General features: G+C 57.4%; 48 protein-coding genes (2 of these 48 cut by a window edge). 20 read left to right on the top strand and 28 right to left on the bottom strand.

From position 1 onward, the window contains the following. A protein-coding gene (locus B145_RS0105235; RefSeq protein ID WP_018605652.1) for an ABC transporter ATP-binding protein crosses the window boundary here: on the top strand, positions 1–1,278 show its 3' portion. Its footprint begins 438 nt before the window's first position; the window shows 1,278 of its 1,716 coding nt (coding positions 439–1,716); its start codon lies off the left edge, out of view; its stop codon occupies positions 1,276–1,278. Between the two features lie 76 nt (positions 1,279–1,354). Here the strand turns inward: B145_RS0105235 and argJ are convergent, their stop codons facing one another. The 6 genes from argJ to B145_RS0105205 form a co-directional block, all read right to left on the bottom strand. Next, positions 1,355–2,593, bottom strand: coding sequence for a bifunctional glutamate N-acetyltransferase/amino-acid acetyltransferase ArgJ (gene argJ / locus B145_RS0105230; protein WP_018605651.1), 1,239 nt, complete (start codon positions 2,591–2,593; stop codon positions 1,355–1,357). Between the two features lie 67 nt (positions 2,594–2,660). Further along, complete coding sequence (locus B145_RS0105225) at positions 2,661–4,115, bottom strand: HDOD domain-containing protein (protein WP_026258842.1); 1,455 nt, start codon at positions 4,113–4,115, stop codon at positions 2,661–2,663. A 121-nt stretch (positions 4,116–4,236) separates the two neighbouring features. Then, the gene (locus tag B145_RS0105220; protein ID WP_026258841.1) at positions 4,237–6,129 is read right to left on the bottom strand and encodes a potassium transporter Kup; all 1,893 of its coding nucleotides are present in this window, start codon (positions 6,127–6,129) and stop codon (positions 4,237–4,239) included. Positions 6,130–6,182: 53 nt separating this feature from the next. Continuing rightward, positions 6,183–6,857, bottom strand: coding sequence for a response regulator (locus B145_RS0105215; RefSeq protein ID WP_018605644.1), 675 nt, complete (start codon positions 6,855–6,857; stop codon positions 6,183–6,185). Further along, on the bottom strand, positions 6,854–8,386 hold the full coding sequence (locus B145_RS24505) for a DUF4118 domain-containing protein (protein WP_169558537.1): 1,533 nt from the start codon (positions 8,384–8,386) through the stop codon (positions 6,854–6,856). The genes B145_RS0105215 and B145_RS24505 overlap by 4 nt, the downstream gene beginning before the upstream one ends. A gap of 217 nt (positions 8,387–8,603) precedes the next feature. Next, positions 8,604–10,226 (bottom strand): methyl-accepting chemotaxis protein, encoded by a 1,623-nt coding sequence (locus B145_RS0105205; protein ID WP_026258840.1) that lies wholly within the window; start codon positions 10,224–10,226, stop codon positions 8,604–8,606. Between the two features lie 273 nt (positions 10,227–10,499). Between B145_RS0105205 and B145_RS0105200 the strand changes: the two genes are divergently transcribed. After that, a complete protein-coding gene (locus tag B145_RS0105200) occupies positions 10,500–10,814 on the top strand; it encodes a hypothetical protein (protein ID WP_026258839.1) in 315 nt (104 codons plus the stop codon). A gap of 65 nt (positions 10,815–10,879) precedes the next feature. On the opposite strand, the gene secA is transcribed toward B145_RS0105200, so the two are convergent. After that, positions 10,880–13,606 (bottom strand): preprotein translocase subunit SecA, encoded by a 2,727-nt coding sequence (gene secA, locus B145_RS0105195; RefSeq protein ID WP_018605639.1) that lies wholly within the window; start codon positions 13,604–13,606, stop codon positions 10,880–10,882. 171 nt (positions 13,607–13,777) lie between these two features. Here secA and B145_RS24500 point away from each other — a divergent pair, with 171 nt between their 5' ends. Continuing rightward, positions 13,778–14,206 (top strand): DciA family protein, encoded by a 429-nt coding sequence (locus B145_RS24500; protein WP_018605636.1) that lies wholly within the window; start codon positions 13,778–13,780, stop codon positions 14,204–14,206. 15 nt (positions 14,207–14,221) lie between these two features. Here B145_RS24500 and lpxC read toward each other — a convergent pair whose 3' ends face one another. Beyond that, positions 14,222–15,139 (bottom strand): UDP-3-O-acyl-N-acetylglucosamine deacetylase, encoded by a 918-nt coding sequence (lpxC, locus tag B145_RS0105185; RefSeq protein ID WP_018605634.1) that lies wholly within the window; start codon positions 15,137–15,139, stop codon positions 14,222–14,224. 283 nt (positions 15,140–15,422) lie between these two features. On the opposite strand from lpxC, the gene amrB reads away from it, so the two are divergent. From amrB to B145_RS0105145, 8 genes are all read left to right on the top strand, one after another. Next, a complete protein-coding gene (gene amrB, locus B145_RS0105180; protein WP_018605631.1) occupies positions 15,423–16,241 on the top strand; it encodes an AmmeMemoRadiSam system protein B in 819 nt (272 codons plus the stop codon). A gap of 14 nt (positions 16,242–16,255) precedes the next feature. Next, the gene (amrA, locus tag B145_RS0105175; RefSeq protein WP_018605628.1) at positions 16,256–16,804 is read left to right on the top strand and encodes an AmmeMemoRadiSam system protein A; all 549 of its coding nucleotides are present in this window, start codon (positions 16,256–16,258) and stop codon (positions 16,802–16,804) included. A gap of 9 nt (positions 16,805–16,813) precedes the next feature. Then, positions 16,814–17,893 carry an AmmeMemoRadiSam system radical SAM enzyme gene (gene amrS / locus B145_RS0105170; RefSeq protein WP_018605626.1) on the top strand — a complete coding sequence of 360 codons (1,080 nt, stop codon included), beginning with the start codon at positions 16,814–16,816 and terminating at the stop codon, positions 17,891–17,893. Between the two features lie 17 nt (positions 17,894–17,910). Then, positions 17,911–18,582: a hypothetical protein gene (locus B145_RS24495; protein WP_051082536.1), complete on the top strand. Its 672-nt coding sequence runs from the start codon at positions 17,911–17,913 to the stop codon at positions 18,580–18,582. 193 nt (positions 18,583–18,775) lie between these two features. Continuing rightward, positions 18,776–19,291 carry a putative metalloprotease CJM1_0395 family protein gene (locus B145_RS24490; protein ID WP_018605623.1) on the top strand — a complete coding sequence of 172 codons (516 nt, stop codon included), beginning with the start codon at positions 18,776–18,778 and terminating at the stop codon, positions 19,289–19,291. Between the two features lie 61 nt (positions 19,292–19,352). Next, a complete protein-coding gene (locus B145_RS24485; protein ID WP_157288272.1) occupies positions 19,353–20,501 on the top strand; it encodes a pectinesterase family protein in 1,149 nt (382 codons plus the stop codon). 9 nt (positions 20,502–20,510) lie between these two features. Continuing rightward, positions 20,511–21,230 carry a leucyl/phenylalanyl-tRNA--protein transferase gene (aat, locus tag B145_RS0105150; protein ID WP_018605619.1) on the top strand — a complete coding sequence of 240 codons (720 nt, stop codon included), beginning with the start codon at positions 20,511–20,513 and terminating at the stop codon, positions 21,228–21,230. Next, positions 21,218–21,964 carry an arginyltransferase gene (locus tag B145_RS0105145; RefSeq protein WP_018605617.1) on the top strand — a complete coding sequence of 249 codons (747 nt, stop codon included), beginning with the start codon at positions 21,218–21,220 and terminating at the stop codon, positions 21,962–21,964. Before aat ends, B145_RS0105145 begins: the two co-directional genes overlap by 13 nt. Here B145_RS0105145 and B145_RS0105140 read toward each other — a convergent pair. The 3 genes from B145_RS0105140 to B145_RS0105130 all read right to left on the bottom strand — a co-directional run bounded on the left by B145_RS0105140 (position 21,953) and on the right by B145_RS0105130 (position 27,709). Then, a complete protein-coding gene (locus B145_RS0105140) occupies positions 21,953–22,582 on the bottom strand; it encodes a response regulator (RefSeq protein WP_018605615.1) in 630 nt (209 codons plus the stop codon). The two genes, B145_RS0105145 and B145_RS0105140, sit on opposite strands and share 12 nt — an antisense overlap. Positions 22,583–22,713: 131 nt before the next feature. Beyond that, positions 22,714–26,583 carry a response regulator gene (locus B145_RS27245; RefSeq protein ID WP_018605613.1) on the bottom strand — a complete coding sequence of 1,290 codons (3,870 nt, stop codon included), beginning with the start codon at positions 26,581–26,583 and terminating at the stop codon, positions 22,714–22,716. Positions 26,584–26,587: 4 nt separating this feature from the next. After that, positions 26,588–27,709 carry an ABC transporter substrate-binding protein gene (locus B145_RS0105130; RefSeq protein ID WP_018605610.1) on the bottom strand — a complete coding sequence of 374 codons (1,122 nt, stop codon included), beginning with the start codon at positions 27,707–27,709 and terminating at the stop codon, positions 26,588–26,590. A gap of 397 nt (positions 27,710–28,106) precedes the next feature. Here B145_RS0105130 and B145_RS27240 point away from each other — a divergent pair, with 397 nt between their 5' ends. Then, a complete protein-coding gene (locus tag B145_RS27240; RefSeq protein WP_169558536.1) occupies positions 28,107–32,321 on the top strand; it encodes a PAS domain S-box protein in 4,215 nt (1,404 codons plus the stop codon). 38 nt (positions 32,322–32,359) lie between these two features. Next, entirely contained in the window at positions 32,360–33,520 is a 1,161-nt protein-coding gene (locus B145_RS0105120) for a response regulator (RefSeq protein WP_018605607.1), read from the top strand. 13 nt (positions 33,521–33,533) lie between these two features. Here B145_RS0105120 and B145_RS27235 read toward each other — a convergent pair whose 3' ends face one another. The 10 genes from B145_RS27235 to B145_RS0105070 all read right to left on the bottom strand — a co-directional run bounded on the left by B145_RS27235 (position 33,534) and on the right by B145_RS0105070 (position 45,738). Further along, positions 33,534–35,213 (bottom strand): methyl-accepting chemotaxis protein, encoded by a 1,680-nt coding sequence (locus tag B145_RS27235; protein ID WP_169558535.1) that lies wholly within the window; start codon positions 35,211–35,213, stop codon positions 33,534–33,536. 236 nt (positions 35,214–35,449) lie between these two features. Further along, positions 35,450–36,646 (bottom strand): multiple monosaccharide ABC transporter permease, encoded by a 1,197-nt coding sequence (gene mmsB, locus B145_RS0105110; protein ID WP_018605603.1) that lies wholly within the window; start codon positions 36,644–36,646, stop codon positions 35,450–35,452. Between the two features lies 1 nt (position 36,647). After that, entirely contained in the window at positions 36,648–38,177 is a 1,530-nt protein-coding gene (gene mmsA / locus B145_RS0105105; protein WP_026258837.1) for a multiple monosaccharide ABC transporter ATP-binding protein, read from the bottom strand. A gap of 108 nt (positions 38,178–38,285) precedes the next feature. After that, entirely contained in the window at positions 38,286–39,350 is a 1,065-nt protein-coding gene (gene chvE / locus B145_RS0105100; RefSeq protein ID WP_026258836.1) for a multiple monosaccharide ABC transporter substrate-binding protein, read from the bottom strand. 692 nt (positions 39,351–40,042) lie between these two features. Next, positions 40,043–41,851 carry a family 2A encapsulin nanocompartment cargo protein cysteine desulfurase gene (locus B145_RS0105095; protein ID WP_018605597.1) on the bottom strand — a complete coding sequence of 603 codons (1,809 nt, stop codon included), beginning with the start codon at positions 41,849–41,851 and terminating at the stop codon, positions 40,043–40,045. Beyond that, entirely contained in the window at positions 41,826–42,752 is a 927-nt protein-coding gene (locus tag B145_RS0105090; protein ID WP_018605595.1) for a family 2A encapsulin nanocompartment shell protein, read from the bottom strand. Before B145_RS0105090 ends, B145_RS0105095 begins: the two co-directional genes overlap by 26 nt. Positions 42,753–42,971: 219 nt before the next feature. After that, entirely contained in the window at positions 42,972–43,187 is a 216-nt protein-coding gene (locus B145_RS0105085; protein ID WP_018605593.1) for a helix-turn-helix domain-containing protein, read from the bottom strand. A gap of 2 nt (positions 43,188–43,189) precedes the next feature. Beyond that, the gene (gene epsC, locus B145_RS0105080; RefSeq protein ID WP_018605591.1) at positions 43,190–44,167 is read right to left on the bottom strand and encodes a serine O-acetyltransferase EpsC; all 978 of its coding nucleotides are present in this window, start codon (positions 44,165–44,167) and stop codon (positions 43,190–43,192) included. Continuing rightward, on the bottom strand, positions 44,164–45,141 hold the full coding sequence (gene cysK, locus B145_RS0105075) for a cysteine synthase A (RefSeq protein ID WP_018605590.1): 978 nt from the start codon (positions 45,139–45,141) through the stop codon (positions 44,164–44,166). The genes epsC and cysK overlap by 4 nt, the downstream gene beginning before the upstream one ends. Before the next feature lie 69 nt (positions 45,142–45,210). After that, positions 45,211–45,738, bottom strand: coding sequence for a rhodanese-like domain-containing protein (locus tag B145_RS0105070; RefSeq protein WP_018605589.1), 528 nt, complete (start codon positions 45,736–45,738; stop codon positions 45,211–45,213). Between the two features lie 289 nt (positions 45,739–46,027). Here B145_RS0105070 and cysT point away from each other — a divergent pair, with 289 nt between their 5' ends. From cysT to B145_RS0105025, 7 genes are all read left to right on the top strand, one after another. Further along, entirely contained in the window at positions 46,028–46,864 is an 837-nt protein-coding gene (cysT, locus tag B145_RS0105060; protein ID WP_018605587.1) for a sulfate ABC transporter permease subunit CysT, read from the top strand. Then, positions 46,865–47,779, top strand: a complete 915-nt coding sequence (gene cysW, locus B145_RS0105055; RefSeq protein WP_018605586.1) for a sulfate ABC transporter permease subunit CysW — start codon at positions 46,865–46,867, stop codon at positions 47,777–47,779. Beyond that, on the top strand, positions 47,776–48,882 hold the full coding sequence (locus B145_RS0105050) for a sulfate/molybdate ABC transporter ATP-binding protein (RefSeq protein WP_018605585.1): 1,107 nt from the start codon (positions 47,776–47,778) through the stop codon (positions 48,880–48,882). Before cysW ends, B145_RS0105050 begins: the two co-directional genes overlap by 4 nt. A 2-nt stretch (positions 48,883–48,884) precedes the next feature. Then, positions 48,885–49,826: a CysB family HTH-type transcriptional regulator gene (locus B145_RS0105045; RefSeq protein WP_018605584.1), complete on the top strand. Its 942-nt coding sequence runs from the start codon at positions 48,885–48,887 to the stop codon at positions 49,824–49,826. Between the two features lie 236 nt (positions 49,827–50,062). Beyond that, the gene (locus B145_RS0105040) at positions 50,063–51,244 is read left to right on the top strand and encodes a DcaP family trimeric outer membrane transporter (RefSeq protein ID WP_018605583.1); all 1,182 of its coding nucleotides are present in this window, start codon (positions 50,063–50,065) and stop codon (positions 51,242–51,244) included. 333 nt (positions 51,245–51,577) lie between these two features. After that, positions 51,578–53,851: a nitric-oxide reductase large subunit gene (locus B145_RS0105030; RefSeq protein ID WP_018605581.1), complete on the top strand. Its 2,274-nt coding sequence runs from the start codon at positions 51,578–51,580 to the stop codon at positions 53,849–53,851. A 56-nt stretch (positions 53,852–53,907) separates the two neighbouring features. Next, positions 53,908–54,294: a SirB2 family protein gene (locus B145_RS0105025; protein ID WP_018605580.1), complete on the top strand. Its 387-nt coding sequence runs from the start codon at positions 53,908–53,910 to the stop codon at positions 54,292–54,294. 88 nt (positions 54,295–54,382) lie between these two features. Here B145_RS0105025 and B145_RS0105020 read toward each other — a convergent pair whose 3' ends face one another. The 7 genes in view from B145_RS0105020 to B145_RS0104995 are tightly spaced (at most 41 nt apart) and all read right to left on the bottom strand, a layout consistent with a single transcriptional unit that may run on beyond the window. Next, positions 54,383–55,000, bottom strand: coding sequence for a hypothetical protein (locus tag B145_RS0105020; RefSeq protein ID WP_018605579.1), 618 nt, complete (start codon positions 54,998–55,000; stop codon positions 54,383–54,385). Between the two features lie 31 nt (positions 55,001–55,031). Then, entirely contained in the window at positions 55,032–55,409 is a 378-nt protein-coding gene (locus B145_RS0105015) for a hemerythrin domain-containing protein (protein WP_018605578.1), read from the bottom strand. Beyond that, a complete protein-coding gene (locus B145_RS29005) occupies positions 55,406–55,855 on the bottom strand; it encodes a ferredoxin reductase domain-containing protein (RefSeq protein ID WP_018605577.1) in 450 nt (149 codons plus the stop codon). Before B145_RS29005 ends, B145_RS0105015 begins: the two co-directional genes overlap by 4 nt. Beyond that, a complete protein-coding gene (locus B145_RS29595) occupies positions 55,827–56,186 on the bottom strand; it encodes an FAD-binding oxidoreductase (protein ID WP_211209753.1) in 360 nt (119 codons plus the stop codon). Before B145_RS29595 ends, B145_RS29005 begins: the two co-directional genes overlap by 29 nt. Then, positions 56,170–57,288: a hypothetical protein gene (locus B145_RS24460; protein WP_018605576.1), complete on the bottom strand. Its 1,119-nt coding sequence runs from the start codon at positions 57,286–57,288 to the stop codon at positions 56,170–56,172. The genes B145_RS29595 and B145_RS24460 overlap by 17 nt, the downstream gene beginning before the upstream one ends. A gap of 34 nt (positions 57,289–57,322) precedes the next feature. After that, complete coding sequence (locus tag B145_RS24455; RefSeq protein WP_018605575.1) at positions 57,323–57,598, bottom strand: DUF2249 domain-containing protein; 276 nt, start codon at positions 57,596–57,598, stop codon at positions 57,323–57,325. Positions 57,599–57,639: 41 nt separating this feature from the next. Next, positions 57,640–57,671 carry the 3' end of a metal-sulfur cluster assembly factor gene (locus tag B145_RS0104995; protein ID WP_018605574.1) on the bottom strand. It continues 271 nt past the right edge of the window, so the window shows 32 of its 303 coding nt (coding positions 272–303); its start codon lies beyond the right edge, outside the window — the gene reads right to left on this strand; it ends in the stop codon at positions 57,640–57,642.

The following is a 57,671-nucleotide window of genomic DNA, read 5'->3' as shown; positions in this document are numbered from 1 at the left end:
CTGCCCGAGCCGGAAAAACGCGTGCGTGCCTATCCGCATCAACTCTCAGGCGGGCAGCAGCAACGCGTGATGATCGCCATTGCGATTGCCTGCAACCCCAAACTGCTGATTGCCGACGAACCGACTACCGCGCTGGATGTCACGATCCAAAAGCAGATTCTGGAATTGCTCGCCAATTTGCAGAAGAAACATGGCATGTCGGTACTATTCATTACGCATGACCTTGGCGTAGTCGGAGAGTTTGCCGACGAAGTCATCGTGATGCGCCACGGCGAAATCCGCGAGCAAGGCCCGGCCCAGCAGGTCTTTGAACATCCCCATGACAGCTACACCAAGGCCCTGATCGCCTGCCGCCCGAAGCTGGATCACCGCCCGCAACGGCTTGCTGTGATTGAGGACTTTCTCAAGCCAGAGCCCTATGTGCCGCCCACAGATCGCCAACGGGGCTATGCTCAAGATGACAAAATCATTCTTGATGTGCAGGGGCTGTGCGTCAATTTCGACGTGCGTGCGGGGCTGTTCCGCAAACGCAAGTTCGAGGCGGTCAAGAATGTCTCCTTCCAACTCGCGCATGGCCGCACCCTGGGGATCGTAGGCGAATCAGGTTCGGGCAAGACCACGGTGGGACTCACCTTGATGCGGCTACGCACTGCGGCTGCAGGCAAGGCTCTATTCGAAGGGCAGGACATCCTGGCGATGGATGACAAGGCCTTCCGCCCCTATAAACGACGCATCCAGATCATTTTCCAGAACCCTTACGCCTCGCTCAACCCCAGATTCACGGTGTCCAGCATCCTCACCGAGCCCATGAAACTGCATGGCATTGGCGCCAACGCACAAGAGCGCGAAGCCAAGGCACGCGATCTGCTCAATAAGGTGGGGCTGCCCGCCAAGACGATGGAGAAGTATCCACATGAGTTCTCCGGCGGGCAACGCCAGCGCATCGCCATTGCACGCTGCCTCGCCCTGCAACCGGAAATCCTGATCTGTGACGAATCCGTCTCTGCACTGGACGTATCGGTTCAGGCACAGGTGTTGAATTTGCTCCAGGACTTGCAGGATGAATTCAAACTTTCCTACCTATTCATTTCGCATGATCTGGCGGTAGTCAAGCACATCTCGGATCAGGTGATGGTGATGAACAAAGGAGAAGTCGTCGAGCAAGCCAATGCTGACGACATCTATCGTGCGCCGGGCAACGATTACACCCGGCGGCTGCTGTCGTCTATCCCAAGGGGCTGGACACCCAGCGCAGAATTGGCAGGCCTGCCAATATAAGCCGTACGAAAGGCCAAACGGGGAAGTTGAGCGAAGAGGTCAATCGGGAGGGGATAACCCCTCCCGACTTGATCAATCAGCTGCGATAATCCGCGTTGATCTTGACGTAGTCATACGAGAAATCGCAGGTCCAGATCGTTGCAGCGGCTTGACCACGCGCCAGATTGACGTGCACGACGATCTCGGCACTCTTCATCATGCGCACGCCATCTTCCTCGCGGTATGAAGCCGCCCGCCCGCCCTGCTCGGCCACCAGCACCTCTTCCTTGCCGTCCCCCAGCCACACCTTGAGGGTGGATACGTCCAGATCCGCCACGCCTGCATAACCAATCGCGCAGAGGATACGGCCCAGGTTGGGGTCGGAGGCGAAGAACGCAGTCTTGACCAGCGGAGAATGTGCCACGGCATAGGCCACCTGACGGCATTCTTCACGGCTCTTGCCACCTTCGACCACGATGCTCATGAATTTGGTGGCCCCTTCGCCATCACGCACAATCGCCTGCGCGAGCCAGATGGCCAGATCAATCACCGCTGAACGCAGAGCCTTGTAATCTGCGCTATCGGCGGAGCTGATCGCAGGGGCACCCGAAGCTCCGGTGGCAATCAAAATGAAACTGTCATTGGTGGACGTATCGCCATCCACCGTCACGCTGTTGAAGGAGGCATCTGCCGCCTCGCGCACCAGTTGCGCCAGCAGCGCCTGGGCCACATCGGCATCGGTGGCGATGAAGCCAAGCATGGTTGCCATGTTCGGGCGGATCATGCCCGCGCCCTTGCTCATGCCAGTGAGGGTCACGGTCTTGCCGCCGATCTGCACCTGACGCGAAGCACATTTGGGCTGGGTATCGGTGGTCATGATCGCATGGCAGGCATCAAACCATCCATCGGCCTTCAATGCAGCCTTGGCAGCGGGCAAGCCTGCTACTAAGCGGTCAACCGGCAGGTGTTCCAGGATCACGCCCGTGGAGAACGGCAGCACTTCACGCGGGCTGATGCCCAGCTGTGCCGCCACGGCTTCACAGCTCGCGCGTGCATTGGCTACCCCTTGTGCACCGGTGCCTGCGTTGGCAATCCCTGTGTTGATGACAAGCGCACGCACGCCTTCAGTGGCCAGATGCTCACGGCACACGGTGACTGGCGCCGCACAGAAACGGTTCTGGGTGAATACACCGGCGGCGCGGCTGCCAGCGGCCAGTTCAATCAGGGTCAAGTCACGTCGCCCTTGTTTGCGGATGCCCGCCTCCGCCGTGCCCAGGCGGACCCCGGCGACAGGCAATAGTTGATCGGCAAGCGGGAGCGGCAAATTGACGGGCATGGCAGCAGTTCCTCAAGAACAAGCGAAAGAAGAAAACGGGATTCTACGGCATCCCCTGTTTCACTTGTTATTTTCTGGCCATGCCACGCGTCGCCACGTGTTCAAAACTCAAGCTGGCTTGCTGCGCAAAGTGCAAGAAACCCTGCCAGGTTTCCTCGTCAGGAGGATTGGCAGGTGCACGGTCTGCATAAAAAAGCCCGATCACCTTGCCTGTGGCCACAATGGGCGCGATCAGCCCCTCATTGCGGCCGGTGACAGCCTGTAGGCGGTCAATGTTGATGCCCTCGGGTGCAGCACCCTGCAAGAAGAAAGGCCGGGCCTTGGAAAAAAGGACATTGACGATTTCACCGGGGCGGTTATCAAGGGGGAACGCGAATTTCGCCGCGAGCTTGTCTGAGTCGCGCCCCAATGCCACCTTGCCAAGCACCTTGGTGCGGTCGGCCGATTGCAACGCGAATACCGCACGGCTCATGCCCAGGCCGCGATAAATGCCTTCCAGCACCAGTTGCAAGACATCGTTGAGGCTGGGCTTGCCTGCCAGCAGCATGGAGAGGTCACGCAGGATCTTGAGCTGCAACAGGGGGTCGGGCGCCGGATCGGTCACCTGCGCCACTTCAGCCGCAATATCCACCAAGCCCCCCTGGGCGGGAATCGGAATCAGGCGTGCGGCCTCGGCGGCGCCAAACTGGGCGGCCACGCGCGCAGCCTCAACCGCATTATTGGTAAGGTCCTCGGTAATGTCAGCCAGTGGCTGCCCCACGTATTCGGCATATTCGGCCAATGCGGCACGTGCTGCGGGCGTGTCCCAGCCCTGCTCAACCGCCATGGCCAAGCGATATCCCGCATGGATAGCCTGTTCATCCGCACCGGGCTTGCCTGATGGCTCAGCCACTGCGCTGACCAGCGGGCCCAGGCGCCACTCCTTGGTCAAGGCCGCAGTCAGGCTGCGCAGGCGAAACCCCAGGATGTCGAGCTGTAGATCTTCCGGTTTTTCATCAGGCTGATCAATGAGCCTCGCGTCCAGTTCCTTGGCGGCATTGCCACCAAAGCACCAGAAGGCCATTTCCCCAACATGCCCGAGTAAGGCGGCAATGAAGACCTCTTCCGGAGCCTTGCTGCCCTTTGCGATGGCGGCAGTCCGGGCCTGCACCGCAGCATGGAAGCAACGCGCCATCTCGGCGGCGACCCGCTCCCGCAAACCGCCGGAAAGCAAGGCATCAACAAGCTGGATGGAGAGCACGATCTGCCCCACCAGATCAAAGCCCAGCACCACGATGGCCCGACTCACAGTGCTGACGCCCTGATGCTGGGGGTTGAACATCACGCTGTTACCCAGCTTGAGCACTTTGGCCGTAAGTGCTGCATCCTGCAAGATTGCCCGCGACAGGCGCCCGGCCGAAGCCAGCTCGTCTTCAGTCACCGTGCGCACCTCCTGCACGGTACGCCCGAAGACAGGCATATCCTGATCACGAATCCGATCAACCCAGCCTTCCAGACTCAAGCGCCCTTGCGTTACTGCCACGTTGGTCCAAGCCCCATGTGTAAAGTCACCAATTCCTTCAACGGCATGCGCATGGCGGTCTTGAGGCAGATGTGCCCGGCACCGGCCTTCCAGGCACAAACATTGTGTGTCAGCGGCGCACTCAGATCATCACCCGGCTCCCCAGCTCCACCACACGGCTGGTTGGCAGCTTAAAGAAATTGGCGGCGCCAGACGCGTTGCGGAACAGGAACTCGAACAGGCGTTCGCGCCACAGTGCCATCCCGGTACCCGCGCTGGGCAAGATGGTTTCACGGCTCAGGAAGTAGGAAGCCTGTTGGGCGTCAAGCACCAAGCCCAAGGATTCACAACGCAACAGAGCCGCCGGGACATCTGGTTCCTCCATAAAACCAAAACGGATCAGCACACGATGGAAATTGGTGCCAAGATGCGCGACTTCAACCCGATCTTCCACTGGCACACGTGGCACAGTTTCCATGAGCACGCTCACGAAAACGGTACGCTCATGCAAAATCAGATTGTGCTTGAGGTTGTGCAGCAACGCGGTCGGCACCTGCTCGGGGCGCGGTGACAGGAACAAGGCCGTATGCGGCACACGTGGAATGCTGTCGTCTGCCAGCAGGGTCACAAAAGGTGCCAGGGGCACATCGTCATTGCGCTGGGCATCGGCCAGTAGCTGACGACCACGGCGCCAGGTAAATAGAATCACGCAGATACAGCCACCAAAGGCCAAGGGGAACCAGCCACCGTCAAGAATCTTGGTGCCGTTGGAGACAAGGAAGATCATTTCAATGCACAACAACGGCATAAAGATCGCCAGACACAGCGCACGCGACCATTGCCAATCGTGGCGCGCCAGGGTGTAAGCCAGGAACGATGTCACCAGCATGGTCAGCGTCACCGCAATGCCATACGCGGCAGCCAGATTGGACGAACTGCGGAAGCCCAACACCACGATCAGCACAAAGAACAGCAAGATCCAATTCACAAACGGCAGATAGATCTGCCCCATCTGTGCGCCAGAGGTGTGCTTGACCACCATGCGCGGACAGAACCCGAGCTGGATGAGCTGTAGCGTCACCGAATAGGCCCCGGTAATCAACGCCTGGGAGGCAATCACCGTGGCCACGGTAGCCAAGCCCACCATCGGGAACAGGAACCAGCCGGGTACGGCAAGATAGAAAGGATTGGCCGCAGCCTCCGGGTGCACAATCATCAGTGCCCCTTGCCCCAGGTAATTGATCAGCAGGCTGGGCAATACCAGGCCAAGCCAGGTATAGCGGATCGGCATGGGGCCGAAGTGGCCCATATCGGCATACAACGCCTCCCCCCCGGTCATGGTCAGGAAAACCGCGCCCATGGCATAGAACGCCATTTTTGGATTTTCACTCACAAAGCGAATGGCATAATGCGGAGACAGCGCCCCCAACACCTGAGGATGGGCCAGAATGTTATAAATGCCGATACCGGCCAGACACAGGAACCAGATCACGACAAAGGGTCCAAAGAAAGACCCTACCCGCGCAGTGCCATGATGCTGAAAGAGGAAAAGCCCGATCAGTATGCCCATGGTAATCGGAACAATATAGGGCTGAAATGCTGGCGTAGCCACTTCCAACCCCTCCACGGCGGAGAGTACCGAGATGGCTGGCGTAATAATGCCGTCACCATAAAAAAGAGAGGCGCCAAAGATCCCCAGCGCAATGGCAGTGGCCTTGCGTTGCGGACTGCCCGCGGCGCGGCTGACAACCCGTGCCATCAGGGCCACCACCCCGCCTTCGCCCTGGTTGTCAGCCCGCAATACGATGGTGACATACTTGAAGGTCACGATGATCAACAGGCTCCAGGTAATCAACGACAGCACACCGAGAATATTCGGTGCGGTCGCCGCCAGGGGATGATGCCCTGCGGCAAATGCCTCCTTGAGCGCGTACAGCGGACTCGTACCGATATCGCCATACACCACCCCCAGGGCGGCAAGCATCAAGGTCGACATCCGCGGGGAAGTAGCCCCCCCTGCATGCGATTGACTCATGGTTTCTCCACAACAGGATTTAAGAAATACAGGCTGCCATGCAGCATATGGGCTTAGAGCACGAACCGGTAACCGGTTCCTGTCTCGGTAATGAAATGACGTGGTCGCGCCGAATCAATCTCCAGCTTCTGGCGCAAATGCCCCACGTATATGCGTAAATAGTGTGGGCTATCCACATAGGCACCTCCCCACACCTCGCGCAAGAGATGGCGATGAGTCAGCACCTTGCCCTGGCCTGCGATCATGACCGAGAGCAGTTGAAATTCGATAGGCGTCAAGTGTACTTCTTCATCCCGGCGCCAAACCTGACGATGGATGAAATCCACCCGCACCTCGCCAAAATTCAGCACCGGTTGGGCATCTGTGCCACCCCGTCGCAACAGGGCCCGCACCCTGGCAAGAAGCTCACCCCGTGCAAATGGCTTGGTCAGATAATCATCCGCCCCGGCATCCAGCGCTGCAATTTTGTCGCGTTCCTGGGTGCGGGCAGAGAGCACCAGAACCGGCATCGTACTCCAGGCCCGCAGCTCCTGAATGAAGTCCTGGCCCGATCCATCCGGCAGCCCCAGGTCCACAATCGCCAGTTGGAAAGCCTCGCTCCCCAATGCATCACGCGCCTGCGCCAAACTACCAGCGCCATGGGCCTGCAAGGATTCACTCACGAGGCTTTGGCATAGCATGCCACGAATCTGCGGCTCGTCTTCCAACACCAATACCCTTGCGCTCATGCCAGGCTCTCCTCCAGCTCCACCAACGGCGGATTGCGGCGTGGCAACTCAAGCGTGAACCGTGCGCCCCCCTCACTGCGGCTTTGGGCCTGCACTTGCCCACCATGCGCCTCAACAATCAGTCGGCATATCGACAAACCCAGTCCCAGGCCATCGGGCTTGGCTGCAGGGCCGCGCACAAAGGGCTCAAAAATCTGGCCCAACAACTCGGCGGGTAGCCCCGGGCCGTCATCTTCCACCGTGAGGCCAAGGCGGCTGTCCGTCACACGGGCCACCACCCGTACCCATTTTGCGCCGTAGCGCACAGCGTTATCAATCAGATTGCATAACACCCGCTCCATCAGCACAGCATCGAACTCCACCAAAGGCAAATCGCAGGGCACGTCGACTTCCACGACATGCCCATCCAGGCGCTCGCCCAGATGCGCCAGTGCGGCACCAACAATCTCTTCCACGGATTGCCACTCCTGGCGCAGACGCACCTTGCCCGATTGCAGCCGGGCCAAATCCAGCAGATTGTCGGTCAGCTCGCTCACCCCCACCACCTGGGAGCGAATGGCCTGGGCCAGCTCCAAAGACCGCCCGCCTGTGGCACGCACTTCATCGCACAGGGCATCAATGCGGCCAACCATCACCGTCAGCGGGGTACGCAGGTCATGCGACAAGGCGGAAAGAATCGTGCTGCGCAGGCGCTCCCGTTCCATATCGAGCATGGCCCCCTGCGCCACATCCACGTAGTGCAGGCGCTCCAGGGTTGTCGCGGCGAGCAAGGCCACAGAGGCCAACTGCTGCGCCACCAGGGGCTCAAGGTGATCCTGCGGCATGGTCACCGCCAGCACACCACGGCGCCGCATGGGGGCATCCAACGGACATAACAGAAGGCGGAAACCGTCACGCGCCAGATCTTCATATTCGCTGATCTGGCCACTTTCCATTACCGAAGCCACAAACAGCGGGACGTGCCCCCGTTCATCCGCCATCAGTACGGGGGTGTCAGAAGGGGCCAGCAGGCCCAAAGCATGAGTGGAGTCTTCCCACCAGATTTCGGTATAGCCACCAAAATCCTTGGTGACAAAATCCATCAGCAGATGGCAGACCTTGGCGGGGTCGGCACACCCGGCCAACTCCTGAGCCAAAACATACAGACGGCGGGCGGCCTGCTCACGCAGGGAGGTCAGGTCTGCCTGATGACGTACCCCAGCCGTCAGATGGGTCAACAACATCCCCACCAGCAGCATGACTGCGAAGGTAAACAGATATTGCACGTCGCTGACGGCAAACGACAGGTGCGGTGGCACGCAAAAGAAATCAAAGGCCAATACGCCCAGCAGCGCACAGAACACTGCGGGCCCACGCCCATGGCGCAGGGCCACTCCCACCACGGCGAGCAGGTAGAGCATGACCAAGTTGGCAGGCTCCACCACGCTTGACGGCAAAGACCGGGCCACAACAGTCACCACGGCAACCGACAGCGTAGCCACCACATATCCCAGCAGTTTCGAACCAGTCCGCTTTGTAGAGGAATCCATTCCACCAAACCCCAAGATCATCAGAAAACGCGCGTTCATCAGAGCAATCGCTTCATGCCCCGAAGCATAGGAAGCGGGGTGTAAAAAAGGTGAAAAAAACACCCTGCCCCCCATCCAATCTACTGTTTCGCCCATAAGGACGATTTTGGGCTGGCCTGGAAAACAAACGCCCACCACAATGGGTGGGCGCAACAAGCTTTCTTCCAACGGGATCGACTTATTCCTCCTCCACCTTGAAACGCGCTACCGCCTCATGGATGTCCCGGGCCATGCCTGAGAGCAGATTGGTTGAGGCGTTTGCACCCTGCACCGCCTTGTCGGCTTCTTCCAGCATGGTGGCAATGCGCTCAACATTTGCCGCAATGCTGTTGCTGGCAGAGGTCTGCTCGGCGGTGGCGTGGACGACATCGCGGATCTTGCCCAGGGTGGCCTCGGCCCCCTGATTGATTCCCCGCAGGGATTGGGCGGCCTCCTCGGCCATGTTGACCCCACGCACCACCTGCGGGGCCACCTCTGCCATGCTAGCCACCACCTGTGAGGTATCTGTCTGTACGGCCTGGATCGTCTGGGTAATCTCGTTGGTAGCCAGCGCGGTACGCTCGGCAAGCTTACGCACCTCATCGGCCACCACCGCAAAACCACGCCCCTGCTCGCCTGCCCGTGCGGCCTCAATGGCCGCGTTCAGCGCCAGAAGGTTGGTCTGGTCGGCAATATCCTTAATGACATTGGCAACTCCGCCGATCTGCTTGGTGCGTCCAGCCAAGCCTTCAATCTGGGTCGAAGCCGCCTCGATTTTTGCGGAAATTTGCTGGATTTCGTCGGTTGCGGCACTCACCTGGGTCTGACCGTGCCGGGCCAACTCGGTGGCATGGGCAGAATTGCTCTCCGTCTCACGGGCGCTGTCGGCAATCATGCCCACGCTAACGACCATCTCTTCAATAGCGGCCGCTGTCGAAGATGTCGCCTCGGAAGAATGTGCGGAGGCGGCGCTGATCTCTTCCATGGTCAGTTGGATGTCAGAGGCGGCATGTTTGACGGACTCGGCCTTGGTCACCACATCCCGGATCATCTCGCGCAGGCTCTGCTGCATCTGTGCCAGGGCCGCCAGCAAGCTGCCAGCAGGAGCCGCCTTGATCGTCCGCCCCAAATGGCCCGAAGCAATGTGGCGGGTGATTTCCGCCGCATAGGCAGGCTCCCCGCCCAACTGACGATAAATGCCCCGTGCAAAGTAGATTGTCAGTGCCACGGTAAAGCCCAATACGCATAGCCCAACGATCAACATCGACATGGCATAGGCGTTGTATTTGGCCTCAATATCATCCAGAAAGAACCCAGTGCCAATCGTCCAGTTCCACGGATCAAAGCGCGTCACCCCGTTGAGCTTTGGCGTCAGCTCGCCTGCCTTGGCGCCCGGCTTGGTTGAGGGGAGCGTGACAAAAGCATACTTCCCCTGTTTGGCCAGTTCCTCACGATAGATGCCCGACGAAGTACGCCCATCGGGCAACTTCCCCGGATCAACCTTGCCCATGCGGTCCGGGCGGATATGCACCACCATCACATCGTTATCGTCACGCACGAATACATATGCACTCTCGTTCTGCAAGCCCAGCAATGCCTCAACCGCAGCAGCCTGGGCCTGGGCGCGCGGCATCTTGCCGGATGCCTCCTGGGCGTAATAACGGTTGACCAGGGTGAACGACATCTTGAGCAGATTATCAATCTGCGCCTGCCGCTCCCCCATCAGACCCGCCCGCAAGCTGTGCAGCCCCATGCCACCGATCAGGAGCAGCCCGATCACTCCGCAGATCACCACGATTCCTAGTCTGGTTGAAAGCTTCATATCGAAACCCCCTGATAAAGAAGAAGATAGACCCATTCATTGATAGATTACTTGATAAACGTGCAGGCAAGCGCCCACCAAAGGGCAAGCAGGCATGTGGCACAAGGTTTTACAGGGCCTGTATTTCAGCCACCTGCGTGTGGAGCCGTCAATCCGTCTGGCACCTTACCCCCAATGCGCCTCACCCCTGCATTATGCTTGCCCGTACAACGACAGCTGGCGTTGGCAGATCTATACACAACGCATCATCAACATGACGTATACGGGGAAATCATGGCCAAGATCAATGGCATCGAGAATATGACTGTGGCTCAGCTCAATGAAGAGCTGGCCAAGGGCGGGAAATTTGTGGTGTTTGATTACTGCATTTCCGTTGTAGTGATGTCTTTCAAGCGATCCTCCGACGTCTATTTCGTCAAGGCAGGCGAAGGCAGCTTCAAACATGGCATCAGCTTCACGTTGATGACCCTGTTCCTGGGTTGGTGGGGCTTTCCCTGGGGGCTGATCTACAGCATCGGAGCCTTGGGGACCAATCTCGGTGGCGGGCGTAATGTGACGCAGGAAGTGCTGGCCGCATTGAATTCCTGAGCGCAGATGGCAAGAAAAAGCCGACCTCCAGGGTCGGCTTTTTTTCGATCCAACGCACGCCAGGATCAACCCAGGGCGCCGTGACAGTGCTTGTATTTCTTGCCTGACCCGCAGGGGCAGGGATCGTTGCGCCCGATGCGCATACCGTTGTTCTGCAAGGGTTGCTGCTTCTCCCCTTCAGCCGCCTTGGCCAGCGCCTCTTCGTAATCGGCGTGGTGATATTGCACGTTTTCCACTGCCGAATGCTTTTCAGCCGCTTCTTCAACCTGCTCTTGCGAGCGGATCTGCACAGCCATCAACTGACGCGTGACTTCGTAGCGCACCATGTCGAGCAGCGACTCGAACAATTCGAAGGCTTCGCGCTTGTATTCCTGCTTCGGGTTCTTCTGTGCGTAACCGCGCAAATGGATGCCTTGGCGCAGGTGATCCAGTGCAGCAAGGTGTTCGCGCCAATGCTGATCCAGGCTGTTGAGCATCATGGCACGCTCAAAATCGCGCCATGCGGTGGGGTCAACATCTTCAATCTTCTCGACGTAAGCCTTGTCGGCTGCCTCGACAACACGCGTAATGATGTCTTCGTCCGACAGGTTCTGGTTGCCCTTGGCCCAATCGACCACCGGCAGCCCCAAACGGTAACTGTCTTGCAGGAGCTTCTCGAACCCTGGCAGGTCCCATTGTTCTTCCACCGAATCAACGGGCACGAAGTTGCGGAACTCATCACGCAGCACGCCATGGCGAAGCGCCTTGACTGTCTCGCCAATATCATCGGCCACCAACAGATCGTTACGCTGGTGGTAGATCACCTTGCGCTGGTCGTTGGCCACATCATCGTATTCCAGCAATTGCTTGCGGATATCGAAGTTGCGTTGCTCAACCTTGCGCTGGGCAGATTCCAGCGAACGGTTGACCATGCCAGCCTCAATCGGCTCGCCCTCAGGCATCTTCAGGCGCACCATGATTGCATTCAGACGCTCGCCGCCGAAAATCTTCATCAGCGGGTCTTCGAGCGAGAGATAGAAGCGGCTCTCACCCGGGTCACCCTGGCGACCGGAACGGCCACGCAACTGGTTGTCGATCCGGCGGGATTCGTGGCGCTCGGTCCCAATGATCTTTAGACCTCCAGCAGCCACCACCTGATCGTGCAGAACCTGCCATTCACTGCGCAGCTGGGTAATCTGGGCGTCCTTGTCGGCCTCCGGCAAGTCGGCATTGTCCTTGAGTTGCGCGATGGGCTTTTCGATGCTGCCGCCAAGCACAATGTCCGTCCCACGACCGGCCATGTTGGTCGCAATCGTGATCACACCCGGACGCCCGGCCTGGGCCACGATCTCGGCTTCACGATCATGTTGCTTGGCGTTGAGCACCTGATGGGGCAGCTTCTCGCGGGTCAGCAGATCGGAGAGCAGCTCGGAGCTTTCAATCGAGGTAGTCCCCACCAGCACCGGCTGGCCACGTTCATGGCAGCCACGGATATCGGCGATGATGGCTGTATATTTTTCGTTGGCAGTGCGATAGACCAAGTCGTTCATGTCCTTGCGGACCATCGGCTTATTGGTCGGCACCACCACGGTTTCCAGGCTATAGATCTGGTGGAATTCGTAGGCTTCGGTATCCGCCGTCCCCGTCATCCCGCCCAGCTTGGAATACATCCTGAAATAGTTCTGGAAGGTGATCGAGGCCAGCGTCTGGTTCTCGGAATTGATCTCGACGCCTTCCTTTGCTTCCACCGCCTGATGCAAGCCATCGGACCAGCGCCGCCCGCTCATCAGGCGGCCGGTGAATTCGTCCACGATCACCACTTCGCCGTCCTGCACCACATATTCCTGGTCCTTGTGGAACAGGGTGTGGGCACGCAGGGCCGCATAGAGGTGATGGATCAGCAGGATGTTGGCCGGGTCATACAGGCTGGTACCAGCGGCCAGAATGCCTAGGCGCTCAAGGATTTCCTCGGCATGCTCATGGCCCTGCTCGGTGAGCAGTACCTGACGCCCCTTCAGATCCAGGGTGTAGTCGCCGGGCCGGGTCACCTTGTCGTCCTCACCAATCTGCTCGGTCAGCAGCGGGGGCACGGCATTCATCTTCACATACAGATCGGTGTGATCTTCCGCCTGGCCCGAGATGATCAGCGGAGTACGGGCTTCATCAATCAGGATGGAGTCGACTTCGTCAACAATCGCATAGTGCAGCCCACGCTGGGTGCGACGGCTGACGTCGTCGACCATGTTGTCGCGCAGGTAGTCGAAGCCGTATTCGTTGTTGGTGCCGTAGGTGATGTCGGCCGCATAGGCAGTCTGCTTTTCCTCCGGGCGTTGCTGCGAGAGGATCACCCCTACGCTCATGCCCAGGAACTTGTAGATCCGCCCCATGTTCTCCGCATCGCGGCTGGCCAAATAGTCATTGACGGTCACCACATGCACGCCCTTGCCGGACAGTGCATTGAGGTAGACGGCGAGCGTGGCGGTCAGTGTTTTACCTTCACCGGTACGCATCTCGGCAATCTTGCCGTAGTGCAGCACCATGCCGCCGACCATCTGTACATCGAAGTGGCGCATGCCGTACACCCGCACGGCGGCCTCACGTACCACGGCAAAAGCTTCGGGCAGAAGCGCATCAAGCTCTTCCCCCTTGGCAAGCCGAGCCCGGAATTCTTCGGTCTTGCCACGCAAGGCCTCATCGGACAGGACCTGGATTTTCGGTTCCAGCGAGTTGATGAGACGGACGGTCTGCATATACTGCCGAATCAGCCGATCGTTACGGCTGCCAAACACTTTTTTGAGGAGGCCTGCGAGCATATTGATGAATGAGTGAAATGCAGCAAAACACGGATTCTAGCACGCTCGTTTTGCCGACTCTGTTAGTATCCCGGCGAATGGCCGGGTCCCCGCTACCGTTCTTGCGATAAAACAAGACTTCCTGGCAGTGGCACGGCGTAACACATCCCTTCGCATATTGGGGCTAAACCGATGGCATCAACCCCCCTGAAGAAAATTCTTGGCGCCTCTGAGCCACTAGCCCGCCTGCAAGATCATGCTGCACGTTTGTTACGCCTGCAGCGCATCGTCAGCCGCGCTGTGCCACAGGTGATGCGCAATCTGGTCCAGGTGGCCAACGTGCAGGATGGCGTACTGTACCTGCATGTGCCTTCGCCCGCACTAGCCACTCGGCTCAAATTGAGTCAGGAGACCCTGCGCGGGGCGTTGATGAACGATGGGATGCCGATTGTGGAGATCAAGATCAAGGTGCGCGTGGAGCGTCACGCCCCTCCGCCCACGCCCCCCCGGCGCAGCATCACCCCCACAGGGCGGGATGCTCTGCGGCAACTGCGCGAGTCCATGTCGCCAGACGACCCGTTGGCCCAGGCACTCAAGCACATGGAAGACAAGAGCCGCTAACCTCTGTTGCCCGCGTTAAGCAGGCAGCAGCGCAATCTGCCCACGCAGCGACTCCGGCACGACCTGATCCTCTTCAAAACTCACGATTTCCCAGGCGCTCTTGTCTTCGAGCAGCACACGCAGAATCTGGTTGTTGAGCGCGTGCCCGGCCTTGTTGGCACTATAGGCTGCCAGCAGGGGATGATTGGCAAGGTAGAGGTCGCCAATCGCATCCAGGATCTTGTGTTTGGCGAACTCATCTTCATACCGCAGGCCGTAGGGGTTGAGGATGCGGTGTTCATCCATCACGATGGCGTTATCCAGGCTGCCGCCCAGCGCCAGCCCCATGTTGCGCATCGCCTCCACCTCCTGCATGAAGCCGAAGGTGCGGGCGCGCGCCACATCCCGGGCGTAAACCTGATGGGCAAAATCCACGGTGACATTGGTCTGGGTACTATCAACCGCCGGATGGTTGAAGTGGATCGCAAAGCTCAGGCGGAAACCATCGTAGGGTTCCAGCTTCACCCATTTGTCGCCATCACGGTACTCCACCGTTTTGATCACCCGCAGGAAGCGCTTGGGGGCGTCCTGCACCTGAAAGCCTGCAGACTGGAGCAGGAAAACAAACGGCGCGGCGCTCCCGTCCAGAATGGGGATTTCCGGCGCATCGACTTCCACATAGCAGTTATCCACCCCCAGCCCCGCCAGCGCAGACATGAGGTGTTCCACCGTGCCGATCTTGGCCGGGCCTTTTTGCAGGCCGGAGCACAGACGCGTGTCGACCACTGAATAGGGGTCCGCTGGCATTTCCACCACGGGGTCCAGATCGACCCGGAAGAATACGATTCCGGTATCCACGGGGGCGGGGCGCAAACACAGTTCGACACGCTGGCCGCCATGCAGCCCCACGCCGGTGGCCTTGACGATGCTCTTGAGGGTTCTTTGCCTGATCACGGGGAGGATTCCCTTGTTCTCATTACGATATGGAAGTCTGGATTGTACTCTGGCATACCCAAGCTTGGCCGCCTATGCTCAAGATTGCCAGCGCCAATCGGCGCTCACCCTTTTGGGCCGGACACCCCCTTCACGCAGGCGAAGGAGTAAGGTTTACGGTTAAGGATCTGTTTTACGAGGGCGTACCCCACCCGCGCAAAGCTTGGCAGCCTGTATCGCACATCTCTCCCGCACGCCCCTGCTGCAAGGCGGGAGGCGGCTTTTTTGAATCGATTACCCGACGATGGCTTCTCAACCTGTTCGCGCACCCGCTGTTGCAGGGCTGTTTTACCCCGCCGACCCCCATGCCCTGGTCGGCCAGATTCAAACGCTGCTGGCGCAGGAATCTCCCGTCGACAATGCCACTCCGCCCAAGGCGCTGATCGTACCGCACGCTGGCTATATGTATTCGGGCTCCACGGCCGCAGCAGCATTCAATCTGCTGGAGCCCTTGCGGGAGGAGATCCGCCGCGTCGTGCTGGTCGGCCCCAGCCACCGTTTTGCCTTCGAAGGTATTGCCCTGCCCGGTGCTTGCGCCTTTGCAACCCCGCTGGGAACCGTGGAAGTCGACAACGAGGCCGTGTTCAGCCTCGCCCAGTTGCCTGAGGTTGTCGTCGATGATCGCGCCCACGCACAGGAACATTCGCTGGAAGTCATCCTCCCCTTTCTGCAACTGACGCTGGACAGCTTCACCATCGTGCCGCTGGTGGTGGGCATGACGTCCCCCACCACCCTGGCCCAGGTATTGGAGGCGGTATGGGGCGGGCCGGAGACGCTGATCGTGATCAGCTCCGACCTGTCGCACTACCACTCCTACACCGAAGCACAGCGCATCGACAAACTGACCAGCGAAGAAATTCTCACCATGCAACCCATCATCGGCCATGAGCAAGCTTGCGGCGCCACCGGCATCAACGCCCTGCTCATGGCCGCCCAGGCACACCAATACACGCCACGCCTGCTGGCGCTACGCAATTCTGGCGACACGGCAGGTGACCGAAACCGCGTCGTGGGCTATGCGGCAGTGTGCTTCTGCCAGAGCCCCCACGCCTTTACTCACTAGAACTCACTTGAAATATGGCCGATACAACCCCTTCGCTCGGCCCCGTCCTGTTGGCTCACGCCCGCACCGCCATTGCCGGGCGGCTGAAGCAGGCCGCAGACAGCGCACCCGATCACCCCGCCCTGCATGCGCCGGGAGCGAGTTTTGTGACGCTGAGCCTGAAAGGCTGCCTGCGTGGCTGCATCGGACAACTGGAACCGGTACGCTCGCTGGGGGAAGATGTCCGCCAGAACGCGATTGCCGCAGCCTTCCACGATCCTCGCTTTCTCCCCTTGAGCCTGGATGAGTGGCCACACATCGAACTTGAAGTCTCGGTGCTGGGGCCGGTGCAGTACACCGCCTGCCCCAGCTTGGCCAAATGTCTGGAACAGATTGTTCCATTTGAAGACGGGGTGATCCTTGCCAGTGGCGTGCATCGTGCCACCTTTCTGCCCCAGGTGTGGGAGCAACTGCCCGAGCCAGAGCAATTCCTCGCCCACCTGCTGACCAAGGCGGGGCTGGCTGCTGGGACTTGGCCAGCCAACATGAAATTGGGGCGTTATCGGGTGGCCCATTACGCCTGAAAAACCGCCATGGACGACTCATCCTACCCTGCACGCTGGTGGCATTTGCTGGACGATGGCCGTCTGGCCTGCGATCTGTGCCCACGCCACTGCCACCTGCACGAAGGCCAACGTGCCGCCTGTTTTGTACGGCAGCGCCAAGGCAATGAAATGGTGCTGACCACCTACGGGCGCAGCTCCGGATTTTGCATCGACCCCATCGAGAAGAAACCGCTCTACCACTTCTACCCAGGCAGTTCGGTGCTCTCCTTCGGCACGGCAGGCTGCAATCTGGCCTGTAAATTCTGCCAGAACTGGGATATCTCCAAATCCCACTCCATGGATCGCCTGCTGGATGCGGCCTCACCCACTGCCATTGCCCATGCAGCCCTGAGTTGTGGCGCAACCAGCGTGGCCTTTACCTATAACGATCCCGTGGTCTTTGCCGAATACGCCATCGACACCGCCCGCACCTGCCATGCCGCAGGTATCCATACGGTTGCCGTGACGGCCGGTTACATCAGCCCAGGTGCACGTGAAGAATTCTTCGCCCCGATGGATGCCGCCAATGTCGATCTGAAAGCGTTTACCGAAGATTTCTATTTCCGCCTCACCGGTGGGCATCTACAACCGGTCCTCGATACCTTGCTGTGGCTGTATCACCACTCAAAAACCTGGCTGGAAATTACCACCTTGCTGATTCCCCAGGCCAATGACAGCGCAGCAGAAATCGAAGCGCTAGCCCGCTGGATCGTGCATGAGCTGGGGCCGGAGGTGCCCTTGCACCTGAGCGCCTTCCACCCCGACTATCGCCTGATGGACCGTAGCCCCACCCCCGCCAGCACCCTGCTACACGCACGTACCATTGCCCGAGCCCAAGGGCTCGCGCACGTCTATATCGGCAATGTACATGATCCCGAAGGGGCCAAAACCTTGTGTCCACACTGCGGAACACTCTTGATTGCGCGCGAAGGCTATGCAATCCTTGATTACCGGCTGACAGCGGGAGGACATTGCCCCATCTGCCAACATCCCCTGGCAGGGCGTTTTGGCCTGGGAGCCGGGGGCTTTGGCAACCGGCGCATCCCCATCCACATTGGCGCTTATTGAATGAAAAATATCGCTACATGGCATTGACCCTGCGGCACTCTGAGCTACGCATCCAGGCCAACAAAATCTGGCTGGACGCCTACTTGTGTATCGCCCCCGATGTACGAGGGCTGATTGTCTATGCTGTACCCCACCTGCCCCGTCTGCGCGAAGCAAGGGAATCGCATTTCTGCACCGTTCTGGAGGAAGCAGGGTTTGGTACCCTGATGCTCAATCTACTCACCTCATACGAGGAGCAGCGCGACGCTGATACCCAGTACGACATCGCCTTGCTCAGTCAACGCCTGGAAGCCGTGGGCGAGTGGATCGCCAACCAACCGACCCTGTTCGAATTGCGCCTGGGCATGATTGCCAATGGCACGGTTGCCGCAAGCGCCATTCGGCTGGCCGGCCGCAATCCCGAACTCTTCGCCGCCCTGATAAGCAAAGCAGGCCGCATTGATCTGGCCGGTGCCGCGCCCTTGCGGCAACTGCATACCCCGATCTTCGTACTCACCCCTGGAGCAGAAACTGAGCTGCTGGCCTCCACCACGCGTGCCTATGAGCTAATCGGCGGCCCCAAGACCATGCTCAATGTTGCGCAGGCCAGTGCAGGGTTCATTGAACCCGGCAGCCTGGACGCGGCTGCCCAGGCAAGCACCCAATGGTTCGCGGGCCATATGCCGCCTAGAGAAACGTCGGCAAGCTAAGAACTTGTTCAGAATCTGTCGCGAGAGGCCGACAACGGCATGAAGAGCAGCGCATGAGTCCCGATCACGGCCTCGCAATAGGATGATGAGCAGGTTTTAAGCCTTTCTTGCTGCAACAAGGGGCATGTTCCCCTTGTTCCCGCGCAAATGCGAACTATGGTGAGAGTGAGAAATTCCGTCAGGAAATTCCAGCGTGATCTCATCTGTTTCCGCCGCATCTCTTGCTTCCTATTCACCATCGGCCGCCCTCCAGTCTGGCACGACTGGTGCGGCACGTGCCAGTTCGTCTGCAACAGCCGGCCAAGCAGAACTCAGCCAGGAACAGCTGCAACAAATCCAGGCGCTAGAGAAAACCGACAAGGAAGTCAAAGCGCATGAAGCCGCCCACCTTGCCGCCGCAGGCGGGCTTGCGATGGGTGGCGCCACCTTCAAATATGAGACAGGGCCGGATGGCAAGCGCTACGCCGTGGCAGGCGAGGTGCAGATCTCAATCTCAGAAGGCCGCACCCCTGCTGAAACCATTGCCCGGGCAGAACAGGTGCGCAGAGCCGCGCTGGCGCCTGCCAACCCTTCAGGCCAAGATCAGAACGTGGCGGCACAAGCCTCGCAGATGGAGGCGCGCGCCCGCGCCGAATTGATTGCCGCCTCGTTCAAAAACACGGGCCATTCAAATGCAAGCATGGGTAAGGTGATCGACACGCAGGCTTGAACACAACGCATGCGCTTGAGTGTATTCTGAAGGCTTCCATTTTCTCAAGAAGACCGGTCACATGGATGCCAAACGTCGTTCTCTGCTTACTTTTGCTGCAATCTCTGCCCTGTCTGCCACTTTTGAGGGCTGCGCAACGATGAAACCCACCCACATGGACTCAGACCTGGTCGTTGATGCCCAATTCAACGGCACTGCAGGAGACCGTGTGGAGGGTAAGCCCACCTTCAAAACCATCCAGGCAGCATTGGACGCACTGCCCTCGCAGGCCAACGCCCCACGCCGCATCACGATACGCAAGGGGCGGTATTACGAAAAACTGGTCATCGACAAGCCTTTTGTTTCCCTCGTGGGCGAAGGGCGCGGCACCACCGTGCTGAGTTTTGATGCCTACTCGGGCCTCGCCAGACCGGGCAGTGCAGGCAAGTGGAGCACCTTTGGTTGTGCCACGCTGATTGTGCGGGCCACCGATTTCCGTGCCGAGAATCTGACGATTGAAAATGCTTACGATTATCCGGCCAACGATATCAAGGATGCCAAGGACCCAACCCGGACCAACGATCCGCAGGCCGTGGCATTGATGACGGACACTGGCGCAGATCGCGCCCTGTTCCGCAATGTGGACATCACCGGGCACCAGGACACCCTGTTCGTCAACGTCGGTCGCAGCCTGTTCCAGAACTGCCGCGTCAGTGGCAACGTGGACTTCATCTTCGGGGCCGGGCAGGCTGTGTTTGAGCAATGCGAAATCATCACCCGGGCCCGCGTCAAACCGGGCGTCAACCCGGTGGGCTACGTTACCGCCCCCAGCACCCAGATCAACCAGCCGTGGGGGCTGGTCTTTATCGATTGCAAACTGCTGCGTGAGAGTGACAAAGTTCCTGCACAATCGAGCCCGCTGGGTCGCCCCTGGCACCCCACAGTCAGTCGGGGCGATGGGCGCTATGCAGACCCGGATGCGGTTGGCAGCAGTATCTTCATCAACTGCTTCATGGATGTGCACATCACCACGGATGGCTGGGCCGCGATGTCGGGTACCCCAAGGAGCGGCACCGAGAAAACCTGGTTCCAGCCCGAAGATGCGCGCTTCTTTGAATACCACAGCACCGGGCCGGGCGCAGCGGTCAATACCAAGCGCCGCCAGCTCGGCGAAGCGCAGGTACAAGCCTTCACACGTGGACAGCTGTTGGGAGACTGGCGAATCGAGTAATCTACAGGGATGATCCCTTGGTTGCGCACCCCTCAGGACTTTCCTCCCGTCCACAAGGCGCTGGCAGACCCGAACGGTCTGCTGGCGGTGGGTGGCGCGCTCACGCCAGAATGGCTGTTGCAGGCCTATCCGCTCGGAATCTTTCCGTGGTTTTCGCCAGAGGACCCCATCCTCTGGTGGAGCCCCCATCCACGCATGGTGCTCATCCCCGGGGAGCAGCGCATCACCCGCTCATTACGCAAAACCTTGCGTTCCGGGCGCTTTGAGGTGCGCTGCGACACCGCCTTCAAAGAAGTCATTGATGCCTGTGCTGCGCCACGCCACGCGGCCCACGGCACATGGATTGTGCCCGCCATTCAGAACGCCTATCTGCGCCTGCATGAGTTGGGCTGGGCGCACAGCATAGAAACGTGGTGCAATGGCGAATTGGTGGGTGGGCTGTATGGGGTTGCCATCGGGCGGGCTTTTTTTGGCGAATCCATGTTTCACCACCAGACCGATGCATCTAAGGTAGCATTTGCTCATCTGGCCGCTATGCTGGAACGGGAAAAATATGCCATCCTTGACTGCCAGATGGCGACCTCGCATCTGGCATCCCTGGGTGCGCATGAGATCAGTCGTGAAGCATTCACAACCGGCTTGCAAACCTGGGCGCACGAGCAGGTGCAGCCGGGCCGCTGGCCGAGCGGGTTTGCGTACCATTGCTGGAATGACGTATGTCCCAACTGAAAGATCTGCCCTACTCCTTGCTGCAGTTCTACGCCACGGCACCGTATGAGTGCTCCTACATCTCGGACCGCGTGGCACGATCACAGGTCGCCACGCCTGGGCACCTGATCGACAGTGCTTTGTATGGCGACCTGGTGCGTCATGGCTTTCGCCGCAGCGGCGTCTATACCTACCGCCCGTGGTGCGACACCTGCCAGGCCTGCGTGCCGGTACGCATCCCGGTAGAACGTTTTGAGCCAGACCGCAGCATGCGGCGCACCTGGAAGCGCAACCAGCATCTGGAGGCCACGGAACTGAAGCTGGCCTTCCATCAAGACCACTACGACCTCTATCGCCGCTACCAACACATGCGCCATACCGGCGGAGGCATGGATGGCGACAGCCAGGATCAATATACCCAGTTTCTGCTCCAGAGCCGCGTGGATACGCGTTTGGTGGAATTCCGCGAGGCCGGTGAATTGCGCATGGTATCCATCATCGACTGCCTGCCTGATGGCCTCTCCAGCGTCTACACATTCTTCGACCCCGACCTCAGCCAGACCAGTCTGGGAAGTTTCGGCATTCTCTGGCAGGTGGAGACATGCCGACGCATCAATCGCCCCTATCTGTATCTGGGTTACTGGATACGGGACTGCGCCAAGATGAATTACAAACGACGTTTCCGCCCACTGGAAGGCTTGGTGAGCGAAAACTGGCGGGAATTGACGGACCAGGACTTCGATTTACTGGCCTGAAACACGTTGCTGACGTTGCAACTGCACCAGTTTGGCCTGGATGTAGCCACGGAGTTCACGGAAAGGAATGGGCTTAGCGTACACCAGCACATCCGCCGGAAGACCGCCCTGCTCCTCGATATCCTCGGGACTGAGGCCAGTGACCACGATGATATCCATATTCGCCAGCTGTGGGTCCGCACGCAATTTGCGGACCATGGCAAAGCCATCCAGGTCTGGCATGATCAGGTCGGCCACCAACAGATCAGGCGGATTACGGCCGATTTCCATCAGGCCTTCAAAGCCGGAGGCGACAATCTTGACCTCAATCGGCATGTCCCAGGTTCCCACCGTTTTCTCGTAGAGTGCCTGCATCAGGCGGTCATCTTCGGCAATCAATACCCGCAGGCCACCCGAGGAGCCGCCTGTGATATTTCCAGTTTGATGCCTGCGCAGGAAGGCTTCAACCGAGCCGACGCGAATCCGTCGATGCCCACCCGATGTTTTCCAGGCATCCAGCAGACCGTTCTCCACCATCTGTTGTACCGTCCCCAGCGACACGCCCAGGCGCACGGCCGCCTCACGGGTACTGCAAAATTCACGATCCAACTTTTCACCCACCTGCGCTGCCTCGGACATCCTTTACCTCATTGTCTTTTGTGCAACAGCCACCATAGCCTCTCCGGCGGCATCCAAAAATCATGCTTGAACTTGTCATTGTAACGCCTACTCACTATGCACAGCCAACCGTTTGCCCGATGCCAACGGCCTCACATAGGTGTGCTCGCCTGTTTGCCTGACCGGGCCATCCAGGCCCGCAGCCCGTTCAACACCAGATCCATTTCGCTTACCAGGCGCTCCAATTCCGTCGCATAGGCCTCACCACGCGTCAACACGACCTCCAGCGCAATGGCAGCGGCAGCAAGCTGCTCTGCCCCCAACGTCGCGGCAACCGATTTGAGTGTATGCGCAACACGAATTCCAGAGGCATGGTCCCCCGCTTTGAGCAAGGCCTGCAGCGCCTCAATCTGTCCGGTTCTGGACACAAGAAATTTTTCCAGCATCTTCTGGAAAAAGTCAGGGCTGTCGTTACAGAACCGCAAACCCACCTCGACATTGATCCCCGGCAGCCCCCAATCCACAGCATCCTGCCGATCTGCAGCCACTTCCGGCGCAGGCGCCGAATTGCCCTTCGGTATATTCGAGCCCCCCAACCACCTACGCAGCAGATTCAGCAGCCTGCCGGGTTCAATTGGTTTGCTGATGTAATCATTCATCCCCGCAGCCAGGCACAATTCACGATCCTGCTGCAAAGCATGGGCGGTCATCGCAATGACAGGAAGATCCACCAAACCAAGATCCATCCGGATTCGACGCGTAGCCTCATAACCATCCATCATCGGCATCTGCACGTCCATGAAAACAGCATCAAAGCGCTCCTCGCGCAAAACCGTCAGTGACTCCACCCCGTTGGCCACCACGGTAACGCCCAGGCCAACAGCGCGAAACAGCTCTGCGGCAATCTGCTGGTTGAATTCGTTGTCCTCCACCAGCAACACCCGCTTCTCACCAAACGCAGGCACCGCAAGCGCCGACAACTTTTCCCGACCGGCTTCCGGCAACACGCTGCAGCGCTCATCCCGCATGACTTTGGCAAATACTGCCATCAGGCTGTGCAGCATCACCGGCTTGGGCAACACCGCATCGGCCCCATCAAGCAGACTAGGGGGCACAACAGTCTGCTCACCGTTGGCCATCAGGAGTACCAACCGTGCATGAGCGAAACGGCTTGCAAACCAGGGCACAATGGCCTGCCCCTCCAGCCCTGGCAAGCGCCAGTCGAGTAGCGCGATGTCAAACTTTTGCGCCGATGCCTGCTGCAAGCGCTCATCCACTTCCTGTGCGCTGTGCGCCACCGTGCACAAGTGCCCCAGGCGGGCCAGCAGATCGGCCAACACATCACAGACACTCGGGTTGTCGTCGGCCACCAAAACGGAAAGAATCTGCGCCCCTACTTCTGAGGATAGATACAGAGATCTCGATTCTGTTCCATGCGTCAGACATAGCACCACAGAAAACTCACTCCCGACTCCGGCTTCGCTATCTACCCAGATCTGCCCTCCCATCAACTCAGCCAACTGCCGACAGATCGCCAAACCCAAACCCGTTCCACCATATTTGCGGGTACTGGAGGCATCCGCCTGAACAAAGGGCTGGAACAGTTTTGCGGCTTGCGCAGCCTCCATGCCGATCCCTGTATCACGGACGGAAAACTTCAGCATGAGCATGTCGGGGCCACCCTCACCCCTCAATGACACAGACATTACCACTTCGCCCGCTTCGGTGAACTTGACTGCGTTGTTGCAAAGATTGACCAGAATCTGCTCCAGGCGTAAGGCATCTCCGATCAGGCTCTGCGGCACATCTGCATCCACGCGGAGCACAAATTCAAGATCTTTCTCCTGTGCCCGCAGGCCAACAATGGCGATGATGCGTTCAAGCACGTCATCCAGGCGGAACTCTGCACGCTCCAACTCAAGCTTACCCGCTTCGATTTTTGAGAAATCCAAGATGTCATTAATGATCGCCAGCAAGGAGTCTGCCGCCATGCTGGCTTTTGTCAGGTATTCCCGTTGGCGGACATTCAAATCAGTCTGCAATGCCAGGTAGATCATGCCGATCACCGCATTCATCGGCGTGCGGATCTCATGGCTCATATTGGCCAGGAATTCGCTCTTGGCCCGTGTTGCCCCCTGCGCAGCCCTCAGCGCCTCCACCAACCGACCATTGGCAGTTTCCAGATCTACAGTGCGCTGATGCACGCGCAGCTCAAGATCCTGATTCAGCCGTCGCAATTGATCCTCGGCCTGCCTGCGCTCAGTCACATCCGACAAGAGCACGGCAAACTGCCCGGCTCTGGGCGAGAAGATCCATGCATCCAGAATACGCCCGCCTTCTGATACGTAATCAAGATACGCCAAGGAAATACCGCTGATTGCGACCTGCGCGCACAGCTCAATCCATTCCTGTGCCTTGCGGGGCACGATTTCACGAATTGTCCGCCCAACAATCTCGGCACGCCGTTTTCCCAGCAAGCGCTCAAAGGCCGGATTCGCATCAAGATAACGACCATCGCACACTGTACCATCAGGCGAATAAATCACTTCATGCAGGGCAAAACCTACCGTCAGATTTTCAAACAACTGCCTATATCGCAATTCGCTTTCGCGCAGTGCCCCCTCGGCGTTGCGCCGCGCAGTCGTTTCAAAATACACGGCGAGCACCCCGGTAATGCTGCCGCGCTCATCCTGGAGCGGCTCAAACAGACAGTCCAGCCACTGCACCCCCACCATCGCTTCCACATGAGTTCGCTCTCCGTGATGCAGGGTTTGCCGCAAGGCAGCACAAATCTCGGCTTGCCGCCCCACCATATCCTCTGCCGGCGTACCGATCAAATCGGCGGCACTCAACTCCATGCCTGCCAGCGCACGCCCTTCGGCAAGCAGAATCCGTCCTTCCAGATCAATCATGCAGACCACCAGGGGCAGATTCCCCATCAGGGTCGACAGTTCCCGCTCGCGTCGGCTCAATGCCGAAAACATTTTTTTCAGATTATCCGATAAGGTGGCAAACTCCCGGATATCCACCTCTGGCCATGCCCGGATATCGCCTCCGGCCACAACCTTTGCCGCCTGTGCCGAGAGCACTTCAAAACGACGTGCCAAGTGCCCACCCATGACAAATGCAACAAAAAATCCGATCCCGGCCATCACAGTCAGGCAACCGCCCGCTATGATCAATGCAACCCAGATCGGCCGATATACACTCGATAACGGACGGGCGACAATCACACTCCACCCCAGGCCCCCTTTGAGCGGGATCATGCTCCCCAGCAGGGATTGTCCATCGAGTACAAATTCCGCTGTATTGATCCGTCTGGACGCCAACCCAGCCTGGATCAAAGGGATGCCGCTCAAATCCCTCTGCTGGACAGTGGCACCGACATTCTGATCGGCAATGAGCACACCCCGGCTATTGATCAGCAGAACACGCTGCAGCGGGTCTTGGGCAAGACCGTGCAGACGCCTGGAGAGGCGCTCCAGGCTGACCTCTCCAACCACCAGGAAACGATCTCTGGGGTCTATGATCGTCACAACAGGGTCGAAGCCTGCCACAGATCGGAAAGAGTCCGACCAGTACAATTCCTTGCGCCGCGCGGCCTCGGTGAACCCACTGGCCACACTCAGATCAGCCCCCAGGAGATCATCCCTGCGCGCATTTCCGGCTCTTGGCATGCCTACCGCCTTGATCACGCCATCGGCCCGGCTGACCACATAAATGACATTAAAATAATCCGAGGCACGTACCAATGCATCCAATACCTCGTTCGGGTTCGTATTGTTGCTGGCCGCATCGGCATAATCCGTTGCCGCTTCGGTAATCCCCCCGAGCGAATCATTGAGGTAGTGCTCAATCTGCATGGCGGAAGACACAGCCAGCTCGCGCTGCTGATCGACCATTTCCTGATGGATCTTGGGTACGATCCAGAATACGGAAAACATGGCTATGGCCAGCAGCGGAAACACGAGCGCCCACAGCGCATGGAAAGCCAGGAGGCGTCGTAAGGAACGCTGACGCACCTTGTTACTCCACGGTTACATAGTGTGCGTGACGTATCTCTGTCATAAAGGTCACCCGATCTGCATCCCCAAAACGATTGAGGTTGATATCCTGTTGTACGCCTTGAAACTGCCGGATGCCCAGCAGAGTGGCCTTGAGGTGGCTCGGGTCAGCATCGTGGCGCAAGCCTGTGATCACCACATTTGCCGCGTCATAGCCGGTCACGCCGGCAAAGCCAGGATCTTTGCCAAAGCGTTGCTTGTAGCGCTTGAGGAACTGTTGATAACGCGGGGTGCTGTCACGGCGATCCAGAAACTGCGCCACCAGAACCCCTTCAACCGCCTTGCCGCCAGCGCTAATCAACGTCTCCGTAGCAGACCATTCGGTCATGGCAACGGGGATGTGTTCATTCGTTGCGCGTATTTTTTGACAGATTGCAGCAGCGCTGACCGCACTGGCAATGATGATGAGCCCATCAGGCTTGGCCGAGAGCAGTTCTTGCACCGCAGGGGCAAAATCCTGTGTTTGGGCCGCATCAAAGCTCACTGCCTTGACAACAGCCCCGCCACGCAGCTCAAATGCCTTACGAAAGTCCCGCAACCAGCTCTCTGTGTAGGAGCGGTTGTTGAGGTCATAAATTGCGGCCAGCCTGCGCTGCCCGCGCTTCTGGTACAGATACCCGGCCGTGCGGAAAGCGTAGTCCGCCGTAGAAGAAATCACCCGCAGAAAATTGTCGTCCTTGTTGCTCAAATCTACGGTGCTGACTGTCGGGCTGACCATGACGATATTGTCAGAGGCAATCACCGACTGAACCGCCATGGCCATGGCACTGGTCATCGGCCCGATAATCGCGGACACGTGGTGCGCGAGCAGGTCTTGTACCCCCTGGCGGGCAAGTTCAGGCTTTTGCTGATCATCGCGGACCTCCAGTTCCAGGCGGTGCCCATTGATTCCGCCCGCCTCGTTGGCCTCATCAAAAGCCAGCATGGCACCATTGCGCCCCGCTTCGCCAAGATCTGCCGTATTGCCGCTCAGGCCGCCGATGAAGCCTATGGTGATGGGGTCCGGCTTGCTACAGGCGGTCAGGCACGCAACCGAGAACAAAGCCGCAAGACCACACATCCTGCCATTGATCCGCTCTTTCATAGCCTGCTCCATTCATGCATGCCATAGCAGCTTCCAGGCATTGATGCATCTGAAAACCCACTGAAACGTCCGTCAACACACAGACTAGGGGGAAGCTTTGCGCTTGATCCCCCGGGCGCGATCTATAGCAGGAAAGAGTCGCCACTCCCGCCCTACAAGATGCACCCTAGCCTCTGTATACGACAAAATTGTGGCAGCCTTGATCGACCTGCCTAAACGTCCCAACATCCCGGCTTGACGCAAAAGGGGCGCCGTAGAAAATGTAAAAATTGCTGTCTGAACTCACAAACCGTCTGATCTTTTTTGGTACAAGCCCTCACGTCAGCGCATGCTTGGCCGTAACATCACATTACGTATCAACGACCTCAGCCAAGGCTATACAAAGGACGGCATGCCCATGAACTTCAGCACCCGGATAATGAAATGGCTGCGCTATCCGCTGGTGTCATGGGGTGTATTGCTGTTGACGCTGGGGCTGACCCTATTGTCAGCCTGGTACTCGCAGCAGGCAATCAAGGCGCGGGCGCGCGAACGCTTCACCTTCCAGGCCGATGCCACCGCCAACGCCGTCATGCGTCACATACAGGAATATGAAACGCTATTGCAAAGTGCGGCAGGCTTGGTGCAATCACAATCCCCCCATAATATTCCCCGCGAAAAATGGGCTCACTATGTGGGACAGTTGCAACTGCCTGTCGACCATCCGGAAATCCTGGGGCTGGGATACATCGAGTCACTACCGGCCCAGGCTGGCGCAGAGCTGATCGCCCGGATGCAGTCAGAAGGCTTTGCCGATTACTACATCCACCCTGGCGGACAGCCTGCGGAATTGGCCGTCGTCACACGCATCGAACCGTTCAACTGGAGCAATCGGCAACTGCTCGGCCGCAACATGCTGGCCACCCCAGCCTTGCGTGAAGCCATGGAGCAGGCGCGGGATACAGGGGCCATCACGGCTTCAGAGCCCACTCTGTTTGACCCGGAAACCGGACGCACTCCCCAGGAAGGCATCATCCTGTTTCACGCCATCTACCGTAACGGCCAGACACCCGCCTCGACAGAGCAGCGCCGCGCCGCCCTAATGGGATATGTGTTTGGCCACTTCCGCCCGCGTGACCTGATCTCCAGGTTGATGAACAGCTTGCAGGACGGGTTGAGTTTGCAGATCGAAGACCTGAACACAGCACCCAACGCCAATCCAGCAGGCATGGCCGAAACGGAGCCGCCCCTATTTGAGACCTGGCACCACATGTCGATCGGCAACAAAATCTGGTCGCTGCACCTGTATTCACTGCCGAGCCTTTTTTCCACGGAAGAACGCAAGCTGCCCTGGATCATCACCGGCGCGGGCGGGATGATCGCCATTCTGCTGTATCTGGTGCTGTCGCGGATGAGCGACCAGCGGCGCCGCGCCGAAGTGCTGGCCGAAGATATCACCAAGGAATTGCTCCAGAGCGAAAGTCGCTACCGTGCGGTATTTGAGCATTCAAACTCCGTCATGCTCCTCATCGACCCGGATACCACCACCATCATCGATGGCAACCTAGCTGCACAGCATTTTTACGGTTATACGCGCGCGCAATTCAAAGGGATGCCCATTGGCACCATCAACCCCAATCCGCTTGAGCAGATTCAGTATGAAATCGCCCAAGCCTTGAGCAACCGGCGCGACTGCTTCTACCTAGCGCACCGCTTGGCCGATGGCAACATCCGCCAGGTGGAAGTGCGCTCGGTCACCATGACCCTGGAAGGGCGCAGCCTGTTGTACGCGGTCATCAACGATATTACCGAACGCCAGGCTTCCGAATGGCAACGCATTCTCATGGGGTTTGCCATCAATCACATGGACGAAGCCATGTATCTGCTGGATGCCTCCTCTCACTTCACCTATGTCAATGCAGCCTGCTCCACGCAACTTGGCTATACGCGGGAGCAATTGCTTGGCATGTCCATCGCCCAGATCACCCCTGACTGGAATGAGGACTACTGGGCCAAACTCAGGAATGACATTCAGATTGAAGGCGCACGCATACTGGAAAGCCAGCACCGCCGCCAGGATGGCGGTACTTTCCCCGTGGAGATCAGCGCCAACCACTTTGAATACAACAACAACAGCTATACCCTGATGCTTGTGCGCGATATCAGCGAGCGCAAAAAGCTGGAGACAGAACTGGCAGCCTATCGTGACCGCCTGGAGCAACAGGTCGTCGAAGAAACCAGCAAATTCCGCGCACTGGTCGAGCAGTCCATCGTAGGCATCTATATCATCCAGGACAATGACTTTGTCTATGTCAATCCAGGGTTGGCCAGCATGCTGGGGTATAGCTCTCCCGAGGAGATCATTGGCAAACTGAATGTATTGGATCTGATCGCCCCGGAAGATGCCGATCGCATTCAAGGAGGATGGCAGCATTACATTGAAGCGAACATGACACGCATGCATTTCGGGGTTGCCCTGCACAAAGCAGATGGCTCGCCGATCATGGTCGAAGCCCATAGCCGACTCACCCAGTACCAAGGGCGCCCGGCCATCATCGGCGTAGCCATCGACGTGACAGAAACCCGCCGCAGTCAGGCAGAACTGGAAAGCCTCGTTGCACAAAAAGCTGCAGCACTGGCACACAGCGAAATCCTGATGCGCTCGGCCATCGAAACCATCGGTGAAGCATTTGTCATTTTCAACACCGAAGACCGACTCATTTTCTGCAACGAGAAATACCGGGAGATGTACCAACTGCCGGTAGAGCTGGTCGACACCCACCCCACGTTTGAAGATATCTTGCGCTACCGGGCGCAATATGAGCCTCGCGGGATGAGTACCGAGGAACTTGATGCCTGGATTGCCGAGTGCAAGCGCAGCCATGACGTTGGAGATATGGACCTGCTGCAAAAAACCGGCTATGGCAACTGGATTCGCATCAAGGAACGGCGCACGGCCAACGGGCACATCGTCGGTTTCCGTGTTGATGTCAGCGAGCTTGAACACGCCCGCGAAGCCGCCGAAGCTGCCAGCCGTGCCAAGAGCAACTTCCTGGCCACAATGAGTCATGAAATCCGCACCCCGATGAACAGTATTCTGGGCATGGCCCAACTTTTACTGATGCCGGGAATCAAGGAAGGAGAGGTGGAGAAGTATGCAGAAATCATCTACAACTCCGGCCAGACGCTGCTCGCCCTGCTCAACGACATTCTAGATCTATCCAAGGTGGAAGCGGGCCGGATGGAACTGGACCGCGTAGCCTTCTCACCCGAACACATCATCAATGACATTGTCAGTCTGTTTGCCCCGGCCGCACGTGAAAAAGATCTGGTCCTGCACTCCACGCTCAAACTCAAACCCGGCCGCTGCTGGGGAGACCCACTGCGCCTACGCCAGGTTCTTTCCAATCTGGTGAGCAACGCGGTCAAATTCACTCACACCGGTTCGATCAGCCTATGTGTGGAAGACATCCCCGCCGAAAAAGAAACCTTGCGCCGCCTGCATTTTTCGATTGAGGACACCGGCATAGGTGTCGCCACAGACAAACAAAGCAAGCTGTTTGAACTCTTCTCCCAGGTGGATAGCTCCATCACCCGGCGCTTTGGCGGCTCCGGCCTGGGGCTGGCGATTACCCGCCGCCTGGTGGAATTGATGGGGGGCTCGGTCGGCATGCGTAGCGTGGAAGGCCAGGGCTCATGCTTCTGGTTTGAAGTACCCCTGGAATACCAGGGGGCGGATACGGAGAACAAGCCACTTGCCGCAGCCCTGACCTCCCCCGCTCCAAGCGGCCCGCTCACCGCCTCCCCCGCTCGGGCAAAGCATATTCTGGTCGTGGAAGACACACCTGCCAATATCCTGCTGATTCGCGCACTACTTACCCGTAGTGGTTATCAGGTCAGTTGTGTGACGGACGGAGCCCAGGCAATTGCCGCTCTATGCAAACAGACAGATCGACCTGATGCAGTGCTCATGGACTGCCAGATGCCCGTCATGGACGGCCTGGAGGCTACCCGGCAGGTGCGCCTTTGGGAAAAAGATAACCCTCCGCTGCGCGTCCCGATCATTGCATTAACCGCCGGCGCATTTGAGGAAGATCGGGCCCGTTGCCTGGCCGCAGGCATGGATGACTTCCTGGCCAAACCTGTAGACATCCACACCTTGCTGCCCACCTTGGACAGGTGGTTAAGTTCCACCTTGGTCTCCAATCCCTCGGACCCCGAGGCATCTGTCATAAACGCCACCCCAGCCTCGACATTCGAAGTGAATTTTGACGAAGCACTGGAGCGCTTGGATCAGAGCGAAGAGACGCTGGTGATGTACACGTCACTCGTGCGCAAGCAGATCGATGAAGATCTTGCCACGCTCACCCATGCTTGCACGCTTCACAATCTAGTGCAGATAAAAAAAACCAGTCACAAACTCGCTGGCAGCCTTGCCGGATTGTGCGCGCCGCAGGCAGTCCAGCTCTGTAAAGCACTTGAAATCGCCGCCAAAACAGGCTCCGGGGTGGAAGCAGAAAACTACCTGAGCCAGCTTGAAGAGGCACTCCAAGCGGTGATCCCACAACTGGATGCCTTTTTGGCGGGCCGACACAAAGGCATACCCAACCCCCCCCCCTCTGAAAGCGCATAGACTGATATCGGTGCACAGCCTTTCGTGAGGAGCCTCCCATGAGCGAGCCGTTCTCGATTTTCATTGTTGATGACGCTGAAGCCACACGCCGGGTTTTAGAATCAGCCTTCAGCGCCCAATACACGGTGGAAAGTTTTGCATCAGCCGAAGAATGTCTTGAGCGCCTCAAAACAGGCATGCCCAACCTGTTTTTGCTGGATGTCGACCTGCCCGGCATGAATGGTTTTGATCTATGCCGCCAGATCCGCGCACAAGAAACAGGCCAAACCAGGCCCGTGATATTCATTTCCGCACTGGACGATCTGGACTCCCGCCTGGAAGGCTACAAAGCCGGTGGCACCGACTTCATGGTCAAGCCTTACAAGCTGGCCGAGGTCAAGCAAAAGGTAGAAGTCACCCAGCGTGCCGTTCTGCACGAATCGATGCTGCATCTGCGGGTTGCTGAAGCCAATACGATGACAAGCACGGTGATGAGCAGCCTGGGTGAATATGCCGGTTTGCTGAACTTTCTGCGCGAGTTGAACTATTGCGAAAACTATCGTGCCATCGCAGAAGCCTTTTTGGGGCTATTGGCTGTCTATCAACTCCGGGGAGCCGTTCAGTTACGCATACAGGGCCAAGAATATACTTTCAGCCCGGAAGGCGAAAACCAGCCACTGGCGATATCCGTTATCCGCAAAGTGCGCGAGATGGGGCGGGTGGTTGAATTCAAACAGCATGCGGCCTACAACTACGAGAGCACGAGCATCCTGGTCAACAGCATGCCGCTGGACGACCCGGACCTGTGTGGGCGCATCCGTGACAATCTGTGTATTGCCGCAGAGAGCATTGATGCCAAATTGGGTGCGCTTGAAACGGCAGAAACGATGCAGAAGCTCAAACTGCAACAGGCAGAAGAAATACAGGAGCATACACAAAGCGAAATCACAACCCTGTTATTGGAACTGCAAGCCACCATCGAATCTTTCCGACAAAAATATGCCACGGCCCAGCAGGCAGCCACCGCCGTCAATGCCGAACTACAGAGCAAGCTATTGTCTGCATTTGCTTACCTAGGCCTCAGTGAAGAGCAGGAAGCCAATGTATTAAGCCTGGTGCATGACAACATGGAAACAGTGATCCGCCTCTACAATTTCAACGCGGAAACCCAACAGACGCTCGCAAACCTTGCCGAACGCCTGCATGCAATGCAGCACTGAACAGCGCTCAGAATCAAACCTTGAAGCGGCTGACTGCCAGACGCAGATTCTCAGCCAGCGCGTCCAGGTCCTGCGACACCTTCGCCGTCTCACTTGCGGTGACATGCCCGGTTTCAGTCAGGCGCGCCACCGATTCCACTTCACGCGCAATGCTTTGCGCAGTCGTGCTTTGCTCGTGGATGGCGGCGGAAACATCGCCAATCACCGATACCACCCGCATGGCGCTATCGTAAATCCCTTTGATGTGCTCGACTGCATCGCTCGACAATGCCTTGCCGCTGCCCACCTGTTTATCGACCAACCCCATACAGCGCACAGCCTCTTTGCCGGAGGACTGCATGGACTGCACCAAGGAGGCGATCTCAGTCGTGGAGTGTGTGGTGCGCTCGGCCAACTTGCGCACTTCGTCGGCCACCACGGCAAATCCGCGTCCCTGCTCACCGGCTCGGGCGGCTTCGATTGCGGCGTTGAGTGCAAGCAGGTTGGTTTGGTCGGCCACATCCTTGATCACCTGCAGAATCAGTGAAATCCGTTCGGATTCCCGGCTCAGATGATCAATTGCCTGACTGGTACTCTGTACCGCCTGCGCAATCGTGTCGATTTCAGTATTGCTGCGCAGAATGATCTCAGAACCGGTCTTGGCCGCATCGCCAGCTTCGCGTGCCTGACCCGATGCCTCATGCATACTGTCATTGATATGATTGATCGATACGGTCATCTGCTCAATCGCAGCCGCCATCGTGGCAGAGGCTTCACTCTGGTTGCCGGAGGATTCCTCGGCCTGCCGGGATGCCTGCGCCACCCGCTGAGCCGCCACAGAAATGCTTTCCGCATTTTCCAGCACATCCCGCAACGAGGCATGCGCACCTTCCAGCAAGCGATTGAAGGCTTCGGCGGTCTGCCCCATTTCATCACGCCCCTGTACATCGGCGCGGCGGGTAAAGTCATTGTCATTGGCAATGGAAACGATGGTATGACGCAGGCGCCCCAGAGGAACAGTGATGCTACGCACAATTACAATCGCCAGCACCAGCAACAGCACAACAGCCACCCCCAACGTTACGGCGATAAATCGCAATGCCAGCTTCTGCACAGCCACATCGTGCTCTCGCGCCTTCTCGGCTTCAGTACGATTCAAGGTCAGCAATTTGGTGAGATTGACATCCACGCTGGACTGGACGAATCCCCAGCTTGCCAGAGGCTGTTTGTACTGGCCGAAGAGTTGAGCCTGCTTGTCAAAATCCTCGTTTTCACTCAGCGTCTGAAGCACGGCTGACAGCTCATCGTTACGCGCCCGCCACGGCACCATGGAATCCTTGAATTTTTTCCATGCCTCGGCTTCTTCGGTACTCTTGGGCAGATTCTCATAGGCAGTCATGGCCTGACTGAGGTTGTTGGCGATCAGGCGTTTGCGTTCGAGTACCTGTTTGAAGCGGCTTTGCGCATTGACCTGTTTCTCGCGGGAGAGCACTTCAAATGAATATTGCAGCAGGGTTGAGGTGGAACTGCGGATCTCCCCCAACAGATTGGCCGCAGGCAGGCGCTCATCCTGCAAGGTCGTCACCGAGTTTGCGACCTGAGATATGCCCATCCAACCGCCAAAGCCAACTCCCACCAATGAAACGACCGAGATGATCACCAGGGCCGCCAATCTGTAGCTCACGCCCAAAGCACTCAGAGGAGAACGATGCATTGCAACCCCCAAAAATTGAAGCCAGAAACGATCCATGTGGCTGATACACATGGTCCGGATAATTTACTGCGCTGCATCAGAAAATGGCGTGGAAAGCACCGCTCACCACTATGTTCTTATCGGACAAAGACTGCATTTCTTTACCGTTTTAGTACATCCCCCAGCGGACATTTGGCAACAAAAAGCCCTGTCGGGCATGCCTGACAGGGCTTTTGGCACAACACAGCGATGCGTGATTACTTGTTCTTGTTATAGACATCCACGAACACGGCGGCCACCAGCACAACACCTTTGATGACTTGCTGCCAGTCGATACCGATCCCCACGATCGACATACCGTTGTTCATCACGCCCATGATGAAGGCCCCGATCACTGCCCCCGTGACCTTACCCACCCCACCGGTTGCCGATGCGCCACCGATGAAGCAAGCCGCAATCACGTCGAGTTCGAAACCTACGCCAGCCTTGGGTGTCGCAGTATTCAAACGGGCTGCGAAGATCAGCCCGGCGATGGCTGCCAGCACCCCCATGTTGATGAAGGTGTAGAACGACAGCCAGTTGGTCTTGATGCCGGACAGACGGGCAGCCTTTTCATTCCCCCCCAGGGCATACACACGACGGCCAATAGTGGTGCGGTTGGTAATGAAGTCAAACAGCATCATCAGGCCAAACATCACCACCAGCACATTTGGCAGCCCCTTGTAGGATGCCAGCAGGTAGGCAAAGAAAATGATCGCGGCAGCAAACAACAGGTTCTTCACAACGAAGAAAGCCATTGGCTCGGTTTCAGCCCCATATTGCAGCTTGTTGGCACGCTGGCGCATGGCAGCATAGAACAAGCCGCCGGACACAAGGCAACCAATCGCCACCGAGGTCAAACGCAAGCCTTCGCTGGCCAACGGGTCGGGAATGAACCCCGAGCTGAGCAACTGGAATTGCGGCGGGAAAGGCCCGATGGATTGCCCCGCCAGCAAGGCCAGCGCAAGCCCACGGAACACCAGCATCCCCCCCAGCGTCACAATGAATGAGGGAATGCGGTGGAAGGCTACGAAATAGCCTTGCAAAGCACCAATCGCAGCCCCTGCCAACAGACACACAATCGCAGCGGGAACGTAGTGCCAGCCCATATCCACCATCAATACCGCAGCCAGCCCGCCGATGAAGCCCGCCACGGAGCCGACCGACAAGTCGATATGCCCGGCCACGATCACCAGCAACATGCCCAGGGCCATGATGATGATGTAGCTGTTCTGCAGCACCAGGTTGGTCAGGTTCAGCGGCTCCAGCAAAGTACCATCGGTCTTGTAGTAGAAGAAGATCATGATGACGACAAGCGACAGCAGCATGCCGTATTCACGCAGATTCTTCTTGATGATGGTAGAGAGCGGAGTTTTTTCTGCGGTCGTTTGTGCCGCTTCAACATTGGTATTCATGTCAGTCTTTCCCTGCAGTAACGATCGCACGCATGATTTTTTCCTGGCTGGCTTCGGCGGTCTGCATCTCGGCCACGAACGCACCTTCATTCATGACGTAGATACGGTCACTCATCCCCAGCAATTCCGGCATTTCGGACGAGATCAGAATGATGCACTTACCCTCCTTGGCAAGCTGGGCGATCAGCATGTAGATCTCATACTTCGCCCCCACATCAATCCCACGCGTAGGCTCATCCAGAATCAGGATTTCCGGCCCGGCAAACAGCCATTTGCTCAGCACAACCTTTTGCTGATTCCCTCCGGAGAGGTTGCCAACGTGCTGGAAAACCCCGGCGCAGCGGATATTGATCTTACGCCGGTAATCATTTGCCACCTCGTATTCACGCCCTTCGTTGATCACCCCTAAGCGTGATACACCCGGCAGATTGGCCAGCGTGATGTTGTGCTTGATCTCGTTTTCGAGCACCAGACCATAGCCCTTGCGGTCTTCGGTAACATACGCTATGCCATGTGCAACAGCCTTTTGCACCGTGCCGACATCAATTTCCTTGCCGCGTAGCGATACCTTGCCGCTGATGTTGCGCCCATAGCTGCGCCCGAAGACGCTCATCGCAAACTCAGTTCGCCCGGCCCCCATCAGGCCTGCAATCCCCACAATCTCACCACGGCGCACATTCAGGTTGACGCCCTTGATGAATTTGCGGTCTTCATGCTGCTCGTGGAAAACCGTCCAATCCTTGACCTCGAACACCACTTCGCCGATGTCAGGTTCCCGATGTGGGTAACGGTCAGCCATCTCGCGCCCGACCATATGCCGGATGATTACATCTTCGCAGATCGGCGCTTCACGGCAATTCATCGTCTGCACAGTGGAACCGTCACGCAGCACCGTCACCGAGTCGGCCACACGAGAGATTTCATTGAGCTTGTGCGAGATCAGGATACAGGTCATGCCCTGGGCTCTAAACCCGACCAGCAGATCCAGCAAGGCCGCACTATCGTTCTCGTTCAGGCTGGCGGTAGGCTCATCCAGAATCAACAGCTTGACCTTCTTGGACAGCGCCTTGGCAATTTCCACCAATTGCTGCTTGCCCACGCCAAGATCGGTGATCAAAGTCTCGGGCGACTCGCTCAACCCGACCTTTTTCAACAATTCCACCGTCCTGCGGTGAGTCTGCTCCCGATCTATGACACCAAGCTTGTTCTGCTCATTGCCCAGAAAAATGTTCTCGGCAATCGACAGCAAGGGAACCAGGGCCAGTTCCTGGTGAATGATGATGATGCCCTGCTCTTCACTATCGGCAATCGAGCTGAATTTTTGCTCGCGGCCTTCAAAATGGATTTCACCTTCGTAGGTGCCTGCGGGATAAACACCGCTGAGCACTTTCATCAAGGTCGACTTGCCAGCGCCGTTTTCACCACATATCGCGTGGATCTCGCCAGCCTGGACCACCAGGTTCACGTCTTTCAGGGCGATAACACCCGGAAAGCGCTTGGTGATCCCCTTCATTTCCAGAATGGATCCCACCGAATCACCTCTACTTTTCCAGCTCACCTGGGCACAATGCACCCAGGCAGCGATGGTTTATACCTGGCTCCTGCCCCATGACGGGCAAGAGCCAGTGCTGCACCACTCTTATTTCAGCTTGTCTTCTGTGTAGTAACCACTGTCGACCAGAATCTTCTTCCAGTTGGTCTTATCAACCGGAACCGGCTTGAGCAAGTAGGACGGCACAATCTTTACGCCGTTGTTATAGGTCTTGGTGTCATTGACCTGGGGCTGCTTGCCACTCAACATGGCGTCAACCATGCCAACAGTAACCTTGGCCAGCTCACGCGTATCCTTGAAGACGGTGGAATATTGCTCGCCACGCAGGATCGACTTCACGGAAGGCACTTCCGCGTCCTGACCGGTCACGATCGGGTACGGTTGCTTCGGCGAACCATAGCCCACGCCCTTGAGTGAGGACAGAATGCCGATGGACAAACCATCATACGGAGACAGCACTGCATCTACGCGATCCTTACCATAGAAGGCGCTCAGCAGGTTATCCATACGGGCTTGGGCCACAGCGCCATCCCAGCGCAGGGTGCCAACCTTGTCCATCCCCATCTGCTTGCTGCGCACCACCAGCTTGCCCTTGTCCATATAGGGCTTGAGCACAGACATGGCACCGTCATAGAAGAAGAAGGCGTTGTTGTCATCCGGCGAGCCGCCGAACAACTCGATGTTGAACGGACCCTTGCCATTCTTCAGGCCCAGGGCGTTGACGATCGATTCGGCCTGGATCACGCCAACCTGGAAGTTGTCGAACGTGGCGTAGTAGTCAACGTTCTTGGAACCCTTGATCAGGCGGTCATAGGCAATAACCTTGACGCCCTTGTCAGCAGCCTTCTTGAGCACATCAGACAGGGTGGTGCCGTCAATCGAGGCGATCACCAACACCTTCACGCCCTTGGTCACCAGGTTTTCAATCTGGGCGAGCTGGTTGGGGATGTCATCTTCGGCGTATTGCAGATCGGTTTTGTAACCCTTTTCGTTGAAGTACTTCACCATGTTGGCGCCGTCAGCAATCCAACGGGCCGAGGACTTGGTTGGCATGGAGATACCGACGTACCCCTTGTCGGCGGCATGTGCAAGGGGCAGACAGCCCATCGCGCCAATTACCAGCGAGGCAACAAGCACTTTCCTTCTGTTCATGATCCAGTCTCCGATTCTTAATAAATAGTTATTGCCGAACAATCACCGCCTTGAGCTTGGCGTGTTTAGCCTGAGGCGGAACCAGTCTAACCTATCGAGATAAACCGGCGCCGAACCCACAACCCTTTAGGGAGGCCCATAAGGGAAAACAATCAGGCAATCAATTGCTCTGCTGGATAGTTTCAACCTCTGCAGGGCACTCAGGAATGGATTTTATAGCTGGAAACATAGATTATTGCTGTGTCATCCACAGCTGTTTTACGCTTCTCAAATCATAGGCAGCCTAATTTGTCACACCATGAAACAAATTTTCAATAATCTTTAATATCAATTAGTTATACAAACAACCTCTTCAAGATTAAGAGGTATTTTGATGCGTAATCATGGGCTTGATTGCAAGAAAACGTTTTCAGAACAGAGATGGATAAACCTGCTATTCGGGTTTACCAGACAACACTTGATGATAAGACTTGTCCATTTGGGAAGCCCCAATGAAAAGATTCTGTCCCCAAAAGAAGTTGTGTCACGTAGCGCGGGAGCCTGGGGGGCTTAGGGGCAGAAAAACAACAAATTCGCACTCACTGTAGCAACAAGACCCCTTTAGTCCCCTTGATCAAGCCGTTGTTAGGCCGGAAATGAAAAAAACGGCAGTCCATCTTCGGGACTGCCGTTTTGGAGTGAGATTGGCGATCTCAGCGACGTGATGTAGCGAGTTGATAGCTTGTCCGCACAAGTCGATCAACCTCTTCGCGGGTGTTGTAGAACGCCAGAGAAGGGCGCACGGTCTGCTCGACGCCAAAACGCCGCAAAATAGGCTGGGCGCAATGGTGGCCAGTGCGTACCGCAATACCTTCGCGGTTGAGCGCCTTGCCCACTTCCTCCGTTGTAAAACCCTTGAGGACGAAGGAAATGACGCTAGCTTTGTCTGGCGCAGTACCGATCAATCGAATACCTGGAATCGTCAGCAAGCCCTGTGTGGCATAAGCCAGCAGGTCATGCTCGTAGCGCCCGATGTTTTCGATGCCGATCCGATCCACGTAATCAAGCGCAGCCCCCAACCCCACGGCGTCAGCAATGTTGCCGGTGCCCGCTTCAAAGCGATTGGGAGGTGCCTGATACACGGTACGCTCAAAGGTGACATCCGCGATCATGTTGCCCCCACCTTGCCAGGGCGGCATGCTCTCCAGAATCGTGCGCCTGCCATAGACTACGCCGATCCCCGTGGGGCCGAATATCTTGTGTCCGGAGAATACGAAGAAGTCTGCATCCAGCGCCTGCACATTGACCCGCATATGCGAAACGGATTGCGCCCCATCAACCAGTACCTTGGCGCCCACGCTATGCGCCAGCGCCACGATCTCCTTGACAGGGGTGACCGTTCCCAAGGCATTGGATACCTGGGTGATCGCCACAATCTTGGTTTTGTCGTTAAGCAGCTTGCGATACTCATCAAGCAGGATCTGGCCCCGGTCATCCACGGGAATCACGCGCAGCTTGGCGCCTTTTTCCACTGCCAACTGTTGCCAGGGTACGATGTTGGCATGGTGCTCAAGATTGGAGACGACGATTTCGTCACCGGCCCCAATGTTTTGCGCCCCCCACGTTTTGGCGACCAGATTGATGGCTTCCGTGGCGCCACGCACAAAGATGATTTCCTCGGCGAAACTGGCACCAATGAAACGGGCCACCTTGTTGCGCGCACCCTCGTAGGCATCCGTGGCCCGTGCCGCTAGTTCATGCGCAGCGCGGTGGATGTTCGAGTTCTCGTGGGCGTAAAAGTAGGCCAGACGATCAATCACTGCCTGTGGTTTGTGGGTGGTGGCCGCATTGTCAAACCACACCAGCGGCTTGCCATTGACCCGCTCCTGCAGGATCGGGAAATCACGCCGTACTGCATTGACATCGAACAGCGGATGCGCACTCCCCTGCATGCTGGGCTGCAGACTGCTGTCTGGACGACTCAGGTCTGAAAAATAAAACCAAGTATCCTTTTTTTCAGCCTGTGGCGCCTGTTCACGCGGCACACTTCCAGCGAGCAGCACACGCAGATCGTCTTCACCCGGTAGCCCGAAGGAGCGCGCCGTCACCCGATCCTCGCTCGGCACATTCACCCCCGAAGAGGGATATGCGCTGGATTCGCCCAGAAAATAATAAGGGGAACCCGAGGGCAAGGACGCTGCCTGCGCAGGCGGTGCAGGCAGATCAACTTGCGGCAGCAGTGCCGCGTAAGCTTCCGGCACACCTTGGGCGAAACCATTGCCACGGCCCAAGCCTGCACTGTCTGCCTTATCCGGCACACCCGTCTGGGTCTGCGCGGCGGGAGCCAAGGACGGAGCGCGGTTCCCCAATGCCAACACCGGTTCAGGTGCCTGGATGGGTGCAGCAGGGGCTTGCCCGTTCGGCAACTGGACGAAAAAATCGTTGGCCAGTGCCGCCAAGGCGGCTACATCAAAAGACGCAGCGCTTGCAGCCGGATCACTTGTAGGTGTCGGGATACTCATGGTACTTGCCGATCTCCACGTCATCAAGCACCGCCAGGGCATCGTCGCTCAACACAGCCAGCGAGCAATACAGCGAAATCAGGTAAGAAGCAATCGCGTTGCGGTTGATCCCCATAAAGCGCACCGACAGGCCCGGGGTTTGCTCACCCGCCAAACCCGGCTGGAACAGCCCCACCACGCCCTGGCGCTTGTCGCCCACGCGCAGCAGCAGAATCTTGGTCTTGCCATCGGCCACCGGCACTTTGTCCGAGGGGACCAGCGGGATACCACGCCAAGTCAGGAACTGCGAGCCAAAGAGGCTGACCGTTGGGGGTGGCACACCACGACGGGTGCATTCACGGCCAAAGGCAGCAATGGCGAGTGGATGCGTCAGGAAGAATGCCGGCTCTTTCCAGACTTTGGTGAGCAATTCGTCCAGGTCGTCTGGCGTCGGCGCACCGGTAAGCGGGAAAACACGCTGCTCTTCGGTCACATTCGCCAGCAGGCCGTAATCGGGGTTGTTGATGAGTTCGGACTCTTGACGTTCTTTGATCGTCTCGATCGTCAAACGCAGTTGTTCCTTGATCTGATCATGCGGGCTACTATACAGATCAGATACCCGAGTATGCACATCGAGTACCGTAGTCACCGCGTTAAGAAAATACTCACGCGGCTGTTCTTCGTAATCAACAAAGGTTTGCGGCAACTCCGATTCATCGCGCTGCGAGCAGGCCACCCGCACGTCACGCGGATTTTTGACCTTGTTCAGGCGGAAGATACCTGCCTCAACCGGCTGCCATTGCAGCAAATGAGTCAGCCAACGCGGCGATATCGTAGATAGCTGCGCAACGGTTTTGGTGGCATTCGCAAGCTGGCGGGCGGCATTATCGCCTAGCGCCTGCTGCACTTCTTGTTCAGCCATGAACTGCTCCTTGCAGAAGTCGGTTTATCAAAAAACACTATAAACAAATATGAATTTATTCTATGCAATCATCAACATGCTATCGCCAGCAAAACAGCACAGGCTTAGAAGCTGTAACAAAATGGAGTGCAACGGTTCTGGCTAGGCGCGCCGCCGCAGACAGTACAAGTAGTACGGCCAGACGGCGTAACAACGCCAGAACCATTTTGTTACGGCTTCTTATTCGCAATGCTCCAACAAAGAAGAAGGTTTGAGTTCCAAGCCAAGTGCGAGCTTGCTGATCGTGCCCAGAGAAGGCATGGCGATACCACGCTCAATCTCGCCCACGTAGGAACGATTCAAATCGGCACGCTCAGCCAATTCCTCCTGCGACCATCCCCGTGCTTCGCGCAAGCGCCGTACCACGCTGGGAAAACGGCTTACGACAGCGCTCATGATCAAATTCCTCCCCCTTGCGTCAGCACTTCATGCTGGGAATTGGCCTGTGTGACGTTGCTGCCCGGCGAAACACTCCGCGTGAGCCACACGTTGCCACCGATGACAGAGCCTTTGCCAATCGTCACCCGCCCCAGCACAGTGGCTCCGGCGTAGATGACTACGTCATCCTCGACAATCGGGTGGCGCGCTTCCCCTTTATGCAAGGCGCCGCTCTCATCACTGGTGAATCGTTTTGCCCCCAGGGTGACGGCCTGATAGATGCGCACATTGCGCCCGATGATGGCCGTTTCGCCGATCACTACCCCTGTGCCGTGATCAATGAAAAACCCCGGCCCGATCTGTGCGCCAGGATGGATATCGATCCCGGTCTCAGAATGCGCCAGCTCTGAGACGATGCGTGCCAGCAATGGCACCCCGAGGCGGTGCAGACGATGTGCAATCCGGTGATGGATCATCGCCACCACGCCCGGATAGCACAGCAGCACTTCATCTACGCTGCGCGCAGCGGGGTCGCCCCGGAAAGCGGCCTCCACATCCGTGTCGAGCAGGCGCCGGATTTGCGGCAGCGAGGTTGCGAAATCGCGCACAATGCTGACGGACTGCAACTCCACCGCCGTCAGCCCCACCGGGGTTTGCCGCGTGGCATACCGCAATTCCAGGCGCACTTGGGTCAGAAGTGTATTCAGCGCCACATCCAGGGTATGACCAACGTAAAAATCCTCACTCTCCTGGCGCAGGTCTGCTGGCCCCAGGCGCATCGGAAACAATGCCCCGCGCAAGGCCAGCATGGTCTGTTGAAGGCTATCGCGCGAAGGCAGATCCCGCCCGCCATACTCATGTTTGCGCTGCTGCGCTTCGCGCCAGTCTTCACGGGCAGTGCGTAAGCCTGCCACCACGCGATCCAGCTCCCAATTGGGTGTGGCAGGCGGCCCCTGCACCCCATGCAGGGCATCTACGTTGGGCAGGCTGATGTTCATACGGCCAAGCCCGCAGCATCAAAGAGCCCTTCAAACAGCACGGAACTCAAATAGCGTTCACCCGAATCCGGCAAAATGGCAACGATAGTCTTGCCAGCATTTTCCGGGCGCTGTGCCAAGCGTACCGCTGCAGCAGCGGCCGCTCCGCTGGAGATGCCAGAGAGGATGCCCTCTTCGCGGGCTAAGCGACGCGCATATTCAAGCGCCTCTTCGTTGCTCACCTGCTCAACCACATCCACGAGCGACAAATCCAGCACAGCCGGAACAAAGCCTGCGCCAATACCTTGAATCTTATGTGGGCCGGGTTTGGCAGGTTCGCCATTGCGGGTCTGCGTCAACACCGGGCTGGAGGCGGGCTCCACCGCCACCGAAGTGATCGCCTTGCCCTTGGTTTTCTTGATGAAGCGAGATACCCCGGTAATGGTGCCCCCCGTGCCCACGCCCGACACGACGATATCCACCGCACCATCGGTCGCGTCCCAGATTTCCGGGCCGGTCGTTTTTTCATGGATGGCAGGGTTGGCCGGGTTCTTGAACTGTTGCAGCAGCACATACTTGCTGGGATCAGAGGCTGCAATTTCCTCGGCCTTGGCAATTGCACCAGCCATGCCCTTGGCGCCCTCGGTCAGCGCCAGCTTTGCGCCGTATGCCACGAGCAATTTCCGGCGTTCCACACTCATGGTTTCCGGCATTGTCAGCGTAATGGGAATCCCACGGGCAGCCGCCACGAATGCCAAAGCAATACCTGTATTGCCGCTGGTGGGCTCGACCAGTTCCTTACCCGGCCCAAGCAGGCCACGCTTTTCCGCGTCCTCAATCAAGGCTGCACCAATCCGGCATTTCACGGAATAGGCGGGATTGCGCCCCTCAATCTTGGCAAACACGGTGGCCCCGGTGCCAGCAGTAATGCGGTTGAGCCGAACCAGCGGCGTGCCGCCGATGGATAAAGAATTATCTGCGAACCACTTGGACATTATTCCCTCCGAAACAACCGATTTGAAAACGATGAGTGAGCGAGAAGCGTGGCATGCAAGGATCAGACTTCAGTCTTGCACCCAGGGTAGATTCCAGAACCGCCAACCATTATGCGAACCGCGTTGCTGCTGCTCGTTGTGATCCCCCTCAAAACCTTCGAGCACATTGAAGACATTAGTGAATCCTGTTTTGGCCGCAGCTTCAGCAGCCAGAGCAGAACGCTTGCCACTACGGCAGAGCAGCAACACGATTGGGGTCTTGCCGGTTTTGGCCTCCAATTCGCGCAAGAAACGCGGATTGCGGGTCAATGAAGTACCCGTTGCCCAGGCGACATGCAGCGTGCCGGGAACATGGCCGACGAACTTGCGTTCCTCGGCACTGCGGATATCCACCAGGATCGCATCACCATGGCGGAACAGTGCCCACGCTTCATTCGGCGTCACCCCGCCCGCAAATGGTAGGTTTAACTCCGCAGCACGCTCGCGGGCTTTGTTCAAGATCGCTATCGAGTTGCCAGACACTTCTTCACCAGGCAGCACCGTTGGTGTATGGGCGCCTTTGTCCGCCGCTTTTTCAAGCACATTGGCCGTTGTCATCACACTCTCCTTGACTGGACATGAAGCCTCATTCGTCATACGTCAATGGCGTGAGGCTTGCTGATGAGTAGCAGCTTATTCGCAGTCTTTAGCCAGCAAAACAATTTAAAAATTGTTCCTATATTCAGATTCCTGATAAAGCCCTGGCCAAATCGCTGACTCCTGGATTTGTCCCCCATATCCAGAACACGGCCTTACTTAGTTTTGAAATAAGAAACTCACTTTTTATTAGTTCGCCGCATATAAGCACATCAATAAACTACCGCCATTACTTATAAGGCAACAGAAAATGGCTTCGCTTCCCCGTCATCAGGTACTCCCAGGGTTTCGCCTCACGCTGGGCTACACCCTGCTATATCTATCGCTTTTGGTGCTGATTCCGCTCTCCACTGTTTTTGTCAAAACAGCCAGCGGCGGTTGGGAACACTTTGTCGCCATCGCCACGGCGCCCCGCGTACTGGCGTCCTTCCGCCTCTCTTTTGGCGCAGCGCTCCTCGCGGCTGCCATCAATGCCGTTTTCGGCTTGCTCCTGGCATGGTCACTGGTACGCTATCGCTTCCCTGGGCGCAAGATCGTCGACTCGCTGATTGATCTGCCCTTTGCCCTGCCCACTGCGGTGGCAGGCATCGCACTCACCGCGATCTATTCCCCAAAAGGCTGGGTTGGCAGTCTGGCTGCGGATCACGGCATCCGGATTGCATTTACCCCGGCAGGGGTGCTGATTGCGTTGATCTTTATCGGTTTGCCATTCATTGTACGCACCGTTCAGCCTGTGCTCGAAGACCTGGAGGTAGAGCTTGAAGAAGCCGCCACCAGCCTGGGGGCCCAGCGCTGGCAGATTTTTCGCATGGTGATCTTCCCCACGCTGTTACCCGCCCTGCTGACCGGCTTTGCCTTGGCCTTTGCGCGTGCAGTAGGCGAATATGGCTCAGTCATTTTCATTGCGGGCAACATCCCCATGGTGTCGGAGATTGCCCCCTTGATGATCATCACCAAACTGGAGCAATACGACTACACCGGTGCCACGGGGATTGCCGCCGTCATGCTGATCGCCTCTTTTATCCTACTTTTCATCATCAATAGTTTGCAGGCTTGGTCTGCTCGCCGTATCGGGAGGAAAATCTAAATGAGTGGCGCCACAAGCTTGAATGCCGCCCAGGTGGCCTCGTTGTCCCCTGCCCGGCATTACGAAGACAATCCGGCTACCCGTGATCGCCCCTGGGTGAAGTGGAGCATTCTGGGAATATCCCTGGCATTCTTTGCCGGATTCCTGCTTCTGCCGCTGGCAACAGTCTTTGTCGAAGCCTTCAAAAAGGGCTGGGATGTCTATCTGGCGGCAATCACAGAAGATGATGCCTTGGCGTCCATCAAGCTCACCTTGATTGCCGCTGTCATCGCCGTCCCATTGAATCTGGTATTCGGTGTTGCAGCGGCATGGGCCATTGCCAAATTTGAGTTTCGTGCCAAGCAATTCCTCATCACGCTGATTGATCTGCCGTTTTCAGTCTCGCCAGTCGTGGCGGGCTTGGTGTACGTTCTGCTATTTGGTGCCCAAGGCTTGCTTGGGCCGTGGTTGGACGCTCACGACCTGAAGATTGTGTTTGCCGTGCCAGGAATCGTGCTCGCCACGGTATTCGTCACCTTCCCCTTTGTGGCCCGCGAACTGATTCCCCTCATGCAGGCTCAGGGCAAAGAGGAGGAAGAGGCAGCCATCGTGCTCGGCGCCAACGGTTGGCAGACCTTCTGGCACGTCACGCTGCCCAATATCAAATGGGGCCTGATTTATGGGGTCGTGCTGTGTAATGCACGGGCAATGGGGGAGTTTGGCGCCGTCAGCGTAGTCTCTGGCCATATTCGCGGCATCACCAACACCATGCCCTTGCAGATTGAAATTCTTTACAACGAGTACCAGTTCGCGGCTGCGTTTGCCGTGGCCTCATTGTTGGCACTACTGGCCCTGGTCACTTTGGTACTGAAAACCTTGATCGAATGGCGTGCAGCACTCAATGCCCGCGACCACCAACAGGAATCTGCATCATGAGCATCCAAGTTCAAAACATTCGCAAACAATTCGGCAATTTTGTCGCGCTGGACGATGTCTCGCTCGACTTCCCAACGGGCGAACTGGTGGCACTGCTTGGCCCCTCCGGTTGCGGCAAGACCACATTGCTGCGGATCATTGCAGGTCTGGAGCATGCCGACCAGGGCAATGTCATTCTAGAAGGGCAGGATGCCTCCGGCACCCATGTGCGGGATCGACAGGTCGGTTTCGTCTTCCAGCATTACGCGCTCTTTCGCCACATGAGCGTATTCGACAATATCGCCTTCGGTTTGCGCGTCAAACCGCGCAGTAAGCGCCCAAGCGAAGAGATCATCCGCAAGAAAGTCACCGATCTGCTCAAACTGGTGCAACTGGATTGGCTGGCTGATCGCTTCCCTGCACAGCTCTCAGGTGGGCAACGCCAGCGTATTGCCTTGGCACGAGCACTGGCCGTAGAACCGCGTGTGCTGCTGCTGGATGAACCCTTCGGTGCGCTGGACGCTAAAGTGCGCAAGGAATTGCGTCGCTGGTTACGCAAACTGCATGATGAACTGCATATCACCAGCATTTTCGTCACGCACGACCAGGAAGAAGCACTAGAGGTATCCGACCGCGTAGTCCTGATGAACCACGGTAGCGTAGAACAGATCGGCACGCCGGAAGAAGTGTGGAATGCCCCGAAAACACCCTTCGTATATAGCTTCCTGGGCTCGGTCAATCTCTTCCATGGTCGTGCGGGCCAAGGCGAGCTTGAAGTAGGGGAGCAGCGCGTGAATAATCCTGACGATGCGATCCGCCCCGGTGCCGAAGTCATCGCCTTTGCACGCCCACATGAATTGGATATCGACACCAACATTCAGGCAAGCCACGGCATTCTCGCCACGATCTCCAGGATTCAAGCTTTTGGCATTACCGCCAAGGTAGAACTGGAGCGCGAGGATGCACAGCAGATCCATCACCATGAAGTGGAAATTCCACTCGACCGCCTGATTGCATTGCAACTGAAAGGGGGGCAGGCGGTGCGTCTGGTGCCTTCACGCCTCAAGGTATTTGAGCAAACCAAGCCGGTGGCAGCCGATCACTACATTGCAGCGGGAATCTAAACATGAATTTTCAACAACTCCGTATCGTGCGTGAAACGGTTCGCCAAAACTTCAACCTGACCGAAGTCGCCAACGCACTGTTTACTTCGCAGCCCGGCGTATCCAAACACATCAAGGATCTGGAAGATGAATTGGGCGTGGAACTCTTTATCCGGCGCGGCAAACGTCTGCTCGGGCTGACCGAACCGGGCAAGGAACTCGTTGTTATTGTCGAACGCATGCTGCTGGATGCGCGCAACATCAAAAAACTGGCGGATCAATTCACACAGCGCGACCAGGGCCAACTTACCGTAGTCACCACGCATACCCAGGCCCGCTACGCCTTGCCGCAGGTGGTAACACAGTTCAAGCAGGAATACCCCAAGGTTCACCTGGCCTTGCACCAAGGCAGCCCGCAAGAAATCGTTCAGCAATTGCTCTCGGGCGATGCCGACATCGGAATCGCCACAGAGTCGCTCGCGGGCGAAACCGAACTGGTCACCTTTCCCTATTATGACTGGCACCATGCGGTGCTTGTACCAGCAGGCCATCCGCTACTGGACCTGCCCAGCCTGACCATTGAAGCGTTGGCAGAGTATCCACTGATTACCTATCACGCGGGATTCACGGGCCGCGCCAAGATTGACAAGGCCTTCTCCACTGCGGGCCTGTCACCCGATATCGTGATGTCCGCACTCGATGCAGATGTCATCAAATCATACGTGGAGCTGGGCCTGGGCATCGGCATCATTGCACCTGGAGCGTTCAATCCGGAGAAAGACCAGGATCTCAGGCTGATTGATGCTTCGCATATCTTCTCACGCAACACCACCCTGATCGCCGTCAGGCGCGGGCACTATCTGCGCGGTTATGCATATCGGTTTATTGAGCTCTGCGCCAAAGAGCTGACCGAAACGAACGTGCGTGCTGCCATCGCTCCTCATCGAGAGAACGGATACGATTGATTCTCCTCCCATTGAGGCTTATCGCGCGCCGCCCAGGCACGATAAGCCTCTTTTCTTTTGTATAAAAACTACAGCTTGAAATAACATTTATTTTGCCCTTTATGCCTAGATGGATATAGGCATTAAATCGTTCAGCCCACGCGCTGCTTTGATTAGGATTTGCACGAACGGTCAATCCAAAAACTCTAAATGGATACACCGTCACTCATCCTCTCATCATTCAGGCAGAGCAAATAATGTTGAAAAAGAAGACCCTCTTTGTTGCCGTCACGCTGGCGCTTTCTGCAATCGCTTCTGCGTCCGTCCATGCTGCCGAACCTGTTGTCGGCGGCGACGAACCAGGCACTTTCAAGCTTCCTGGCACGGAAACCTCACTCGGCTTTTACGGTTATGTACACGTCGATGTCATCAAGGATCTGAATGCTGGTACCGGTAGCTGGGCCTATGACGGTGGCTCCATCGGGATCAGAAACGACCCGAGCACCGTGAACACCGATTCGCGCAAGGGCAAGTTCAACGTCACCGCACAAACCTCGCGTTTTGGCTTCAAGAGCTTTACGCCGACCGATATCGGCAAATTGAATACCGTACTTGAAGGCGATTTTGTGGGCAGCAAATTCCGCCTGCGCCATGCCTATGGCAATTTGACATCCGATTGGGGGAGCTTGCTTGCAGGCCAGACCTGGAGCCTGTTCCGCAGCAATGAATCCATTCCGGAAACCGTTGACTTCAACGGTTCGGGCAGCCTTGCTTCCACCCGCGAGCCCCAGGTGCGCTATACCACGGCGCCCAGCTCGGTGGGCAAATTTGCCGTTGCCGTGGAAGTACCGGAAAACCCGGTTGATAACTCAGTGATCAAAGCCCCTGCCGTCACCGCAGCCTGGCTTTTGGACGGCAACTGGGGCTCTGCTTCAGTGCGTGCAATCGGCAACCAATTGGCACATGAAACGATTCCGAGTGGCACGACCGATTCTACGTCAAAAACCAAATACGGTTTTGGCGCAAGTGTTGGGGCGGCGATCAAGATTACTGACTCTGACCTCCTGCAAGGCCTCGTTACCGCAGGGAAAGGGATCAGCCAGTATGTTGAAGATGCCAATTACAACAAGGAAATCGTATCCAACTCGGATATCAGGCTGACCACAGTTAAGGCTGTGACGGCGGGCTGGCAGCATCGTTGGTCCCCCAAGATTCGCACCAACCTCATCTATGGCCACACCAGCCTGGGCAACCAGTACCGGGATGCAGTCGGCCATGCAGCCAACCATACTGTCAATGAAGCATTTGCCAATGTGATCTGGTCGCCCGCCAAGAACTTCGACCTCGGTCTGGAATTTGCCCATGCACAGCGCAAGCTCAGCAGTGGCGAATCCGGCAAATACAACCGTATCCAGACTTCATTCCACTACAACTTCTAGCCTCTGAAGGGCTGGCCGATCCAATCGGCTAGCCCCCAAAAACCAAGCCAGCTTTTCATTGCGACCCCGCAGTGTGCGGGTTCCGCCAAACCCACAGTGAACGACTTCAACGTCCCCCACTGAGCGTGCATTTGTGAGGGTAATCTTCTCGCCTCCCTTGACGACACCCCTTTTCGAATAAGGGTTTTAGCTCACTACTTTGAATTTCCCCTGTACGGCTGTTCCTGCCATGCTCAGGGTCCATGCGACGCCTTAAAGATGTATTTTTCTTGAATCTTTTAAAAGATGCACGTACCATGCATCTTATGAATACCTCTCAGGAGAACATCTGACATGGAATCGCACCGCAATCTCTGGCGATGGCTCGCCGTCATCTTCTTTCTTTCGTTTGCCGCGCTGGGCTGGATCGGGCGCGAGATTTACCTTGCGGCACCGCCCATTCCGCAGCATGTGGTGAGTAGCGACGGCAGCGAGATCTTCGGCCCAGAGCAGATCATGCAGGGGCAACAAGCCTGGCTGGAAGCAGGCGGGCAGCAACTTGGTTCAGTATGGGGGCACGGCAGCTACGTGGCGCCGGACTGGTCCGCCGATTGGCTGCATCGAGAAATTCTCGCCCTGCGCGACAACCTTGCGCAACAACGTTACGGCAAGCTCTTCGACCAGCTTGACGCTGCGGAACAGGGTGCTGTGGGGGAACTTACCAAGCGCGAGATGCGCGCCAATACTTATGACGCCACGACCGGCACGCTCACCCTGAGCCCGGCACGCGCGGCTGCGGTGCGCACCCTGGCCACACACTACACTCGGCTTTTTGGCGACGACCCGAGCCTCGACAAGCTACGTGACGCTTACGCGATGGTGCCCGCCACGCTACGCGACCCACAGGATCTTGCCGCCCTACCGGCGTTCTTCTTCTGGTCGGCATGGTCCGCCGCCACAGATCGTCCTGGCATGACGCATATGTCATACACCAGCAATTGGCCCCACGAACCGCTGATTGACAATATACCGACTCCAGGTAACGGCATCTGGTCGATTGTCAGCGTGGTGCTCCTAATCGCCGCCATAGCCGGGATGATCGTGTATCACAACGCGCACCGCGAAGAGGCTGATCCCACACCGCCAAAGGCTGATCCCCTCTTCAACCTGAGCCCTACTCCATCAATGCGTGCCACCATCAAGTATTTCTACGTGGTCATCGCACTTTTGCTGCTACAGGTAGGGATGGGGGCGCTGACCGCGCACTATGCAGTCGAAGGGCGTAGCTTCTTTGGCTTCCCGCTAGCCGAAATACTCCCCTACACGGTGAGCCGTACCATCCATACGCAACTTGGCGTGCTGTGGATTGCCACTGCATGGCTCGCCACAGGGCTTTATATTGCCCCCGCACTGACTGGCCGGGAACCACGTTTCCAGCGCCTTGGTGTGAACATCTTGTTCTACGCCCTGCTGCTGGTTGTTGGCGGCTCGATTGCCTGCGGCTGGATTGGTTCGCAATTGCGCCTGGGGTCAAATTTTGCATTCTGGCTGGGTAATCAAGGGTTGGAATACACCAGCATGGGCCGCATCTGGCAATATGGCCTATTTGCGGGCCTGATGATCTGGTTGGTGCTGATGGCGCGTGGACTTTGGCCAGCGTTGCGGCATCCGAGCGAAAGCCGTGGGCTGATCATGATGGTCTTCCTGTCGGCCTTGTGCATCGGCGGTTTCTACGCCAGCTCACTCATGTGGGGCCAGCATACACATTACTCTATGATTGAATACTGGCGTTGGTGGCTCGTGCACCTGTGGGTTGAAGGTTTCTTCGAAGTGTTTGCCACGGCAGTGATTGCTTTGATCTTCGCGCGTTTGGGCCTGATCCGCATCGAGACTGCAAATGCCGCAATCATTATGGAGACCATCGTCTTTCTCTTCGGCGGTATCCTGGGCACCTTGCATCACCTCTATTTCACGGGTACGCCAACCTCGGTGATTGCAGTGGGTGCGGTATTCTCTGCGCTCGAAGTGGTGCCGCTTACACTAGTCGGCGCGGAAGGATGGCGCAACTACCAGCGCAGCAAGTCGGCGCCTTGGCTGAGCAGCTATCGTTGGGTCATTCTCTGTTTCGTCGCGGTCGCCTTCTGGAATGCAGTGGGTGCCGGGCTGCTGGGATTCTCCATCAACCCACCGATCTCGCTCTATTACGTGCAAGGCCTCAATATGACACCCGCCCACGGTCATGCAGCCTTGTTTGGCGTGTATGGCATGCTGGGGATTGGCCTGATGCTGTTCTGCCTGCGTGGATTGATGCCGCGTGAGTTGTGGCGCGATGGCTGGATCAAATACGCCTTCTGGGGGCTCAACATTGGGCTGGCAATGATGGTGTTCATGTCACTCTTACCGGCGGGCATCTATCAGGCCTGGGCCAGCGTCAGTCAAGGCTTGTGGTATGCCCGCTCGCCCGAGATTGTGCATTCTGCATTGATGACAAATCTTGTGTGGCTACGTGTGCCCGGTGATATCGTGTTCGCACTTGGCGTGCTGAGCCTTGTTGTGTTCGCGTTGCGTCTCGTCTGCCCGCGCTACCGCGCCAAGCTTGCCGCAAAGGCAGCCACCGCAAGCCGTTAAGCCTATGCAACAGGCCCATGGATGTTTCCATGGGCCTTTTTTCTGGTTGATACACAATGTCTTACTTTGCCATCCGTGATGTCCATATCACCTGTGTGATCCTCAGCATCAGTCTTTTCGTACTGCGCGGCGGATTGCAATTGGCAGGCGTAAACTGGCGGCGCTGGAAGCTGCTGCGCTTTACCCCACACATCATCGACACAGTGTTGCTGAGTTCAGCCATCTGGCTGGCCAGCCTGCTGCATCAATACCCGTTTGTGAATACATGGCTTACCGCCAAGTTTCTTGCTCTCGTCGCCTATGTGTTGTTCGGTAAGAAAGCCCTGATGGCAGATGCCCCCGCCTTACGACGCGCCATATTTTTGGGTGCGGCATTACTCACGGTAAGTTACATCGTCGGCGTTGCACTGACCCATTCGGCAAGCTGGGGCATGGTCGCTTAGGCACAATAAGGGATCGGCAACGCGATAGGCAAACACCCGCCAAGGCATTTGGACGGGTGGTGAAAATCTATCGGATAGATTTCTTCAACTATGCCGAAGTGATTTCAAACACATCATCGTCATACGCATATTCAAGCAAAAGACTGCGTACACGCGCCTGCCATTGTGTGGCAAAGGCAGCTTGTTCTGCATCACTGGCAATACCTTGCATGCAAATCTGCATGAGGCGGGGTAAATCGGAGGATGCCGGAACACGCTGTGGGTAAGCCTGCGCAGAAACGCTGGCACCGGTGTCCAGACGCGTAAAGCATAATTCTAGTGTCTGAGTGGCATTGGCAAATTCCAGCAGACCACGCCGGACAAATCGGCCTTGCAGCCCCTTGAACCCGCCTTCGCCTGCCGCCCCTGTGATCAGGGTCGCTACGCTGGCAACGACACCCGTGGTGCCCGTACCGATAGACTCGCGGAAAGTGACGGCAATGCGCCCACGCTCGGGCAATTCTTCACTGCCAGGGTAGAGCCTGGTCAGCGCACGTACAGTCAGCCAATAAGCGCTGGCGACTGTAGGACATGAATGGCCTGCCAGACGAACAGCGTCGGAATAGCCATACTCAAGAATGCCATTGTCACTGGCACCCAGAAATTTCGAGAGCGCATCGAACACACGGATGTGGGGGATATCTTCAAAAAATGCGGGATAGCTCATAGAGATTTCTGATTGGGGCGGGCATCATGCCTTAGTTGTTTGAGGTGGTTTCAAAGCACGGGAAAAGTTCCCGTTCCTCAAAACGGACATGTGCCGCAAGCAGTTCGCCGAAGGGCTGGAGTGCTGTAACATCACCAGCGTGGATACGCGCAAGGAACGCTCGCAGTTGAGAATGCTCATTGAATAGGCGCAAAATCAAACTTGGGGCGATAGGCGCCACCACGCCAGGCAGCTCGCGTTCTTCGGTAGCAAAGTGCGCAAGCAGATCAGGCGCGTATTCGCTGTTGATGCGGGACAGCAGCGCAGCACTTGCAGCCGCATCCCCCACGCATGTGCCCGCACGTTTTGCAAGCACGAGCGCAGTATGATGTTCGCGTGAGAGCTGAATGAGGGGAAATGAGCGTTTCACCAGTAATTCTCGAATAGCATGCTGCCGATAAGGTTGCGGCGGCAGGGTTGGAAGCTATGCCCGGCAAGCAGTTGGCGCATGTCGGCGGTAAAACCCGGATTGCCGCAAACCATGACGCGGCTGTGGGAGACATCAAGGGGCAAACTGACATGGGCTTGCAGGATGCCATCTTCGATAGCTTGGGGGATGCGGCATTGTATCGACCCCGCGCCGGGTTCACGAGTAACGATCCGCACGTAATGCAGGCGCCCTGGCAAACTCACCTGATGCTGCAGAATTTCGTCATGATAGGCAAGTTCAGCAGCTCGGCGCACGCTATGCACCAGGACTAAATGGCGGAAGGCTTCCTGTATGTGACCTTCGCGCAGTATTGAAAGATACGGCCCCACCCCAGCCCCGGTGGCAAGCATCCACAGATCATCGCCAGGGCTCAGTTGGGTGGGCACAAAGAAACCACAGGCGTGCGACTCCAGCGCCAGCGCATCGCCCGGGCTGAAGCCGTGTAAGCCTACTCGTCAGCGCGCCTCCTGGAACCACGGTGATGAGAAATTCTAGGAAAGGTTCAGCGGGCGCCGACACAATGGAATACGGACGCCAGACAATAGCCTCGGAAGTGCTCTCAGCGGGCAGACCAAGGCGTGCGTAATGACCAGCTTGAAAAGAGTAGCCTGCGGGCTTGCTCACACGCAATGTGCATAGCGTAGGCGCCCACCACTGGATCGATATAACAGTTTCGAGGGTATGGCGTATTTGAAGGTTTTCAGAGCGAGTTTCCATGCGACACCTCTCGGCGAACACGTTTCCCATCACGCGCAGCAAGCAGGCTTTCAATGATCATGCTAAAGAAGATCAATAGCGCGATGGCATTGCCAATAGCCCCCCACTCGCGCCAAGCGATGCTTGAATTCCAGGCGCTGGCTACCCGCAGCATCAGGGTTATCTGCAAGACAGCAAGCGGAATATAGAAACCGGGGTGCCAACGCATCGATAAACGCGTGAGTGCGGGTACGATGATAGGGGCATGACCGAAGACCATCGAGATGACAAACCCCAGCAGAATTGAGTGTAGGGCCGCATCGCGCAACGGATCACCCACCGGCAATGCGCCAGCAAGGCCCAGTACGGCCCCGATGGCGAGCCAAACGTAACCTGAGAGCAAGCAGATCGCCATATAACGTGTAAGCCCCGCCGTGCGTATGGTGCGCCGGGCCACATCAAAACGCAGTAACCATGCAGCAAGCATCAGCAGGGCAAGTGCATAGGCGTGCAGCCCCCACAGGCCCAGGCTGTGTAGCGTGGCAGCAATCAATAGCAGAGCGCAGACCGCAGCAAGTAAGCGGCGTGCCCAACGCGGCGTAGGAACAAAGCGCGAGAGTTCCAGACGCTCACCCGCGATCGTGAGAATAAGAAAGGCCATCCACAATGGCACGGCTGGGATCAGCGTGCCAACAGTCAGCCAAACAGCATTACCAAGGCTCCAGGCGAGTGCGGCGGCAGCCAGTGTGGCAAGGTGGATGGCCCGCTGGCCGCGCCACACATCAAAACAGGCCCAAGTCATCACCAGCGAAGCAGCCAGCATCAGCCATGCACCCAACAGACTGGAGGGTGCCACCAACAGGCACACCGCGCCCGCGCCCGACAGTGCCGGTGCCAGATACGGCCAGCCCCTGGCGAGGGCGACAGCACGCTCCAGACCGATGAGGGTGCCGAAGAGTCCGCCCACCATCAGTGCGCCATGCACGATGGTGAGACTGGCGAAGTAGCCTGGTAGCGCCACGCCGATGCGCGCAAGCCCGGCAAACACACCGATCACCAGCGCGGCGATGGCCGGCAGAGCAAGCACGACACGCAAACGTTTGAGCGGAATGGGGAATGACATGGCGAGGCGCGAAGACGAAAACCTTGTTAGGGAATCAACCGCAGCAGCGGCTATTGATATCGAGATGGCCGCCATCCCCTTCCTTGCCGATACAGACCTGCCATACATCGGGGCCAGACTGCACGTAATCCCAACTAAAGAGGCCACTCGATTCGGCCTGGAATTGGTAGTACAGCGGTTTGGGATCATGATCATTGGTGAGCATCAACGCCTGACCTACGGGGAGACGTTCAAAGATGCCAAAGATCAGTGGGTGGCGAAAGCGCGGCTCAATGGCACGAACGTCGAGGGTAACGGCTGCTGGGGTCATGGTGGAGGCTCCTGTAAAAAGTGGAAAAGACACGGGGGTGATTACCAGCCGAAATGCTGGCGGGCTTGCTCGC

Source organism: Uliginosibacterium gangwonense DSM 18521, from assembly GCF_000373965.1.
GTDB lineage: Bacteria > Pseudomonadota > Gammaproteobacteria > Burkholderiales > Rhodocyclaceae > Uliginosibacterium > Uliginosibacterium gangwonense.
This window is presented reverse-complemented; position numbering and strand designations above follow the sequence as displayed.

Bases quoted from the DNA above. Each gene is read 5' to 3' on its own strand.
- B145_RS0105030 (WP_018605581.1), top strand. From the start codon at position 51,578: ATGGAATCGCACCGCAATCTCTGGCGATGGCTCGCCGTCATCTTCTTT.
- secA (WP_018605639.1), bottom strand. From the start codon at position 13,606: ATGCTCGCAGGCCTCCTCAAAAAAGTGTTTGGCAGCCGTAACGATCGG.
- B145_RS0105215 (WP_018605644.1), bottom strand. From the start codon at position 6,857: ATGAGCGCAAGGGTATTGGTGTTGGAAGACGAGCCGCAGATTCGTGGC.
- B145_RS0105120 (WP_018605607.1), top strand. From the start codon at position 32,360: ATGAGCGAGCCGTTCTCGATTTTCATTGTTGATGACGCTGAAGCCACA.
- epsC (WP_018605591.1), bottom strand. From the start codon at position 44,167: ATGAACATCAGCCTGCCCAACGTAGATGCCCTGCATGGGGTGCAGGGG.
- B145_RS0105145 (WP_018605617.1), top strand. From the start codon at position 21,218: ATGTCCCAACTGAAAGATCTGCCCTACTCCTTGCTGCAGTTCTACGCC.
- aat (WP_018605619.1), top strand. From the start codon at position 20,511: ATGATCCCTTGGTTGCGCACCCCTCAGGACTTTCCTCCCGTCCACAAG.
- B145_RS0105220 (WP_026258841.1), bottom strand. From the start codon at position 6,129: ATGAGTCAATCGCATGCAGGGGGGGCTACTTCCCCGCGGATGTCGACC.
- argJ (WP_018605651.1), bottom strand. From the start codon at position 2,593: ATGCCCGTCAATTTGCCGCTCCCGCTTGCCGATCAACTATTGCCTGTC.
- B145_RS0105025 (WP_018605580.1), top strand. From the start codon at position 53,908: ATGTCTTACTTTGCCATCCGTGATGTCCATATCACCTGTGTGATCCTC.
- cysT (WP_018605587.1), top strand. From the start codon at position 46,028: ATGGCTTCGCTTCCCCGTCATCAGGTACTCCCAGGGTTTCGCCTCACG.
- B145_RS24500 (WP_018605636.1), top strand. From the start codon at position 13,778: ATGGCATCAACCCCCCTGAAGAAAATTCTTGGCGCCTCTGAGCCACTA.
- B145_RS27240 (WP_169558536.1), top strand. From the start codon at position 28,107: ATGAACTTCAGCACCCGGATAATGAAATGGCTGCGCTATCCGCTGGTG.
- B145_RS0105070 (WP_018605589.1), bottom strand. From the start codon at position 45,738: ATGACAACGGCCAATGTGCTTGAAAAAGCGGCGGACAAAGGCGCCCAT.
- B145_RS0105050 (WP_018605585.1), top strand. From the start codon at position 47,776: ATGAGCATCCAAGTTCAAAACATTCGCAAACAATTCGGCAATTTTGTC.
- amrB (WP_018605631.1), top strand. From the start codon at position 15,423: ATGGCTTCTCAACCTGTTCGCGCACCCGCTGTTGCAGGGCTGTTTTAC.
- B145_RS0105040 (WP_018605583.1), top strand. From the start codon at position 50,063: ATGTTGAAAAAGAAGACCCTCTTTGTTGCCGTCACGCTGGCGCTTTCT.
- B145_RS0105095 (WP_018605597.1), bottom strand. From the start codon at position 41,851: ATGAGTATCCCGACACCTACAAGTGATCCGGCTGCAAGCGCTGCGTCT.
- B145_RS24455 (WP_018605575.1), bottom strand. From the start codon at position 57,598: ATGACCCCAGCAGCCGTTACCCTCGACGTTCGTGCCATTGAGCCGCGC.
- amrS (WP_018605626.1), top strand. From the start codon at position 16,814: ATGGACGACTCATCCTACCCTGCACGCTGGTGGCATTTGCTGGACGAT.
- B145_RS0105205 (WP_026258840.1), bottom strand. From the start codon at position 10,226: ATGAAGCTTTCAACCAGACTAGGAATCGTGGTGATCTGCGGAGTGATC.
- amrA (WP_018605628.1), top strand. From the start codon at position 16,256: ATGGCCGATACAACCCCTTCGCTCGGCCCCGTCCTGTTGGCTCACGCC.
- cysK (WP_018605590.1), bottom strand. From the start codon at position 45,141: ATGTCCAAGTGGTTCGCAGATAATTCTTTATCCATCGGCGGCACGCCG.
- B145_RS0105130 (WP_018605610.1), bottom strand. From the start codon at position 27,709: ATGAAAGAGCGGATCAATGGCAGGATGTGTGGTCTTGCGGCTTTGTTC.
- B145_RS24485 (WP_157288272.1), top strand. From the start codon at position 19,353: ATGGATGCCAAACGTCGTTCTCTGCTTACTTTTGCTGCAATCTCTGCC.
- B145_RS24505 (WP_169558537.1), bottom strand. From the start codon at position 8,386: ATGGATTCCTCTACAAAGCGGACTGGTTCGAAACTGCTGGGATATGTG.
- B145_RS27235 (WP_169558535.1), bottom strand. From the start codon at position 35,213: ATGCATCGTTCTCCTCTGAGTGCTTTGGGCGTGAGCTACAGATTGGCG.
- B145_RS24495 (WP_051082536.1), top strand. From the start codon at position 17,911: ATGGCATTGACCCTGCGGCACTCTGAGCTACGCATCCAGGCCAACAAA.
- B145_RS0105140 (WP_018605615.1), bottom strand. From the start codon at position 22,582: ATGTCCGAGGCAGCGCAGGTGGGTGAAAAGTTGGATCGTGAATTTTGC.
- B145_RS24460 (WP_018605576.1), bottom strand. From the start codon at position 57,288: ATGTCATTCCCCATTCCGCTCAAACGTTTGCGTGTCGTGCTTGCTCTG.
- B145_RS0105045 (WP_018605584.1), top strand. From the start codon at position 48,885: ATGAATTTTCAACAACTCCGTATCGTGCGTGAAACGGTTCGCCAAAAC.
- mmsB (WP_018605603.1), bottom strand. From the start codon at position 36,646: ATGAATACCAATGTTGAAGCGGCACAAACGACCGCAGAAAAAACTCCG.
- B145_RS0105090 (WP_018605595.1), bottom strand. From the start codon at position 42,752: ATGGCTGAACAAGAAGTGCAGCAGGCGCTAGGCGATAATGCCGCCCGC.
- cysW (WP_018605586.1), top strand. From the start codon at position 46,865: ATGAGTGGCGCCACAAGCTTGAATGCCGCCCAGGTGGCCTCGTTGTCC.
- B145_RS0105020 (WP_018605579.1), bottom strand. From the start codon at position 55,000: ATGAGCTATCCCGCATTTTTTGAAGATATCCCCCACATCCGTGTGTTC.
- chvE (WP_026258836.1), bottom strand. From the start codon at position 39,350: ATGAACAGAAGGAAAGTGCTTGTTGCCTCGCTGGTAATTGGCGCGATG.
- B145_RS29595 (WP_211209753.1), bottom strand. From the start codon at position 56,186: ATGGAAACTCGCTCTGAAAACCTTCAAATACGCCATACCCTCGAAACT.
- B145_RS0105085 (WP_018605593.1), bottom strand. From the start codon at position 43,187: ATGAGCGCTGTCGTAAGCCGTTTTCCCAGCGTGGTACGGCGCTTGCGC.
- B145_RS0105200 (WP_026258839.1), top strand. From the start codon at position 10,500: ATGGCCAAGATCAATGGCATCGAGAATATGACTGTGGCTCAGCTCAAT.